Origin of the sequence: Polaribacter sp. IC066 (genome assembly GCF_007997085.1) — a bacterium.
GTDB lineage: Bacteria > Bacteroidota > Bacteroidia > Flavobacteriales > Flavobacteriaceae > Polaribacter.
On record NZ_VORR01000029.1, the window covers coordinates 1 to 54,676 of the forward strand.

General features: G+C 30.2%; 55 protein-coding genes. 26 read left to right on the top strand and 29 right to left on the bottom strand.

All coding sequences use genetic code 11. The features are described from left to right. Positions 1-171: 171 nt before the first annotated feature. The 8 genes from ES044_RS10825 to ES044_RS10860 all read left to right on the top strand — a co-directional run bounded on the left by ES044_RS10825 (position 172) and on the right by ES044_RS10860 (position 6,721). Entirely contained in the window at positions 172-423 is a 252-nt protein-coding gene (locus ES044_RS10825; RefSeq protein ID WP_147187122.1) for a hypothetical protein, read from the top strand. A gap of 201 nt (positions 424-624) precedes the next feature. After that, positions 625-828, top strand: coding sequence for a hypothetical protein (locus ES044_RS10830; RefSeq protein ID WP_147118404.1), 204 nt, complete (start codon positions 625-627; stop codon positions 826-828). Further along, the gene (locus ES044_RS10835; RefSeq protein WP_147118405.1) at positions 828-1,373 is read left to right on the top strand and encodes a hypothetical protein; all 546 of its coding nucleotides are present in this window, start codon (positions 828-830) and stop codon (positions 1,371-1,373) included. Before ES044_RS10830 ends, ES044_RS10835 begins: the two co-directional genes overlap by 1 nt. Before the next feature lie 2 nt (positions 1,374-1,375). Beyond that, on the top strand, positions 1,376-2,029 hold the full coding sequence (locus ES044_RS10840) for a hypothetical protein (protein ID WP_147118406.1): 654 nt from the start codon (positions 1,376-1,378) through the stop codon (positions 2,027-2,029). Between the two features lie 140 nt (positions 2,030-2,169). After that, positions 2,170-2,331: a 50S ribosomal protein L34 gene (gene rpmH, locus ES044_RS10845; RefSeq protein WP_036820926.1), complete on the top strand. Its 162-nt coding sequence runs from the start codon at positions 2,170-2,172 to the stop codon at positions 2,329-2,331. 108 nt (positions 2,332-2,439) lie between these two features. Continuing rightward, a complete protein-coding gene (carB, locus tag ES044_RS10850) occupies positions 2,440-5,295 on the top strand; it encodes a carbamoyl-phosphate synthase large subunit (RefSeq protein ID WP_147118407.1) in 2,856 nt (951 codons plus the stop codon). A 190-nt stretch (positions 5,296-5,485) separates the two neighbouring features. Beyond that, complete coding sequence (locus ES044_RS10855; protein ID WP_147118408.1) at positions 5,486-5,965, top strand: fasciclin domain-containing protein; 480 nt, start codon at positions 5,486-5,488, stop codon at positions 5,963-5,965. A gap of 201 nt (positions 5,966-6,166) precedes the next feature. Further along, positions 6,167-6,721, top strand: coding sequence for a fasciclin domain-containing protein (locus ES044_RS10860; protein ID WP_147118409.1), 555 nt, complete (start codon positions 6,167-6,169; stop codon positions 6,719-6,721). A gap of 193 nt (positions 6,722-6,914) precedes the next feature. On the opposite strand, the gene ES044_RS10865 is transcribed toward ES044_RS10860, so the two are convergent. Next, a complete protein-coding gene (locus ES044_RS10865) occupies positions 6,915-7,427 on the bottom strand; it encodes a VOC family protein (RefSeq protein ID WP_147118410.1) in 513 nt (170 codons plus the stop codon). A 157-nt stretch (positions 7,428-7,584) separates the two neighbouring features. On the opposite strand from ES044_RS10865, the gene ES044_RS10870 reads away from it, so the two are divergent. Continuing rightward, positions 7,585-7,860 (top strand): winged helix-turn-helix transcriptional regulator, encoded by a 276-nt coding sequence (locus ES044_RS10870; protein ID WP_147118434.1) that lies wholly within the window; start codon positions 7,585-7,587, stop codon positions 7,858-7,860. Between the two features lie 533 nt (positions 7,861-8,393). On the opposite strand, the gene ES044_RS10875 is transcribed toward ES044_RS10870, so the two are convergent. The 7 genes from ES044_RS10875 to ES044_RS10900 all read right to left on the bottom strand — a co-directional run bounded on the left by ES044_RS10875 (position 8,394) and on the right by ES044_RS10900 (position 16,541). Beyond that, positions 8,394-9,818 (bottom strand): amidohydrolase family protein, encoded by a 1,425-nt coding sequence (locus ES044_RS10875; RefSeq protein WP_147118411.1) that lies wholly within the window; start codon positions 9,816-9,818, stop codon positions 8,394-8,396. A gap of 75 nt (positions 9,819-9,893) precedes the next feature. Beyond that, the gene (locus ES044_RS10880) at positions 9,894-11,873 is read right to left on the bottom strand and encodes a M1 family metallopeptidase (RefSeq protein WP_147118412.1); all 1,980 of its coding nucleotides are present in this window, start codon (positions 11,871-11,873) and stop codon (positions 9,894-9,896) included. Between the two features lie 71 nt (positions 11,874-11,944). Continuing rightward, entirely contained in the window at positions 11,945-13,924 is a 1,980-nt protein-coding gene (locus ES044_RS10885; protein ID WP_223269130.1) for a M1 family metallopeptidase, read from the bottom strand. A gap of 509 nt (positions 13,925-14,433) precedes the next feature. After that, complete coding sequence (locus ES044_RS19260) at positions 14,434-14,559, bottom strand: hypothetical protein (protein ID WP_262712416.1); 126 nt, start codon at positions 14,557-14,559, stop codon at positions 14,434-14,436. Positions 14,560-14,661: 102 nt separating this feature from the next. Continuing rightward, complete coding sequence (locus ES044_RS10890) at positions 14,662-15,567, bottom strand: DUF5777 family beta-barrel protein (RefSeq protein ID WP_147187126.1); 906 nt, start codon at positions 15,565-15,567, stop codon at positions 14,662-14,664. After that, entirely contained in the window at positions 15,557-16,105 is a 549-nt protein-coding gene (locus ES044_RS10895; protein WP_147118414.1) for a YceI family protein, read from the bottom strand. Before ES044_RS10895 ends, ES044_RS10890 begins: the two co-directional genes overlap by 11 nt. Further along, positions 16,098-16,541: an OB-fold protein gene (locus ES044_RS10900; protein ID WP_147187129.1), complete on the bottom strand. Its 444-nt coding sequence runs from the start codon at positions 16,539-16,541 to the stop codon at positions 16,098-16,100. The genes ES044_RS10895 and ES044_RS10900 overlap by 8 nt, the downstream gene beginning before the upstream one ends. A gap of 134 nt (positions 16,542-16,675) precedes the next feature. On the opposite strand from ES044_RS10900, the gene ES044_RS10905 reads away from it, so the two are divergent. From ES044_RS10905 to ES044_RS10930, 6 genes are all read left to right on the top strand, one after another. After that, entirely contained in the window at positions 16,676-17,761 is a 1,086-nt protein-coding gene (locus ES044_RS10905) for a LytR/AlgR family response regulator transcription factor (protein WP_147187132.1), read from the top strand. 147 nt (positions 17,762-17,908) lie between these two features. Then, on the top strand, positions 17,909-18,271 hold the full coding sequence (locus ES044_RS10910; protein ID WP_147187134.1) for a c-type cytochrome: 363 nt from the start codon (positions 17,909-17,911) through the stop codon (positions 18,269-18,271). An 11-nt stretch (positions 18,272-18,282) separates the two neighbouring features. Beyond that, the gene (locus ES044_RS10915) at positions 18,283-18,699 is read left to right on the top strand and encodes an OB-fold protein (RefSeq protein WP_189663203.1); all 417 of its coding nucleotides are present in this window, start codon (positions 18,283-18,285) and stop codon (positions 18,697-18,699) included. Positions 18,700-18,711: 12 nt separating this feature from the next. Beyond that, positions 18,712-19,257 (top strand): YceI family protein, encoded by a 546-nt coding sequence (locus ES044_RS10920; protein ID WP_147187136.1) that lies wholly within the window; start codon positions 18,712-18,714, stop codon positions 19,255-19,257. Positions 19,258-19,261: 4 nt separating this feature from the next. Then, the gene (locus ES044_RS10925; RefSeq protein WP_147118420.1) at positions 19,262-20,131 is read left to right on the top strand and encodes a DUF5777 family beta-barrel protein; all 870 of its coding nucleotides are present in this window, start codon (positions 19,262-19,264) and stop codon (positions 20,129-20,131) included. Positions 20,132-20,479: 348 nt separating this feature from the next. Next, the gene (locus ES044_RS10930; RefSeq protein ID WP_147187138.1) at positions 20,480-20,722 is read left to right on the top strand and encodes a hypothetical protein; all 243 of its coding nucleotides are present in this window, start codon (positions 20,480-20,482) and stop codon (positions 20,720-20,722) included. A gap of 155 nt (positions 20,723-20,877) precedes the next feature. Here ES044_RS10930 and ES044_RS10935 read toward each other — a convergent pair whose 3' ends face one another. From ES044_RS10935 to ES044_RS11000, 15 genes are all read right to left on the bottom strand, one after another. Continuing rightward, positions 20,878-21,480: a hypothetical protein gene (locus ES044_RS10935; protein WP_147187140.1), complete on the bottom strand. Its 603-nt coding sequence runs from the start codon at positions 21,478-21,480 to the stop codon at positions 20,878-20,880. A 319-nt stretch (positions 21,481-21,799) separates the two neighbouring features. Continuing rightward, positions 21,800-22,879 carry an HpaII family restriction endonuclease gene (locus ES044_RS10940; RefSeq protein WP_147187142.1) on the bottom strand — a complete coding sequence of 360 codons (1,080 nt, stop codon included), beginning with the start codon at positions 22,877-22,879 and terminating at the stop codon, positions 21,800-21,802. Next, positions 22,876-24,141: a DNA cytosine methyltransferase gene (locus ES044_RS10945; protein WP_147187144.1), complete on the bottom strand. Its 1,266-nt coding sequence runs from the start codon at positions 24,139-24,141 to the stop codon at positions 22,876-22,878. The genes ES044_RS10940 and ES044_RS10945 overlap by 4 nt, the downstream gene beginning before the upstream one ends. A gap of 304 nt (positions 24,142-24,445) precedes the next feature. Continuing rightward, positions 24,446-25,486, bottom strand: coding sequence for a DUF6090 family protein (locus ES044_RS10950; RefSeq protein ID WP_147187146.1), 1,041 nt, complete (start codon positions 25,484-25,486; stop codon positions 24,446-24,448). Positions 25,487-25,628: 142 nt separating this feature from the next. Next, positions 25,629-26,600, bottom strand: coding sequence for a Fic family protein (locus ES044_RS10955; protein WP_147187148.1), 972 nt, complete (start codon positions 26,598-26,600; stop codon positions 25,629-25,631). A 222-nt stretch (positions 26,601-26,822) separates the two neighbouring features. Then, complete coding sequence (locus ES044_RS10960) at positions 26,823-29,003, bottom strand: peptidase domain-containing ABC transporter (RefSeq protein WP_147118427.1); 2,181 nt, start codon at positions 29,001-29,003, stop codon at positions 26,823-26,825. Continuing rightward, positions 28,996-29,913 (bottom strand): carboxypeptidase-like regulatory domain-containing protein, encoded by a 918-nt coding sequence (locus ES044_RS10965; protein WP_147118428.1) that lies wholly within the window; start codon positions 29,911-29,913, stop codon positions 28,996-28,998. Before ES044_RS10965 ends, ES044_RS10960 begins: the two co-directional genes overlap by 8 nt. Positions 29,914-29,976: 63 nt before the next feature. Continuing rightward, positions 29,977-30,153 (bottom strand): hypothetical protein, encoded by a 177-nt coding sequence (locus ES044_RS18560; RefSeq protein ID WP_189663204.1) that lies wholly within the window; start codon positions 30,151-30,153, stop codon positions 29,977-29,979. 94 nt (positions 30,154-30,247) lie between these two features. Beyond that, complete coding sequence (locus ES044_RS10970; RefSeq protein ID WP_147118429.1) at positions 30,248-30,868, bottom strand: YIP1 family protein; 621 nt, start codon at positions 30,866-30,868, stop codon at positions 30,248-30,250. Between the two features lie 188 nt (positions 30,869-31,056). After that, complete coding sequence (locus tag ES044_RS10975) at positions 31,057-31,935, bottom strand: hypothetical protein (protein ID WP_147187150.1); 879 nt, start codon at positions 31,933-31,935, stop codon at positions 31,057-31,059. 196 nt (positions 31,936-32,131) lie between these two features. Further along, a complete protein-coding gene (locus ES044_RS10980) occupies positions 32,132-32,779 on the bottom strand; it encodes an IMPACT family protein (protein WP_410524697.1) in 648 nt (215 codons plus the stop codon). Between the two features lie 139 nt (positions 32,780-32,918). After that, on the bottom strand, positions 32,919-33,782 hold the full coding sequence (locus ES044_RS10985) for a DMT family transporter (protein WP_147187154.1): 864 nt from the start codon (positions 33,780-33,782) through the stop codon (positions 32,919-32,921). After that, entirely contained in the window at positions 33,779-34,387 is a 609-nt protein-coding gene (locus ES044_RS10990; RefSeq protein WP_147120286.1) for an HAD-IA family hydrolase, read from the bottom strand. The genes ES044_RS10985 and ES044_RS10990 overlap by 4 nt, the downstream gene beginning before the upstream one ends. Then, entirely contained in the window at positions 34,380-35,438 is a 1,059-nt protein-coding gene (gene ribD / locus ES044_RS10995) for a bifunctional diaminohydroxyphosphoribosylaminopyrimidine deaminase/5-amino-6-(5-phosphoribosylamino)uracil reductase RibD (protein ID WP_147120287.1), read from the bottom strand. The genes ES044_RS10990 and ribD overlap by 8 nt, the downstream gene beginning before the upstream one ends. 33 nt (positions 35,439-35,471) lie before the next feature. Further along, complete coding sequence (locus tag ES044_RS11000) at positions 35,472-35,936, bottom strand: hypothetical protein (RefSeq protein ID WP_147187157.1); 465 nt, start codon at positions 35,934-35,936, stop codon at positions 35,472-35,474. A 52-nt stretch (positions 35,937-35,988) separates the two neighbouring features. On the opposite strand from ES044_RS11000, the gene ES044_RS11005 reads away from it, so the two are divergent. The 3 genes from ES044_RS11005 to prmC are packed head-to-tail and all read left to right on the top strand — an operon-like array spanning position 35,989 to position 38,814. Continuing rightward, positions 35,989-36,480: a GNAT family N-acetyltransferase gene (locus tag ES044_RS11005; RefSeq protein WP_147120289.1), complete on the top strand. Its 492-nt coding sequence runs from the start codon at positions 35,989-35,991 to the stop codon at positions 36,478-36,480. 4 nt (positions 36,481-36,484) lie between these two features. Next, positions 36,485-37,909 carry a cardiolipin synthase gene (gene cls / locus ES044_RS11010; RefSeq protein ID WP_147187160.1) on the top strand — a complete coding sequence of 475 codons (1,425 nt, stop codon included), beginning with the start codon at positions 36,485-36,487 and terminating at the stop codon, positions 37,907-37,909. Between the two features lie 5 nt (positions 37,910-37,914). Next, positions 37,915-38,814, top strand: a complete 900-nt coding sequence (gene prmC / locus ES044_RS11015; RefSeq protein ID WP_147120291.1) for a peptide chain release factor N(5)-glutamine methyltransferase — start codon at positions 37,915-37,917, stop codon at positions 38,812-38,814. A 9-nt stretch (positions 38,815-38,823) separates the two neighbouring features. On the opposite strand, the gene ES044_RS11020 is transcribed toward prmC, so the two are convergent. Beyond that, positions 38,824-39,222, bottom strand: a complete 399-nt coding sequence (locus tag ES044_RS11020; protein ID WP_147120292.1) for an acyl-CoA thioesterase — start codon at positions 39,220-39,222, stop codon at positions 38,824-38,826. A 172-nt stretch (positions 39,223-39,394) separates the two neighbouring features. Here ES044_RS11020 and dnaA point away from each other — a divergent pair, with 172 nt between their 5' ends. The 3 genes from dnaA to ES044_RS11035 all read left to right on the top strand — a co-directional run bounded on the left by dnaA (position 39,395) and on the right by ES044_RS11035 (position 42,327). After that, on the top strand, positions 39,395-40,822 hold the full coding sequence (dnaA, locus tag ES044_RS11025; protein WP_147120293.1) for a chromosomal replication initiator protein DnaA: 1,428 nt from the start codon (positions 39,395-39,397) through the stop codon (positions 40,820-40,822). A gap of 280 nt (positions 40,823-41,102) precedes the next feature. Beyond that, entirely contained in the window at positions 41,103-41,552 is a 450-nt protein-coding gene (locus ES044_RS11030; RefSeq protein ID WP_147187161.1) for a low molecular weight protein-tyrosine-phosphatase, read from the top strand. A 70-nt stretch (positions 41,553-41,622) separates the two neighbouring features. Then, complete coding sequence (locus ES044_RS11035) at positions 41,623-42,327, top strand: SAM-dependent methyltransferase (protein ID WP_147120295.1); 705 nt, start codon at positions 41,623-41,625, stop codon at positions 42,325-42,327. A gap of 6 nt (positions 42,328-42,333) precedes the next feature. Here the strand turns inward: ES044_RS11035 and ES044_RS11040 are convergent, their stop codons facing one another. The 4 genes from ES044_RS11040 to dapF form a co-directional block, all read right to left on the bottom strand. Then, entirely contained in the window at positions 42,334-42,915 is a 582-nt protein-coding gene (locus ES044_RS11040) for a peptidoglycan-binding protein LysM (RefSeq protein ID WP_147120296.1), read from the bottom strand. 194 nt (positions 42,916-43,109) lie between these two features. Continuing rightward, positions 43,110-44,135: an endolytic transglycosylase MltG gene (mltG, locus tag ES044_RS11045; RefSeq protein WP_147120297.1), complete on the bottom strand. Its 1,026-nt coding sequence runs from the start codon at positions 44,133-44,135 to the stop codon at positions 43,110-43,112. Positions 44,136-44,165: 30 nt separating this feature from the next. Continuing rightward, positions 44,166-44,687, bottom strand: coding sequence for a GNAT family N-acetyltransferase (locus ES044_RS11050; RefSeq protein WP_147120298.1), 522 nt, complete (start codon positions 44,685-44,687; stop codon positions 44,166-44,168). A gap of 389 nt (positions 44,688-45,076) precedes the next feature. After that, entirely contained in the window at positions 45,077-45,847 is a 771-nt protein-coding gene (gene dapF / locus ES044_RS11055) for a diaminopimelate epimerase (RefSeq protein WP_147120299.1), read from the bottom strand. 128 nt (positions 45,848-45,975) lie between these two features. Between dapF and ES044_RS11060 the strand changes: the two genes are divergently transcribed. The 3 genes from ES044_RS11060 (at position 45,976) to ES044_RS11070 (ending at position 50,150) form a co-directional block, all read left to right on the top strand. Beyond that, positions 45,976-47,379 carry a trypsin-like peptidase domain-containing protein gene (locus tag ES044_RS11060; protein WP_147120300.1) on the top strand — a complete coding sequence of 468 codons (1,404 nt, stop codon included), beginning with the start codon at positions 45,976-45,978 and terminating at the stop codon, positions 47,377-47,379. A 137-nt stretch (positions 47,380-47,516) separates the two neighbouring features. Next, complete coding sequence (locus ES044_RS11065; RefSeq protein WP_147120301.1) at positions 47,517-48,959, top strand: glyceraldehyde-3-phosphate dehydrogenase; 1,443 nt, start codon at positions 47,517-47,519, stop codon at positions 48,957-48,959. Positions 48,960-49,583: 624 nt separating this feature from the next. After that, a complete protein-coding gene (locus ES044_RS11070) occupies positions 49,584-50,150 on the top strand; it encodes a hypothetical protein (protein ID WP_189663317.1) in 567 nt (188 codons plus the stop codon). Between the two features lie 368 nt (positions 50,151-50,518). On the opposite strand, the gene ES044_RS11075 is transcribed toward ES044_RS11070, so the two are convergent. Beyond that, on the bottom strand, positions 50,519-51,181 hold the full coding sequence (locus ES044_RS11075; RefSeq protein ID WP_147120302.1) for a hypothetical protein: 663 nt from the start codon (positions 51,179-51,181) through the stop codon (positions 50,519-50,521). A gap of 76 nt (positions 51,182-51,257) precedes the next feature. Between ES044_RS11075 and ligA the strand changes: the two genes are divergently transcribed. Both ligA and ES044_RS11085 read left to right on the top strand, forming a co-directional pair. Continuing rightward, complete coding sequence (gene ligA / locus ES044_RS11080) at positions 51,258-53,258, top strand: NAD-dependent DNA ligase LigA (RefSeq protein WP_147120303.1); 2,001 nt, start codon at positions 51,258-51,260, stop codon at positions 53,256-53,258. A 94-nt stretch (positions 53,259-53,352) separates the two neighbouring features. After that, positions 53,353-54,099 carry a DUF4294 domain-containing protein gene (locus ES044_RS11085; RefSeq protein ID WP_147187163.1) on the top strand — a complete coding sequence of 249 codons (747 nt, stop codon included), beginning with the start codon at positions 53,353-53,355 and terminating at the stop codon, positions 54,097-54,099. The last annotated feature ends 577 nt before the right edge of the window (positions 54,100-54,676 follow it).

The following is a 54,676-nucleotide window of genomic DNA, read 5'->3' on the forward strand; positions in this document are numbered from 1 at the left end:
AAAAGAATTTTTGAGCCAGATCCTAACTTAAAACTAACCGAATAGTAGCTTGAAAAGTCAGTTTTGGAACAAAAGCAATAAACTTGTAATGATCAAGTGTTTAACTTACTTAAAGTCACTCAAAAAAAAATCTAAATCTCAATGTTCTTACGTTCTTTGGAGGTGCGAAACTTGAGTTCATTAAATCAACAAAATGTTAAAAGATTTCAAACTGCAACGGCTGTTGCTATTTCATTTATAAAAATTTTAGATCTTAGAACTACTATTCCATTAATAGAAATGAGTTGTTCTGGAAACATTAAGATAAACGAAGCTAGAAATATACAAACTAGAATAAGTGAATTTCAGCCCAAAGCAATTCACAAAGATTCTTACGGATTAGGCGAAAAAACCATGGAAAAACTGTTGAGAAAGATAAAATAAGAGGCAATTAATCTTTTTTATTTTTTTTACAAATAGTATTTGCCAAAAATAAAAACAATTGTATACTTGCACACGCTTTTAATAAGAAAATCTTTAAAAGCAAAACATAATTATTAAGACGATATTTAAAAATACATATAATGCCGAAAAGAACGTACCAACCATCAAAGAGAAAGTGAAGAAAATAATATTACTTTAGATTTGCTGTTCGAAATACCAGAGATAAAAATTACTATACCCATAGGAGGTAGTGGCAATAATTTTTTTGGTGATCCAAGTATATCAATTCCTAAACTTACCTTAAATACTTACAAAACAGGTTCTATTGATTTCTATGGTGGTGTACTTTATAAGAATGTTTGGTATGGTGTAAGAATGGTTTCAAACGATTTTAAAAAGAAATAATGAAAAAAAATATAATAATAATAATAATAATAATTTTATTTTATTCTTTTTCTTTAATAGCACAGGTAGAGAAATCAATTAATAGTGTTCAAATAGGTACAGTTGGTGTTTGGTTTCAAAATGAAACAAAATTATCCAACAGTATTGCTCTAAGAACAGAAGTTGGTTTATACACTGAAATTTGGGCAGGTTCTGGGTTTTTTATGGCACCAGAAATCTCATTTGAACCTAGGTGGTACTATAACTTAAAAAAAAGAAAATTTAAAAATAAAGATATTTCAAATAATTCGGGAAATTTTTTAACAATAGAAACTAGTTATCGTTCAAGCATTTTTGAATTTGGTACTTTAGATAGTAAATTAGCTGAAAACGGTTTTTCTATTATACCAAAATGGGGTATTCGAAGAAATTTAGGTAAAAGATTTAATTACGAGTTGGGTGTTGGTATTGGTTATCTTGAATTTATCAATCAAAAACATTTTACTTTATCAGATTCTGATGGCATTATCGTTGATGCGCATATTAGAATCGGTTATAATTTTTAAGAATGAAATATGTTCTAGTATTAATTTGTTGTTTTTTATTCCATTCTTGTTCTATTTTATTTCCACACGGTGTCGCAATAAATCCCGGGAAATATACTTATAATTACTTGTCATTCAATAAAAAGTTAGATTACCAAGAAAAAAAATATCTTTTAAATCCCACAGGCTTTTCTAACTCTAATGTTGGAGGTGACAAGAATTTACCATTTGTGGTATCTTTTTTTGAAAATAATCTAGGTAGTAATGTTATAAAAACAAGAAGTTATAAAGATAGCTTGGGTAAACTTAAAATCCCTTTTTATTTAGATTATGATATTTCTGACGAACAAGTTCTTTTTTTAAAAGAAAATACTGATTTAAATTATTTAATTTTATCTAAAATTAGTTTCTTGGAGGATTTTCAAAATGGAGGTTTAACTAGGGCAAATAGGAAATTACTTATTGGTTCAGAGGCAGGTGCAATATCTTTCATTAAAATTTTAGATATTCAGAAAAACGAAGTTTTTTTAGAGATAAATTGTGTTGGAACTATTAGATTAATAGAAGAGAGAGATTTTTACACAAATGAAACTAAATTACAACCTACGACTTTTCATAAAGATTCTTACGAGTTAGGCGAAAAAGCCATGAAAAAACTGTTGAGAAAGATAAAATAAGAGGCAATTAATCTTTTTTATTTTTTTTACAAATAGTATTTGCCAAAAATAAAAACAATTGTATATTTGCACACGCTTTTAATGAGAAAATCTTTAAAAGCAAAACATAATTATTAAGACGATATTTAAAAATACATATAATGCCGAAAAGAACGTACCAACCATCAAAGAGAAAGAGAAGAAACAAACATGGTTTCATGGAAAGAATGGCATCTGCTAATGGTAGAAAAGTTCTAGCTCGTAGAAGAGCAAAAGGAAGAAAGAAAATTTCTGTTTCAACTGAAACTAGACATAAAAAATAAAATGATTAACAATTGTTAATTTATTAGGTGTTACTTTTTTAAGTAACACCTTTTTTTATACCCAATCATCAACTATTTTTGTAAAACTAAAAAACACAACCACTTACAATGCCAAAAAGAAAAGACCTCAAATCAATTTTAATTATTGGATCTGGACCTATTGTTATTGGTCAGGCTTGCGAATTTGACTATGCTGGTTCACAATCTTTACGCTCTTTAAGAGAAGACGGAATTGAAACTGTTTTAATCAATTCTAACCCAGCAACAATTATGACAGATCCTTCAATGGCAGATCATATTTATTTGTTGCCTCTAACTACAAAATCTATCATTAAAATTTTAAAAGAGCATCCGCAAATTGATGCAGTTTTGCCAACAATGGGTGGGCAAACAGCTTTAAATTTATGTATCGAAGCAGATGATAAAGGAATTTGGAAAGATTTTAATGTAAAATTAATAGGTGTAGATATAGATGCCATTAATGTTACCGAAGACAGAGAGCAGTTTAGAGAACTCATGTTAAAAATTGGAGTGCCAATGGCGCCCCAAGCAACAGCAACATCTTTCTTAAAAGGAAAAGAAATTGCACAAGAATTTGGTTTTCCTTTAGTCATTCGATCTTCTTATACATTAGGTGGCGCAGGAGCTTCTATTGTGTATAAACCAGAAGATTTTGATCAGTTATTAAGTTTCGGTTTAGAAGCATCACCCATTCATGAAGTGATGATTGATAAAGCAATGATGGGTTGGAAAGAATTCGAACTAGAATTATTACGCGATAGAAATGACAACGTAGTCATTATTTGTTCTATTGAAAATATGGATCCGATGGGAATTCATACAGGAGATTCTATCACGGTGGCACCAGCAATGACACTTTCTGATAAAACCTACCAGAGAATGCGTGATATGGCAATTCATATGATGCGATCTATTGGCGATTTTGAAGGTGGATGTAATGTTCAATTTGCCGTTTCACCCGATGAAAAAGAAGATATTATTGCTATTGAAATTAATCCAAGAGTTTCTCGTTCATCCGCTTTAGCGAGCAAAGCAACAGGATACCCTATTGCAAAAGTGGCAACAAAATTAGCCATTGGGTATACGTTAGATGAGTTAGAAAACGGAATTACAAAATCTACTTCTGCTTTATTTGAACCAACGTTAGATTATGTAATTGTCAAAATACCCCGTTGGAATTTCGATAAATTCGAAGGTTCAGACAGAACTTTAGGATTGCAAATGAAATCTGTGGGTGAGGTAATGGGAATTGGACGATCGTTTCAAGAAGCATTACACAAAGCAACACAATCTTTAGAAATTAAAAGAAATGGGTTAGGTGCAGACGGAAAAGGATATACCGATTATAACCAAATTATAGAGAAATTAACCAACGCAAGTTGGGACCGCGTTTTTGCAATTTATGATGCAATTGCCATCGGAATTCCTTTGAGCAAGATTTATGATATCACAAAAATTGATATGTGGTATTTGAAGCAATATGAAGAGTTATTTCAATTACAAAAAGAAATTTCTACCTATAAAATTGACACTTTAGGAAGAGATTTATTGCTAGAGGCGAAACAAAAAGGATACGGAGACAGACAAATAGCGCACATGTTGGGGTGTTTAGAAAGCGAAGTTTATAACAAAAGAGAAGAACTAAAAGTACAACGTGTTTTTAAATTAGTAGATACTTGTGCTGCTGAATTTAAAGCAAAAACACCGTATTATTATTCAACTTTCGAAAATGAAATCGAAACTGCAGACGGAGAAATTATTATTGCAAACGAAAGTATTGTAACCGATAAAAAGAAAATTGTAGTTTTAGGTTCTGGACCAAACAGAATTGGTCAAGGAATTGAGTTTGATTATTGTTGTGTGCACGGCGTTTTAGCTGCGGCAGAATGTGGTTATGAAACAATCATGATCAACTGCAATCCAGAAACGGTTTCTACAGATTTTGATACCGCTGATAAATTATATTTTGAACCTGTTTTTTGGGAACATATATATGACATCATCCGTCATGAAAAACCAGAAGGCGTTATTGTTCAGTTGGGCGGACAAACGGCTCTAAAACTAGCAGAAAAGCTAACGAAATACGGAATTAAAATAATCGGAACTTCTTTTGAAGCATTAGATTTAGCAGAAGATAGAGGTAGCTTTTCTACCTTATTAAAGGAGAATAATATTCCATACCCAGAATTCGGAATTGCAGAAACTGCGGATGAAGCTCTGGTTTTAGCAGATCATTTAGATTTTCCTATTTTAGTAAGACCTTCTTATGTTTTAGGAGGGCAGGGAATGAAAATTGTGATTAACAAAGAAGAATTAGTAGAGCATGTGGTCGATTTATTAGGCAGAATGCCAGGCAATAAATTACTGTTAGATCATTATTTAGATGGTGCCATCGAAGCAGAAGCAGATGCCATTTGTGATGCCGATGGTAATGTGTACATTATTGGTATTATGGAACATATAGAGCCTTGTGGCATTCATTCAGGAGATTCTAATGCCATGTTACCCGTATTTAATTTAGGCGATTTGGTGATGCAACAAATTAAAGATCATACACATACCATTGCAAGAGAATTAAAAACTGTTGGTTTAATCAATGTTCAGTTTGCTGTAAAAGACGAACTTGTATATATTATCGAAGCCAACCCAAGAGCATCTAGAACGGTTCCTTTTATTGCAAAAGCATACAAAGAACCGTATGTAAACTATGCAACTAAAGTAATGTTAGGACATAATAAAGTAACCGATTTTAATTTTAATCCACAATTAGAAGGATATGCTATTAAGCAACCGGTGTTCTCATTTAACAAGTTCCCGAATGTAAATAAGGCGTTAGGACCAGAAATGAAATCTACAGGAGAAAGTATTTTATTTATAGACAGTTTAAAAGATGATGATTTCTACGATTTATACGCGCGTAGAAAAATGTATTTAAGTAAGTAGAAGCTTTATTTTTAATATTTTTATAGCATCCAATTCTTAATTTAGAGTTGGATGCTTTTTTTAGTGCTAATTTTATAAATATTTTTTGTTTAATAATTTTAACTAAACTTTAAACAAAATATAGATTATTAATATCTAAACATGCTGTACCTTTGGTACAGTTAGTTTAACAATTAAATAAAATAATGCAATGAATACAAAAAATGAATCAGTAAAAACAGAGACTCCTAATATTATTGGAGTAGCAGTAGGAAATGAAAATTTCTCAACATTAGTAGCAGCAGTTAAAGCAGCTGAGTTAGTAGAAACATTAAGTGGTACAGGACCATTTACAGTCTTCGCACCAACAAATGATGCTTTTGCTAAATTACCAGAAGGTACTATAGCAACCTTATTAAAGCCAGAGAATAAAGCTACTTTAACTAGTATTTTAACGTACCACGTTGTTTCTGGTAAGTTTGATGCAACTGCGATTGTAGCAGCAATTAAAGATAACGATGGAGCATTTACAGTTACTACAGTGCAAGGAGATAAATTAGTTGCTTCTTTAGACGGAGCTAACGTGATGTTAAAAGATGAAAAAGGAAATATGTCTCAAGTAGTTATTGCAGATGTTGCCGCTTCTAACGGAATTATTCACGCTATTGATAGTGTTGTAATGCCAAAGTAGTACATGCTAAAAATGTAATATAATAAAGTACCCAATTCTTTAATTAGAGCTGGGTATTTTTTTGAAATTATTTGCGTTGTCTAATTTAAAGGGTGTTTAATAATTTTAACTAAACTTTAAACAAAAAATAAATTGATTTAGCACTATATCTTTTACTTTTGCCGTGAACAAATCAATAATTTAATTTATAAACAAAAAAAAATGAATACAAAAAACTTATTTATCGCTTTTGCAATTATCGGAATTTTTGCACTTACTTCAGCTACAGTTTCAAAAACTACGGTCTCTGATTCAATAGAAACAGTACAAACTCCAAATATTGTTGGTGTTGCAGCTGCAAACAAAGACTTTACAACTTTAGTAGCAGCAGTAAAAGCAGCTGGTTTGGTAGAAACTTTAAGTAGTGCAGGACCTTTTACTGTTTTTGCACCCACAAACGCAGCTTTTGCAAAGTTACCAGCGGGCACTGTGCCTTCTTTATTAAAGCCAGAAAGTAAAGCTACTTTAACAAGTATTTTAACATACCACGTGGTTGCAGGAAAATTTGATGCAGCAGCCGTAGTAGAGGCAATTGAAGCAAATGATGGTGCTTTTGAAATTACTACAGTTCAAGGTGGTACTTTAGTAGCTTCTTTAGTGGATGGAAATGTAATGTTAGAGGATGAAAATGGAAACATGTCTAAAGTAGTAATTGCAGATGTTGCAGCTTCAAACGGAGTAATTCACGCTATCGATAGTGTTGTAATGCCTAATTAAGAAGTATAAAAACTATATTTTTAAAAAAGCCTTCAAGAAATTGAAGGCTTTTTTTGTTTTCGAAAATCTTGCTTTATAAGCTTCGAGAATTGGCTTAAGGACTAATTTTTGTAAATAAACCACAGCTATAAAGTTTGAGGTAAGCTTTATAGGTCGCTTATAATAAATAGGATTATTATTATAAAAATTGTTTTTATTTTGAATAAGCACCAGAAGAATAGGTCAATTCATAGCTATGGGTGTAGATTTCAAAAACGATTCCGAATGGATCTTCTACGTAACACATTTTAAAAGGTTTGTCTTTCGGGTAGTATTCTCTGATTGGCATTCTTTGTTTACCTCCATAAGAGACAATTTTATCAACGAGCTCCTCTATATTTGGGTCCTGTACACAAAAATGAAAAAGCCCCGTATCAAAAGGATTAAACTCGGGTGCCTCTTTTACTCCGTTCGGAAAAGAAAATAATTCAATTCCAATTCCGTCTGAAGTTGCTAAATGTGCAATTTCAAATTCCGTCCAATCGTTTCCAAAAACATCAATACACATTTGACCAATAGCAGTCTCCTTTTCTTTTTTAACTTTTGATGGTTCCATAATAATATACCAACCCATTACTTCTGAATAGAATTTAACAGCTTCATTTATATTCGGAACAGTTAGACCAATATGCGAAAATGATTTAGGATAATTTTTAATAGTTGTCATGAGTTTTTATTTAAGCTACAAAATTAAACTATCTTTGACTATTAAGCAATAACTTACCATAAAGTGCTATACGTTCCTAAAAGAGTTAAATGTTGATTATCAATTATATAAAACCTTAATTTTGAATAAAGATAATATTTGTCCTTTAAATTATACCATGAATTTAATAGGAACAAAATGGAAGCCTTTAATTTTGTTTCATTTATTAGAAGGCAACTTGCGTTCGGGAATATTACAAAAGAAAATTTCAGGCATTTCAAATAAGATGTTCACTCAAACAGTAAGGCAGTTAGAAAAAGACGGACTTATTACCAGAAAAGTTTTTCCTGTAGTTCCTCCTAAGGTAGAGTATAAATTAACGAATAGAGGGAAATCTCTCGAACCTATTTTAAGAAGTTTAGATAGCTGGGGTTTAGAAAATTGCAAGAACTAATGAATAGACTTGATTTTAATTTTTTTGCTAATAATAAAGGCATTTATTGAGCCTTATATTATTCTTGAAAGCAGCTATTTGACTAAATTTAATAGAAACAAGGTTGTCCTATTTTATTTAAAAATAAAAAAACTGATACTTTAACTTGTTTCGTAAGTAATACCAAATTAGCCTTATAATGCCGTAATAAATCGTTTCTTTTTCGCTTACTTTTCATCAAAAATAAGTACCGTAACGATGCTATGCTAATTATTTTTCATTTCAATTAATCAAAAAATAATTCAATTTATTTGCACGACACTATAAAACTAAATTGGTATAAAGCATCAATTTTAGTTTTGAAATTCTTATCATCGATCTGTCTTTAGTCATATTGGAAATAGACTAAAGCGAATACATTAAAATAGATATATTATTTTTCATGAATATCAGTGTCTTATGTATCGCTATAAATTAATATAACTCTTGTTTTTTATGACAATCTTATTCTTTGCTAAAACTTTTGGATTGCAATATTGTTGATGTTTTATTCTTTAATGCAGTCCGACTTTTCCTTTTACAGAGTCAAATATTTTTTTAGAATCAAACCCAATCCCGTTTTTGAAAACAATTTCCATATTTCTAATGTTCGAAACATCTTTTGATAAATCGCCAAGAAGTAATACCAAATCAGCTTCTTTTCCTACTTCTATTGTTCCCGTTTTAGAGGCTATTCCTAAATAGGTTGCGCCGTTTAAAGTAGATAATTTGATGGCTTCTTCAATACCAAAACCAGTTTCGATAAGCAATTCAATTAACCTTTGATTTGAATAACCTGCAATTGTTTTTCCAGTTCCTGTAGGATCTGTTCCTACTGTAATTTTACCGCCCATTGCATGAAATTTCTTCACTCGCTTCATTTCTTTTTTAAAACTTATCAAACCTAAAGAATCTCTTTTAGAATTTATTTGTTGCTGATAAAAGGTTTGCATCTGTTCTAGTAAATAAGGTGCGAGTGCAACACTGCCTCCTCCAGGAATAACTTCTCTATTGGTAAAAGGTTCAAAAACGTTTGGCGTATAAGTTAAGGTTACATTTTTATCGATTAATAGTTGCATCAGTGCTATTAATTTTGGGTCGTTGTCATTGAGTCCTGCTAAAGAAGGTTCGCCAAAAACACATTCATTTTCTTTTTTATTACCGACAAAATCTGTAGAAGCCATAAAGCTGTGTTCTAAATTATCAATACCCAATTCGGCCGCTTCCCGATAGGTAATAGAACATAAATGACCAGTGACTTTAATATTTTTAGCATGAGAGAATTTAATAATCTCACGTAAATCATCTTTTGAAATATTGTTATAGACTTTTACAGAAGTGATGCCTTTATCAAACCAATAGTTCAGCCAATTTTCAATACTTTCATCACCATAAAGCGATTGCAATTGCGGAACAAAACCTAAACGTTCTACGTGAGGTGTTGAAACATCCATAGAAGGCCCAACCATTTTTCCTTGATCAATTAAATTTTTTATATTTAAATCTGTATTTGCCTCGATACTTCCTGCAGTTCTCATTGTGGTTACGCCACCTGCTAAATATAATTGCGGAAAAGTATTGGTCATGTGAGTTGCTTTAAAATTGCCCTCAAATGGTTTTGCGTGAAATAAATGTTCGTGCAACATGATCAAACCCGGAATTACAGTTTTCCCTGTTCCGTCGATAATTTTTGTGCTATTTGGGTAGTTTTTAGTTCCCGTTTTTACAATAGAAGCGATCTTATTATTGCGCAATAAAATATCTTGATTGTATTTTACATCGCCACCAGTGCCATCAATAATAGTAACATTTTTAATGGCTACAATAGTCTCTTTTACACTTACAAAAGTGGTTACTTGTTCCGCTAGTTCTTGTCCAAAATTTACATAAGGGCAAATTGAAAAGAGTATGCTAAATAAAAGTAGTTTTGATTGTTTCATTTTAGTCGGTTTTTAAATTTTAGATGATACCTTTTATAAAGGCTTATTTTTATTATTTATTGTTTGATGATCGTTTTATTTCAGGTTCTTTAGACTCAAAACATAAAAATTCGGGTCAATGATTAATTCCCTTTTAGAATCTGAATCGTTTAGATAATAAGATGTCCATTTTGTTTTTGGTGTAATCCAATATTCTTTATTATCGACGTATACTTTTAAAGGCATTTGAAATCCTACGATGGTATTTATCCACCTGTAAACGAATTGATTATCCTTAAAATAATATTCTAATATTGGTCTTTTTGTAGTCCTTAAATATTGATCAAAAAATGGTTTTAAATTTAATCCTGAATGTTTTATAATATAATTTTCAATATCAGCAGAGGTTACTGTTTTATGGTAGAACTCTGTATTTAAACCAGTAAGAATAGTACGCCACTTTATATCATCATTAAGTGCATTTCTTAATGTGTGTAAAATTACTGCACTTTTTTTGTACACATCTCTTGTATAATTGAGATCATTGATGTCATAATTTCCAATTATAGGTTTATCGTTCAGAATCAGTTTAGAGAGTCCTTTTATATATTCTTCTCCCGCTGTTTTTCCAAAATGATATTCTAAATATAAGGCTTCAGCATAGTTTGTAAAGCCTTCGTGTACCCACATATCTGCCATGTCTTTGTACGTAATATTATTTGCAAACCATTCATGACCAGATTCGTGGATAATTAAAAAATCGAATTTAAGACCCCAACCTGTACCTGAAGAATCTTTGCCATCGGCGGGCATTCCGTTTTGGTAACCCCAATATCCAACAGCACTTTGATGTTCCATACCAACACCTTCTACTAACTTATAACCATCTTCATAAAAAGGATATGCACCAAACCAATGCTCAAAAGCTTCTAACATTAAATGCACTTGTTTAAACTGAACTTTGGCTTTTTCTAAATTTTCTGACAGTACATAATAATTACATTCAAGTGTGCCTTTTAAACCTTTGTAAGGATCTGAATAATGAACATAAGCTGCTACATTAAGACTAACTCCATAATTGTTGATCGGGTTTACAACGGTCCATTCATAGGTAGTTGTTCCATTTTTCTTTTTTTCTGTTGCTGTTAATTTTCCGTTTGAAACAGCCGTCAAATCTTTAGGAACATTTACACGTATTATTATTCCATTATCTGGTTCATCATACATATGGTCTTTGTTTGGCCACCACAAACTTGCACCTTCGCCTTGACAAGATGTAAAAACTAAAGGTTTACCATTGGCATCTTTTCTCCACGTAAAACCTCCGTCCCAAGGTGGTCTTGGTGCTTCTTTTGGATTCCCTTCATAAAAAACCTCAATTTCTTTTGATGTTCCTATTATTTGATTTTCGTTTAATTGAATAAAATAAGCATTCCCATCTTGTTTAAAAGTTAACGATTTGCCAGATTGATTCACTTTAGTAATTTTCATAGGAGATTGCAAATCAATTTGCATCACATTTTTTGATGCTAATACTGTATATGTTATCGTATTTGATCCTTTGATAAATCTATTTTCGATGTCTAATTCAAAATCTAGTTTGTAGTGTGTTAAATTCCACCAAATTCTTTCTGGGGTTATTGTACCTCTTAAAGTGTCTTGTCTTGTATATTTTTTTTTGGCTTTAGATATATCCTTTATATCTATTTCAGTAAAATTTCTACCAAAACTTACAGCTTGTAATTGCTTAGAATTGATAAAAATAAAACCATCGTAAGTTTCTGTTTCAACATCCCTTTTCAATTTAAAATTAAGGGCATAACCACCATTCGTTATTTCAAATAAAAGTGAATCTTTTTTAAAGAGCACCTCATCAATTGGTACATTTACGTTATTAATCCAATTGTCCCACTCCCAATTAAAAGTTCCAGAGTAGATGTCGTTATTCTCTTCAATAGTAATTTTAAAATTACTATTTTCGAGTTTTGTTTCATACCATTTGCCAGTTTTGTTTTGACTGAATAGTGTGCAAATTGATATTTGAAAAATTAGTGCAAATATTATTTTTCTTTTCATAGTGTTTTTTAAAATTTGATTAGACTGATGTCGTATTGGTTTTTATTATTTTGATAACTATCAGCATTTATTTATTTATCCATATTTTTTAAACTCAAAACATAAAAATTCGGGTCAATGATTAACTCCTTTTTAGTATCTGTTTCTTTAAGATGATAAAAAGTCCATTTTGTTTTTGGTTTAATCCATAGTTCTTGTTTATTGAGTTTTACTTTTAATGGCATTTCAAATCCTACAATCGTATTTATCCATTTATAAACAAATTGATGATCCTTAAAATAATATTCTAATATTGGTCTTTTTGTAGTTCTTAAATATTGATCAAAAAATGGTTTTAAGTTTAAGCCAGAATGTTTTATGATATAATTTTCAATATCCGCAGAAGTAACAGTTTTGTGGTAGAATTCTGTATTTAAACCTTTAAGAATAGAAAGCCACTTTATATCATCATTAAGTGCATTTCTTAAAGTATGCAAGATTACTGCACTTTTTATGTACACATCTCTAGACCAATTAAAATCATTTACATCATAATTTCCTATAATAGGTTGTTCATTTTTAATAAGTTTAGACAGCCCTTTTATATATTCTTCTCCTGCCTTTTTTCCAAAATGATATTCGAGATATAAGGCTTCAGCATAATTTGTAAATCCTTCTTGAATCCAAACATCAGCTACATCTTTAAACGTAATGCTATTTGCAAACCATTCATGACCAGATTCATGGATAATTAAATAATCGAATTTTAAACCCCAACCAGAACCAGAAGGATCTTGACCAGTTCTTGGCCTTCCATTTTGATAGCCTGAATACCCAACAGAGCTTTGATGTTCCATGCCTTGACCTTCGACTAATTTATAACCATCTTCATAAAATGGATAAGGTCCAAACCAATGTTCAAAAGCTTCTAACATTAAATGCACCTGTTTAAATTGCACTTTAGCTTTCTCTAAATTTTCTGGCAACACATAATAATCACATTCAAGTGTTCCTTTTAAACCTTTATAAGGATCAGAAAAATGAACATAATCTGCAACATTAAGACTAACGCCGTAGTTGTTGATAGGATTTACTACTGTCCATTCATAAGCAGTTTTTCCATTACTTTGCTTTTCTGTTGCTGTCAGTTTTCCATTGGCAACCGCTATTAAATCATCAGGAACTGTTACTCGAATCGTCATTCCATTGTCTGGTTCATCATACATATGGTCTTTGTTTGGCCACCATAAACTAGCGCCTCCACCCATACAAGCAGTATAAATAAATGGTTTGCCATTTCCATCTTTATTATAGGTAAACCCATCTCCCCAAGGCGGATTCGGATCTACTCTAGGATTCCCTTCGTAAAAAACTTCAATTTCTTTTGAGGTTCCTATCGCTTGATTTTCATTTAATTGGATAAAATAAGCATTACCGTCTTGTTTGAAAGTCAATGATGTACCAGATTGATTCACTTTGGTAATTTTCATAGGAGGTTGCAAATCAATTTGCATGACATTTTTTGATTCTAATACACTATATGTTATTGTATTAGAACCTTTAATAAATCTATTTTCTACGTCTAATTCAAAGTCTAATGTATAGTGCGTTAAATTCCACCAAGCTCTTTCTGGCGTTATTTTTCCTCTTAAAGTATCTTGCCTTGTGTATTTTTTTTCGGGCTCTTTTGTATTTGTTAAATCTCTTTGAATAGGAGTTCTACGAAATGTTACAGCGTTTAATTTTTCAAATTTTTGATAATAAAACCCTGTATACGTATTTGTTTTAGCATTCCATTGCAATTTGTAGTTTTCAATGTCGCCATTATGCCTTAACTCGAATAAAAGTGAATCATTTTTAACAACTAGGTCATAAAGTGGTGCATTAACGGCATTCATATAGTTTTTCCATTCCCAGTTAAAAGTCCCAGAATACAAATTATTATTCTTTTTTATAGTTACTTCTAAACTAGGCGTATCTTTAATTTCATACCATTTACCCGTTATGTTTTGACTAAATAAGGTGAAAATGGTTAATTGAAAACTCAATAAAAATAGTATTTTTCTCTTCATTTTGGGCTTATAGTAAATGGAAGGTTTTTGAGCTCTGTAAATGTTTTGTGAACTATAAAAATAATATTCGAAGTTAATCTATTTAAAATAAGAAAATTAACAGGAAAAACATCTTTTTTATTATTGAAACGCAATTTTGAAAAATAGCGCAACTATAAAGCCAAAACTCATAGTTGAATTAATCTCATTACAAGTGTTGAGCTTGTTTAATATTTGGTAGGGTTCTGGGTTTACTATTTCTAAACAAAACGAAAAAATAGTATCGTAGCCAAAATAAAAATTACTTCGGTTTCTCTAAAGATAGTAATAGTTTGAGATACAAAAGTATTTCAATAACTTTTTAGGTAAAGAAAATTTAAAGGTGAATTCTCTTATTATAAAATTTAGGGTAGAGATTTTTACGGGTACACAAACTTCATTCAGTTATAAGTTCATTGTTAAAGATGAGCGCTGAAATTATTTTTTGTTGAAACAAAAAGAGACTAAAAGAACATCAACCTAAAAAAAAACTATTCTTCAATACATCTAATTCCAGCACAGTCATTAAAACTTGTGGTTTTTAAGTTTTCTAACATCCAAGTTTGGTTGCCAATTTTAATCGTTTTGTAAACGTTGCTATCTGCATCTGTAACCAATTGAATAATTTCTGTTATCGTTTCATCACTCTTATCACACGTATAAAAGAAGATTATAAAGCATAAAAAAGCTAAAAGTTACCACCTTATTTCATTATTACTTCAATTTTTATTTCTAGTTGGCAATACATAAGTCGCATTAAATCCGAAATGAAAATTACCGTCTTTTGCATTAAAGTTATTGGTTGTTTGCGTGATAAATGTGTCTTCGGCAAAATTTCTGGCATTTGTAATTTGAAATTGTAACATTAAATCACTTACTTCCCAATTAACACCAACCATAAATACATTATAGGTATCAATAGATTTTATAGGATTTGCTACATAATAATATTCTGAAACAATAGCAGCATGACCGCCAATTTTATGTCTACCGCCAAAACCAATAGCAAAATGATTGTTCGGGTCGTTATTTAAATCATTTGCTTCTCTATGAATAAAGGTAGGCGTAATTTGTAAAGAAAAATCAGGATTCAACTTTCTTGCTACTAAAACCTGACTTGTAAAGGCGTATTTATGTGAAGAGGTAGTTGCAGGTTGATAAATGTTACCAACCATACTTTCTGATTTTCTATGAGAAAATCCTTGTACCAAAGTAATGCTCACAAGTCCTTTTTTAGAATGCTGCCTTTGTTTTAAAAGCTTGTATTTTAAAAATCCGTCTGTAATTTTATCATAATTTGTATAGGCTAAACCAACAGTAAATTTGTCTGATATTGCATAGTCTAAACCATAACGAGTACTCACAACATCTGCCAAAAAGCGTTGTCCTTCAAAATCAGGAATGTTCCAATACCGGTTATATAAAGAAATTTCTAAAGTTTCTTTTTTTCTAGTTTCTATAGAGTGTCCTAAACCGATTCTTGTCGTTTTAAAAGTGGCAATTTCAAAAACAGGTTTCTCTAGGAATTCAGAATTTAATTGCTCTAATAAATTTTGTGATTGCATTGAAGAACCAACACTCCCAAAAAATAGAACTAATAATCTAAAAATATGTTTATTCGTCATAAGGTTGGTATTGAAATTTAAACTGAATAGAAATTGTTTTGGCAATATTACTCGATAAAATTGGCGGAATCTTAATCTGAAAATCGGTTACAGATGCATCAAATTTACCCAATATAGTATAATTACCATTTGTATTTTCGATGGTAGATTTAATTTCAATTTTTTTTGATATTCCGTGAATGGTTAAGTTTCCTCGAATTATCTTTGTTTGTACTCCCTTTTTAGAAGCATCAAAATCGATAATTTTTCCTTCAAAGTTTGCCTTCGGATAGAGGTCTGATTCTATATAACTTTCATTAAAATGCTCATACATTAAATCTTTTTTAAAGACAAAAGCACGCATTAACATACTGATGGCAATTTCTTGTTTATCAATATCTAAAATACTTAAAACTTGGTTATTCTTGGCTTCTATATTTTCTACAGAAGTATAAGAAAAAAAGGTGACTTGCCCTTGTCTGGCAATATACTGATCTTTTTTGCTACCAAGATTAGCAAATGAGATACAGAGTACTAAAAGGGATAATATTTTATTCATTAGGCAGTAAATCTATGGAACAGTTTAGTAAAATAACATCTTTTAAGAAACCTTTGCAAATTCCTTTTACACGTATTTTTTGATGTTGTTGTAATTGTTTTAATTTGTCTTTTTGATTTGGATGGATATCGCAAATAATTCCGAAAGCCGAATTTTGGCTTGTTAAAATAACCGTATTTCTATCGTTTAAAAAAGTAATTTCTTTTATAAAACCTGTGACTTCAATAATTTTACCTTCATATTTTTTAATTGATTCATCTTCAGCTGTCGCAAAAGCTTTGATCAACTCATTTGCATTTAAAGCAAGTGCAGGCGCTTCATTTTCAATGTTTTTTTCAGTTGAGGTATAGAGAGGGTTTCTTAAATAGTAATACCCAAGTATCCCAAACAAAAAAGAAAGAAGCGTAATTAATAAAAATTTGTTTTTAATTTTCATGGTGTTTCAAAGAAAAATAAAAGTATGCTATTTAGAAAATAAATTGGTGTTAAAAGGAAAAAATAAACTTAAAGCGAGCCAAATTCTTGATAAAAAGAAAAGATTAGTAGTATATTTCGTCTTTTAAAAGCACCATGAAGAAAGACAAACTTTATTTTTTAACCTTTTTATCTATTGCCGTTATATTTTTAATGGTAGCATTAATTGCATCACAATATTTTATTAAGGTGAGCGCAAATCAACTTATAGAGGTGCAGGTAGAATCTAGTAAAAGAGAGGCGAATGAAATTGCAAAACTCATCGATTTTCAATTGTTATCTGGTATCAAAAAAGAAGAAATTGTTACGAATATTCAACGTATTATTGAAAACTCCAATACGGATAGTTGGTTTATTAGTATTTTTAATTGGGGTGGAAAGGAGGTTGCTCATCCTGACAAAACGAAGGTTGGGCAACTAGTAAATTCTAATCAAACCTTATTGTCTTCTCTAAAAGAAAAAAACAATTCTGATGATTTATATGATTTATTAATGGGTAAAACCAATAATTCTTCTTCTGAAATTATTCATATTTCACCCATTAAAAAATCTGATTTAATTGTTGCAGCCAATGTGAATATGAATAGTATTAAGCAACAAATGAGTGCTCTAAAAGTTAATTTCTATTTAATTTTCTTAATCATGGGTACTCTCGTTATTGGGTTGTCTTTTGTGGCGGTTAGAGTTATTGGTAGCGCTTATGAAAAACAATTAGAGTTAAAAAACTCTACACTAACATCAGAAGTAGTAAACCTTTCTAAATTAAATACAGATTTAGTCTCTTACAAAGAAAAAGTTGCTGAAAAACCTATAGAAAGCACGGTTGATGAACCTATAGAAAAAGAGAAAAAAAGATTGCTAACCTATATAAGAAATGAGTTGGTATCGATACCGATAGAAGAAATTGCTTTTATTTATACAGAAAATACCATTACGTATGTTGTCTGTTTTGACGGTAAAAAATCGACCACAAATATGAGTTTAGATGATATGTCTGCAAACTTAAATTCCTCTTTATTTTTTAGAGCAAACAGACAATTTATTATTGGTATTACGGCCATTGATAAGATTATTAAATACGGTAATAGTCAGCTAAAAATTCTCTTACAATCTAAAACATCCGAAGAAATTATTATCAGTAAAAATAAAGCTGCAGAATTTAAACAATGGTTAAACATGTAGTTAAAACTCTTAAAGAGTCTAATGCTGCAATCATTTTGAAACCTTTTTTTTCCTTTTTAACCCATTTAATTCCTCCTGGCATAACTTGATGGTTTATAAAACTGATAATTTTTGTTAATTTACAGTAGAACTCTAAAATCAAGAAGCATGCATGTATTACGCAACCTTAAAAGAATATTTTTTATCGGTATAATAGGCATTTTTTTAGCATCCTGTTTAACAAATGTAGAAGAATCAATTGTAGAAGAAGACCCAACTGCTGCAGATCCTTGCGAATCCATTACTTTTTCTACACAAGTAAAATCAATTATAGAGACTAATTGCGTGCAATGCCATGGAGCAAGAGGTCAATTTCCTAACCTAACGACCCATAATGATATTAGTGCAAATGCAGCGCTTGTAAAATCTGTTACTGTTAGCAGAAGAATGCCACAAGGAAGCGCTACATTAACGAATGATGAAATTGCAGCGATTAGCTGTTGGGTGGATGCCGGTGCTTTAAATAACTAAAACTGAAAATAATGAAGATTAAAAAAATTATTATCGGAATTCTGATTTTAGGAATTGTTGGAGTATTTGTAGCTTATAAAATGTACAACAAACCACATGTAAAAGTAGATGAAGTGGCGACCGATATTGCAAGTACTGCCAATAAAATTCTAGAAGACTTTACTGCGGATGAAACGATAGCAAATTCAAAATATTTAGAAAAAATAATTGAAGTAAAAGGAGAAATTTCTGAAATAAAAATAGTGAAAGAAAAAGGAATTATTACTTTAAAAACAAATGACGATTTTGGCAGCGTATTGTGTCATTTATCAGCAGAAGCCACCAAAGAAATAAGCACATTACAAACAGGACAAACCATCACTTTAAAAGGAATTTGCACAGGTTATTTAATGGATGTTATTCTTGTGAAATCAGAAATTATAAACTAAAAATTTTCAATCATGAAATCAATAATCACGATATTATGTTGCTTTTTATGTGCAACAATGAGTACCGGTCAAGAAAGATATTTAACAAAAAACGGAACCATTAACTTTTTCTCTAAAGCGCCAATAGAAAATATTACCGCAGATAACAATCAGGTTTTAAGTATTATTGATGCTACCAACAACCAGATGGCAATTTCTATTTTAATGAAGTCGTTTTTGTTTAAAAAAGCATTGATGCAAGAGCATTTTAATGAAAATTATGTAGAGTCAGACAAATATCCGAAGGCAACTTTTAAAGGAGATCTTTTAAATTTTGATGCTGTTAACGAAACGGTAAGGGTTGTTAAAGTAAAAGGTATTTTAACAATTCACGGAATATCTAAAGAAATTACAATCGATGCCAATATGGCAAAAATAAAAGAGGCTATATTAGTTGATGGTGAGTTTATAATAAATTTAGCCGATTTTGAGATAGAAATACCCGCAGTTGTAGCTAATAATATTGCAAAAAACATAAGAGTAAGTTTCAACTTTAATCATGAACCTTACAATAAATAAAAATATGAAAAAAGTACTACTCGCCATTTTTTTAGTTTCTATAAGTTCTTCATTATGTTCACAAAACGATTTATTAGATATCTTAAATGAAGAAACACCTGAAAATAAAATCGACAATGTTGTAACAGCTACCTTTAAAGGAACAAGAATTGTAAATGGTCATTCTATAGAAAATAAAAAAGATAAAGAACTTGAGTTTATTATAGCACATAGATTCGGAAGAATTAATACGGGTTTCTATGATCTTTTTGGGTTAGACAATGCCAATATTCGGTTTGCTTTTGAATATGGTTTAACAGATAATTTAACGGTTGGCGTTGGTAGAAGTAGTTTTGAAAAAACCTATGATTCGTTTTTAAAATATAGCTTGATAAAACAAAAAAGAGGAGAAAATTCTTTTCCGGTTGCTATTTCACTTTTTGGAAGTACCGCTGTAAAAACCTTAAGAGATTACGACCCTGCGGATAAAAGATCATTTGCAGAAAGTTTGTTTTATGTTGGGCAAGTATTAATTGCACGTAAATTTAGTACGTCTGTTTCATTGCAGATCACACCAACCTATGTTCATAGAAATACGGTAAGAACAGCTGCAGATCCTCATGATATATTTGCCCTTGGTTTTGGTGGTCGTATAAAATTAAGTAAAAGAGTCGCTTTAAATACCGAATATTATTATGCCTTTGACGAATCTAAATTAATCAATACAAGAAATTCTTTAGCATTTGGGGTTGATATAGAAACTGGCGGCCATGTATTTCAGTTGATTATATCGAACGCAATTACCATGATAGAGAAAAGTTTTATTACAGAAACCACCGGAAATTTCTTTAGTGGCGATATTCATTTAGGATTTAATTTATCGAGAACATTTTAATCTAAAAATCATTCAAATTTCTTAATCCGGATTTTATTTCAATTAGTAGCCCTTTGAAAAAGAGTATCTAAAGACTAAAAGGAGCTTATTTTTTTTACTGATTTTTTATCAAAAATAAAAAGACAATACGTTACTTTTAAAAGAATCACCATTAGGCGATTTAGAGTTAATTCTCCAAATATAATAAAAAAAAATTAAGCGATGTTTCAAAGAAATTATACTGTAAAATGCATTGATGTAAGTGATTATATGGTAATGCAGAATGCCGCGTACTTAAGTTACTAGTCAAAATTATTATAAACATTTTTATTTGTAAAAGTAGGTTTTCAAAATAGAAATGATCAGTTTTTGCAGCACAAGGCATTGATGTTTACAGAGGTTTTCTCTGTAGGTTTAGAATTTAAAAGCATTACTTTTTCAAATCAAAAAATGAATGTTTCTATTCATTTTTATAATCAGCAAAAAGAATTATGTATCACAATTACAAGAGAGCTTTTTTGGTTTGATTATTTTTCTTGGGAAACTATTGCACCTCCAGAAAAAAATGTTGATTGTTTTGTTTTTAAAAATGAGTTTGGGAAAGTTGGGTAGCGGTTTTATATTACTTCCAAAGCGGTTGTGCATGGTTTGCAACGTTTTTAAGTAGTAAGGTTAGTAAATAAAACACGAACAAAGAAAGTCCGTGAGGACTTTCGTAAATAAGCTAAATCCAAGCAATTAATTTTATTAGATGTTCTACGCAGTTTTTATTCCTTATCTTTTTTCTGTTTCTCAATTTGTTTTAAAGCAATTTTTCTCATTTCTTCATCAACATCTAAAGATTTCCATTTTCCTTTTTTCTTATCATAAGTTAGTAAAGATGGGTGCTTAAATTTAGAATTAGTTTTTTGAGACTTAATTAATTCAAGAGTTTTGTCTAAAGATTCTAAAACTATTTTCTCACTTAAGTCTCCGCTTAAATTAAAGTTAAAATTAGTGTTTTTATTCAAAGAAACTTTAATTCCAAATGATATAGTTTTTTTTGTGAAATCAGAAGAATTCCCTTTACCAATTTCTTTATTCTTAACTTTATTCCAAATATTAAGGACAACATATTTAATTGAGTCCCAAGTTGCACTGTTAATAGTGTTAGAGATAATTCCTTGAATAGTCATTTGTGAGAGAATAAAACAAACATCAAGAGTAAAACTATCTAATGAAGCATAAAAGTCTCCATTTTTATCATAACTACTGAATTCAGATCCAATATCCTTTATTGATTTTTCATATTCTAATAAATCACTTTGAGTAATCATTCCGCCGAAGTAGAATAAATGAAATACATTTTCTCCTGATTTAATAGATTTCATTTTTTGTTCTCTTTCCAATTTGTACTTTTTGTATTCTTTTGTTTTTCTTATTTCAGGAAAGTACATTTTTGAGCTTGTTGCCAACGTTTTGGTATAAGGTTAGTTGCGTGTTTTAAGCAGTGAGTTTAGTAAATAAAGCACATATTTATTGTCTATGCAAGGAGTTTTGTAGGTAAGCTAAAACTAGCAATAAATTATATACGGTTTTGTGTTTTCGTACATTATTCCGCAAAATTTCTAGCGTTGGCGTTTAAGCTCTTTTGTTTTTTAGTTTTTTGTGTATAGCAAAAAAAACAAATGTGCTTGAACTTGCGTTGGCTTATTTCGTAAATCTGATTTGTAAGTTCAATTTAAAATACAATTCTACGTTTTCTTTGTAAACTGTTCCAAAATCGTGTCTGCTCGAACTTGCTGTATCTAATTTTGTATTGTTAAATAAGTAATCTTCAAATTCATTTCGGTTGTAAATATGGTAACATAAAATATCTCCATTTTCCTTAACAATCAAATATCCTCCAGTTGCATCATATTGTCCAGTCCAAACTTTCGAAGGCATCATTCCTAAAGCTACGTCTGTTAAAAATCGTTTAATTTTGTATTCGTAAAACTTATGTTCATTCGAAATATCAAAATTTAATGGATTTTTAGAATTTGTATTTTCTACTAAATCAGAAACGCTTGAATTTTTGCTAGAATAAAATTCGTAAACTACTTGTGATAAAATTTCAGGTAATTTACTGTCGATAAGAATTAAATTGTTTGAGAATATTTGTTTTTCAGTTTTTACAAAATGAAATTTTCCTTTTGATTCTAAAACAGAATTAATTCTATCCATTATTTTACTTCTAGAATCTATAGAATTTATCTTGTTAATTTCTGTTTCGCTTAACTTTAAATTTGAAATTTTAAAAATAAAATTGGTCGTTTTTCCTGCGTTGAGTAAAGTAGAAGGACTTCCTAGTTGTGATTTTATACTAAAACCTAAAGTTGGTTGTTGATTTGTTCTTTGGTCGTGAACAACGATTGTAATATCAGTTTTCGCGGTCGAACTTGCTTTTAAGGAAAGGCAATTGATAGATTGCATAAATTCCTCAATCTCGGGAACTGAAAAAGTTCTTTCTTTATTAGACTTAATTTTTTCAAGTAAGAGTTTCGCTTTTTCTTTAAACTCTGTAATTTCAATTTTTAAAACTTCTTCTCCGCCAGAAATAAGTATGATTTCGTCTTTTATTGAATATTCAAAATCGCCATTATTTTCGGTTCTTAAAACACGTAAAATCGGATAGACAATTCCTTCTAATTTTTCAATTTCTTTATTTCCAAGAAATAATTGTTTGTCGCCAAGTAGTTTGAAAAGTGTGTAAATTTCACTCCATTCGCCTTTATTTCCTGTAATCATAAAGTTTTAAGTTTTTCTATAATTTTTTTTGCAGTAGCTTGAATTGCAGGAACTGCAACCGAATTACCAAATTGTTTATATGCTTGAGCGTCCGAAACTACAATTTTAAAATTGTCGGGAAAACCTTGTAACCTTGCCCATTCTCTCGGTGTCATTTTTCGAATTCCTTCTTTATTCACTTCTCCTCTGATATGAGTAATTGGGGTAAAATCCTTTAGTCTAAAATCATAAACTAAATTTCTTTCTCGTCCCATTCCACCACAAACAACTGCGTTTGCAGTTCCGTTATTTGGAATAATTTCGTAACCAAAACCATTGCCTTTACTTGCGTGTCTAGCTTTGTGGTTTCTCAAAGTATTTACATAAGTTTCAGATAAATAATACTTTACAGAAACCGTTTCGGATTCTAAAATATCGTCAAGAGTATATTTTTTCTCAATAGGTTTTGGGTATTCAAATTCTGTAACTTTCAAATCTTTTCTAAATCCAACAATAAAAATTCGCTCTCTATTTTGTGGAACACCAAATTCTTTTGCATTCATTACTTGTGGTTCTGCAACAAAATAACCTAAATCTTCACGCAAAACATTTAATATTGTTGCTAAAGTTTTTCCTTTATCGTGACTTCTTAAACCTTTTACATTTTCTAAAAATATTGCTTTTGGTTTTTTCTTTTTTATTATTTCGGCTACATCAAAAAACAATGTTCCCCTCGTATCTTCAAATCCACCTCGCTTTCCTGCGATTGAAAACGCTTGACAAGGAAATCCAGCACACAAAACATCAAATCCGTCTGGAATATAATCTTTGGTCGCTTTTTTTGTAATATCTCCAAATGGAACTTCTCCAAAATTTGCTTGATATGTTTGCTTTGAATATTTATCCCATTCGCTTGTAAAAACACATTTTCCTTTCAGATTTTGAAAAGCTAATCTAAATCCGCCAATGCCAGCAAACAAGTCAATAAACTTAAATTCAGGCTTTTTTGGTGCGGGAAAAGGAATACTTTCTTGTTGAAAAATCAAGTATTGTAAAGCTTCTTCAGCTGCTACTTTTGAAATTTTTTCTTCTGGAAATTTGTATTCAAATAAATTTTTAACGTGTTCTATTGCATCTGGTTTGTAGAATTGAGAAACTCCATTTTTGTGATTATGTAAATAATGTGTAAACGCAGCTGCTGTATCTCTTTCAGATTCTATAAGTCTTATTTTGAATTTTTTTTCTTCAAAATGTTCAATCGATATTTTTTCCTTTAGAAGCACCTTTGTTCGTTTATATTTATTGTTGCAAGTTATGAAAAAATTATCATTTAGCGATGGGAGAAAAGCAATGTGTGCGATAGCACTCTTTGCTTTAGTGCGGCTGGTTTCTGGAATGAAACACAACGTTTTGGTATAAGGTTAGTTGCGTGTTTCAAGCAACTAATTTAGTAAATAAAACACGAACAAAGAAAGTCCGTGAGGACTTTCGTAAGTATGCGAGAAGCCAGCAATAAATTATATACGGTGTTGTGCTCTCGTTATTTCTTTAATTGGCATTCTTTCACTTCTAATGAGTTTAAATAGCTTATTCAAATAGCAGATAATCTTCTTTGTTTTGTTTAAAGACTTTTTTACATTCATAATCTACTGTTAATTCAATAAATTGATTGCTATACATAATTTGACCATTTGGCAGAAAATTATTGGGTGCAACAGTTAAAGGATACTCCCGATTTCCTGATTCATCAACATAATTGAATGTAATGGAATCTTTTGTATTGTTATACACAATAAAGTTACGTCTAAAAAAAATCTCATTTTTTTTATAAGGCTTATCCATACAAGCATATTCTGTTAATGGTTTTAGGTCAAGTTCGTTTAAGAATTGTTTTATTGTCTGCGTTTTATTCAATCCTCTAATTGATTTTATTTGCCATAATAGTTCCACCGATGACGTTCTCATTAGTGTCGCATCAAATACATTTTCATTAAGTTGTAAATGTGTATAATAGCTGACGTTATTTCTGTAAATAGTATCTGTAAGCGCGTGACGAATAGCTTTTTCAAACGAAAGGGAATCATTACTGTAATACCATGAAAATTTATTGACGTATTCTTCTGATTTTTTTTCTGCTAATGATAAGGCTTTACTTTCCCAAAATCTATGTGAGTCAATATGACTTTTTAATAATTTTAAACCTGAAATCAACTTCTTATATCGTTTGGGTATTTGTTTTTCTAAAGAGATAAGTTCATTGAGGCGATCATCCATAAATCGCACTTTATGTGTGCCAAAGTTCAAATTAATTAACTCTGGAGAAGCTCTAATCATCTCTGGAGTTACCTTATTTTGATTAAACATAGTTTGAACAGAATCTCTACGATAACCGTAGTTTAAAAAATAATTACTTCGTTCAATGTTAGTTTCAAGTTCTTGTTCTAGTAATGAAAAAACACTTTCTATTTCGTCATTAACTTTACGTTTTTCATTCCAATTATTAATCTGTAATGCAATTAAAATTCCAATGACAACTAGAACAATTTCTCCTATGGCGTATTTAAAGTATTTTCCTTTTTTTTCTTCTATGAGCAAATTTTGTCTAATTTTTCTAAAGAATTTTATCATTGGTTAGCGGTTTCTGATAATGAAGTACAACGTATTTGTATAAGGTTAGTTGCGTGTTTTAAGCAATAAAGTTAGTAAATAAAACACGAACCAATAAAATCCGCGAGGATTTTCGTTAGTATGCTTTTACCAGCAATTTTTTTTACACGTTATTGTGCCCAGTTATTAGTTTATAAATCGTTTTATTTAGTTCTCCAACTTTCTCGAATATTTTCAATTCTGTTCCTTTTTTCAAATCTCTACTCGCAGTTGCTGAAGAAATATCTTTGAAAATATCCATATAATCTTTTCTCGTAAATTGAATCTTATTTAAAGAAACAAAATATTCTAATCTGTCTTTTTCATTTAATGTTCGATTATTAAAATTTAATAATTCACTTATTGAAATATCAATGACTCCTAACATATATTCAATAAACTTTGTTGATTTTCCAGCTTTATCACTTTCCGCTAAAGCTTTATAATATTTTTCCTGATCGTTACTAATTAAAGTCTCGAAAGGTAAAAACTCAAAGATTGGATATTTTTCCATTAAAATCAGAGTTTGCCATAATCTTCCCATTCTTCCATTCCCATCTAAAAATGGATGTATAAACTCCATTTCATAATGGAAAACGCAACTTTTAATTAACTGAATTTCGTCTGATTTTTTTAAATATTCAAAAAGGTCTTTCATTAAGTAAGGAAGATTTCCAAAAGGTGAAGCTACATGTTCTATTTTTGAACCTTTTACAATTCCAACTCTTTGTTTCCTATATTTCCCAGGATCTTCAATGAGGTTTTCCATTAAGTTTTGATGAGCTTTTAGAAATGACTTTTCATTAGATGGTTTGTAAATATCTAAATTTTCATAGATTTTTATTGCATTTAAAACTTCAACGACATCTTTCTTTGGACCAATAACTCTTTTGTTTTCAAGAAGCGCTGTTATTTGTTCTTCCGTAAGTGTGTTTCCTTCAATTCTTAAAGAAGAATGAATAGTTTTAATTCTATTCTGTTTTCTTAATTTAGGAGAAGGTTTGTTTAATAAGTTAGCATTTACTTCACCTATTTTTTCTGAAATGGAAGTTATTAACTTTAAAATAGAAGATGTTATTTCGTATGGTGGTTTCATTATTGATACTATCATTTGATATTATCAAAGATACAATCATTTAACTATAATTGTGGAGTGAAACGGAATTTTTTAATTGGGCATAACGTTGTTGTGTAAGATTAGTTGCGTGTTTTAAGTAGTAAATTTAGTAAATAAAACACGAACCAAGAAAGTTCCAAAAGACTTTCGTAAATCAGCTGAAACCAGCAATTAATTTTACACGGTGTTGGCAACTGGGCGTTATTCATACTGTTTTTCAAACCCTAATTCAGCCCAAAATTCACTATAAAAGTTCTTTGATTTCATAAGTTTTTTGTGATTTCCAAAATTAGAAATCTCTCCGTTTTCTAATACATAAATTGTATCTGCAATTTGAGGTAAAGAATGTAATCTATGTGATATGAAAATAATAGTTAATTCAGATTTTAGTTTCTTTAATAAGCTTAAAACAAACTTTTCTGTTTTTCTGTCCATTGCAGAAGTAAATTCATCTAAAAGCAATAATTGTGGGTTTTTGTATAAAACTCTCATTAATGCTATAATTTGTTTTTGCCCACCAGACAAATTAATACCTTCTTCTCCTAAAATTGTGGCAAAACCTTGAGGTAAGGTATTTACAAATTCTGTAAAACCATATTGGTTACAAAAATTCTCAATATTTTCAGGTATATCTTCTTTACCTAATAAAATATTTGTTACTACGTTACCACTAAATATGGTAATATCTTGTGGAACAATACCTATAATATTTCGCCAATCTTCTGTTTTTATATTTGGTAAATTGTACTGATTGTTAATTAATATTTTTCCATTTTCAAAAGGGTAGAATTTTTGTAATACTTGCCCTAATGTACTTTTACCGCTTCCGCTTTCTCCTACAATTGCTATACATTCATTTTTATTAATGGAAATATTAATGTTTTTAAAGAGTTCTTTTCTGCCTGCAAAACGAAACGAAAGGTTTTTAATTTCTAAAGAATTAAATTCTGATAAAGAAATGTTTCCTTTATTTTCTTCTTCTATAGAAGTGAATTCATACATTCTGTTAAATGCAACTTTGGCTTCTTGAATTTCAATATTAACTAAAGCTAAATTTGAAGTTGAAGCCGTAAGCATACCTACCAATTGTAAAATTGCAATGATTACACCAGCTGTTAATTGATTATTTAAAACTAGATAGGTACTATAACCTAGTGTACTTATTATAAAAACATTTGAAATTAGTTGATTAATTGTAGCATAGTTTAAACCTAAACGTCCTAAATCATATACAGAAGTTTGAAAGGTTTTATAAATACTATTTGTTTCTTTTGAAAAAAAGGGTTCTTTATTATTATTTTTAATAGTTTCTATACCTTTAATGGTATCTATATAATTACTCTCGTTTCTTGCATAAGATTGCATCACTTTTTGTTGTTGTTTTTTTATTTTTGGACTAAAAAAAAGAACAACCACTGTTAGTAAAGGAATCCATAATAATGTAATATAACCTAAAGTTAAATTATAATTAAATATTGCTATTGAAACAATGATAACCAATAATATATCTATGACAATACTTCCAATTATTTTTGAAATAGTTCTTTGAATTCTACTTGTATCGTTCATTCTTGCTACCATATCTCCAATTTTTCGAGTATCGAAAAATGATTTTGGAAGTTTTAGTAAACTATTATAAAAAAAGTGAATTACTCTTATATTATAATTTTTAGTTTGACGTATTAAGAATAAACTTCTTAAATAACCAAAGAATACTTGAATGCTAAATAAAAAAAATAATAGACAAATACTTGCAGTAATTTTAAAGCTGTCATTTGAAGGTAATAAAACATCTATCAGTTTTTGAGAATATACAGCAGTTGCTAAACTTAAAATTGCTAAAATGATTCCTAAAAACAAGGACATTGAAAGTAAGTTCAAATCTTCTTTTACATATTTATAAATCCATTGCCATTTTTGTTTACTCTCTGCTTTTTTCTTTACAAGGTTATCTGTTTCATTACAAAGTAATAAGGCTTTAGATTGCCAAATTTTTTCTAGTTCTTTCTCATTGATATATTCTATTTTAGAACTTGCAGGATTACTGATAATAAATTTTTCTTTTTTATAATCATAACCAAAACATATAATAAAATGTTGTAATTTTTCTTCAAATACAGTGTGTAAAACAGCAGGAACTTTGTTTTCTTTTAGAGCTTCAATTGTAGATTCATAGCCCTTTATTTCTAACCCTATTTTATTACCACATTGCATCAAGCCAAGCATTGTTGTACCCTGTTTGGTAGTACCACTATATTCTCTTAATTTTTCTAATGAATAATTACTTTTAAAAAATTTGAGAATTGTTTGTAAACATACAACACCACAATCTGATTGGTCGTGGTGTTGTGTGTGGTATTTTTTTAAACTTATTTTAGTCATAGATAGATAGCTCTAAACTTATTGCCAAGTTATAATCGGAAACTATTGAAAAATCTTTGCTAGTATTATCTATTTTTTCCCATTCATAATTTCCAAACTCTCTTTTTATGAAAGATATTGAAGTAATATTTTTTTTTTTTTTATTTGTGTACATAAAAGAAGGCAATACATCACCTAATTTTTTTTCAACAATTTTTCCATTAGTATCTAATTCTCCAATCATTTCTATACCAATAAAAATACCTGATGGAGGAAAGACAATAAATTCATCTGAAATATCAATTGTTAAAATCTCATCAGTGTTTTGATTACAATTTATGAGTATATTTTTTTTTGTTAAATTTATACCTGGAGTATCATTATTATTTTCATAAACATGGATTCTAAAAACACTTTTAAAGACTACGTTTGTTTTTAACATTTTATTACTTCTAGAACCTGGTATATCTTTACTTATTGGTATGAATATTTTTTTTAAATAAGCTTTTTTTAAATTTTCTTTATATTTAATCAAAGTGGCTAATTGAGTTTGTGGCTTAATATGCCATCTTAATGTTTTTCTCTTTTTTATATATCCAATTTCTTTAACTTTTAAGTCACCAGATAAAATAATAATCTCATCAAGGTCAATCACATTTTTTTTTAAAAATAAAGTGTCTTTTAAATTTTTATTTTTTACAATCAAAGGAATATATCCAAGATGTGAAAATCTTAAACTTTCACTATTTTTTATATTTAAAATAAATTTTCCATCTTCATTTGAATAAATACCATATCCATTTTCAATAATTTCAATAGCTACATATGGTATTGGTTTTTTTGTCTCAAAGTCTACTATTATTTTAGAAGTTGCTATTTGGCAAAATAATTTAGTTGACATAAATAAAATAATAAAAAAAGGTATTCTCATATTTTTTTGTTTTATTAAAAAACTGTACAGGTTTTAAAACCTGTACAGAGGAAAAATTATTAATTAAAAGACACATGGTACACTACTATACCAACTATCAAAATTTGTTGTAATACCAAAAACTTGATATCTGTGGGTGCAATAATACATGCCACTAGAATCTATGGATTGTAAGTTAGTGGAGCCCCAAAATTTACCTCCTTGAAGGTCTTCTAATTTGTTTACTGATAATTCTTTCATAGTTTTAAGAATTTAAAATTAATAATAATAAAATTTCTTATTTTTATTTGGAGGATAAATAAGTAAACCTTTTCTATCTAGACGTCATTGATAGCTAATTAAAATTCATTTCCATAACCATTGCAAAAACAAACCATAATAAAATTCCTAATCCATAGGTTTTTGAAGTTATGATGAATGCTTTTTTATAATTAATGTTCATTAATTTATGTATTCCAATTCCTAATATTAAAATTATTATTAATTGTTCTAAATTTATACTTGTTAATGATAATTTAATCCAAGGCACTGTTTTTTCACTACTAATATAATTTTCAAGGCTTAATTTTTCTGACATAGAATTTATAGAACCCATTGTAAAAGTCCAATTTTTTAATTTAACTAAAACGATAATTAAAAATTGATATACAATTACAGAAATTAAACTTAATAAAACTAAATTAAATATTTTTTTTAAACTTGACTTTACTTTAAAATATAAAAAACCAATATTAAGACAAAATAACATACCAATACTTTGTAAAAATATAAAAATAAAGTTTTGAATTAAATATATTTTAAATTCTTTTATCTCATTATCTTTTATCTCATTTTTAACTTCTATTGCCGTAAACTTAAACATTCTTTCAATGTATGAGGTAATTAAATAATATTCAAGCGTAAACACTAATACAATTAATATTAAGATAATTATGTTAATATATTTTCTTTTCATTTTTTTTTCATTTTTTCTTTTTTTTATCCATTCGAGTGAGCGAGCCTTGTTGCCAACGTTGTTGTATATGGTTTGTTGCGTGTTTCAAGCACCTAATTTAGTAAATAATTACCGACCAAGAAAGTCCGCGAGGACTTTCGTAAGTAGGCAAGAAGCCAGCAATAAATTATATACGGTGTTAGCAATAGTTATTTTCTTGAACTTCTTTTTTTCATTTTCGGCACTGAATTTCCTGGTCTAATTTCTGTAATAATTTTTATGTCAGCAACGTTTTTTTTCATAATTTTTCTTAAAGGTGTTTTAGTTTCTTTACTTTCTTTTATAAATTTTTCAATTTCTTCTCCTTTAATGGTTTTTCCTTCTGGCATTTGAAAGATTGAGCTTGTGTTAAATGTTGCCTTATTTTCATCTTCCGCAAGTGTCATAACTTTGTCAAGTTCAATTAAGTTTTCGTTTTTTTCAATAAATGACATTCCAGTTCCTAAATCGTAATCTAAACTTATTAAATCTGAAGCTTCTTCCATCATTTGAAGGTTGAAAAGGTCTTCTTTGGAAAAAGGAATATGAAAGTCGTTAAATCTAATAAAAGGTTTATCGTCAATCAACATTTGAATATGGAAATGAGGGAATTTAGCATTATTTGAATCTTTATGTCCATCTAAATCGCTTTTTCCAAAATTCATAGACCATTCAATGTTTTCATATTTGATTGTAATCTCTTTTAATTTTGAGCCAGATTTTTCATCTGTTAAATCATTGATGTTTTTAAGAGGTGATTCCAATGTAGCAATCCATCTAAAATAGCTTTCAAGTTTGTAATAGCCAATAGCTTCCGAAAGATATTTTTTAAAATGTTTTTTCTTAATTCCTGTTGGCAAAAGAAACCAATGAAAGCAAGGTTCGTAATCTGAAAAATAGTCTAATTTATTTCCGCATAAAACACAACATTTCTTTTCGTGTGCATCTTTAAATTCCTTAAAGAACTCATCATTTTCCTTAAGTTGTTGAAGGTTTTTTTCTTCAATTTCTTCAGGTTTTAAATCTTCTATGAATTTTCGGATTTTCATTTTAATTATTGCTAACTCGTTATATAGTAACTTTTATTACACATATCCCTTAAAATTAACTTCATATAGTATTTTTTATATTACTGTTCTTCTGTAAATATAATCTAAATATTTTATTAGTTAAAAGATGATATGAATTCTTTGTAACCAGAATGTATAAAGCTTGCTAAAAATAAATTAAAATTAAATCAAAATTTTAGGATACAATTTTCACCTCAACTTTATACAAAGTATCAAAAATTTCAAAAATAGTTTGGGCTTCTTTTTTTCTGATAGAAATTACATATTCGCAAGCCAATTCCATTTTTTGACTCACAAGGTTGAGGTTTTTTTCTTTGATAATTCTCATTACTTTATTCATCATATCGTATTCAAAATTCAATTGATACGAAATATCAATTGTCTTTTCTAGAATTTTTGATGCTTCTAAAGTAAGTTGAGCAGAAGTTTTATACGCATTAATTAAACCACCAACACCAAGTTTTGTTCCGCCAAAATAACGCACAGAAACAATTAAAACATTGGTTACTTCAAAAGACTGAATTTGTCCATAAATGGGCATGCCAGCAGAATTGTTGGGTTCGCCATCATCGTTGGCTCTGTATCTTACGTCTTCAATTCCTATTTGATAGGCATAGCAAAAATGGCCTGCTGTATGGTGTTTTTTCTTTAACTCGTCTAAACAATCTTTTACATCATCTTCATGCACAACAGGAAAAGCGTAGCCAAAAAACTTACTGTTTCTATCTTTAAAAAGGGTCTCTTCTGAAGGTTTTAAAATAGTTTTGTAGCTGTCTTCTTCCATTAATCGTATTTTGTGTAAGATCTTTTTATGAAAGATCATCAATTCTTAATTTTAATACTGAAGGTAATCTTCAAAAATGAGAAAATCTAAATTAGTTTTTATAGATGCCTATTAGTCCATATTGTTGAGCATACATCTCGTAGAAATTAGAAACTCATTTCATTATCGGTATGTTGGCTTAAGCCAAAGCTACAATAACGATTCCAACTATTGCCAAAGCAACGCCAATTTTATTCTTTAAACTAAATTGCTCTTTAAAAACTAAAATTCCGATGATGGTAGAAACAATTACGATTCCTACATTATTAATCGTAAACAACGTAGAGCTTTCAAAACCTTCTGTCTGTAGGGCTTTGATTAAGAAGACAATTGAAAAATAATTCGGAATTCCTAATGCAATACCAGCAATAATGTTCTTTACGCCAAAAGGTTCTCTTTTTTTGATGGTTTTAATCAATAAAATTACAAACGAAAAAATAGCAGCGATAAAAAATAAACTTCCAGAAAAAATGGACACATCATTTTTTGGAACAAACATTACTTCTACATATTTTATGGTGGTGTCAATAGCACCAGAGCCTAAAAAAAGTAAAATAGGAAAAAGCAAACCAGCATTTTTAGAAGTGACTGATTTTTCTTTTACAGAAGCCAAATAAACGGCTACTAAAGCAATAAGAATGCCTATAATTTTTAAAAGCGTAACCGATTCTGAATATAAAAAAACACCGAAAAATACGGGGATTACTACAGACATTTTTCCGGCAACAGACGCTACAGAAACTCCGTTTTTTTGTGCAGTCATGGCCATCACAAAAAAGATAGAAACAAATAAGATGCCTAAAAACACTGCACCTAAAAACCAAGGTTGATGCGGTATTTCGAGTACAGAAAATTCTCTTTCTGCCAATCCAAAACCAATGGTAAAAGCAACCAGGTAATTGATAAAAATTGCTTTTAATACATCAACTTTATAAACACCAAAATATTTAAAAATAACAAATAAACCACTAGAAATAAGAATGCTTAAGAGAAGGTAAATCAAAGAAATTTATTTTTAGTGAATAGTGTTATTACATCTTCTTTTCCAGGAATTAAATTCCAAACATGAATTCCTAATTTATTTGCGGCATCTGTATTTTCTTTTAAATCATCAACAAATAAAGTTTCATCGGCAACTAGACTGTTTTTATTTAAAACAAACTCGTAAATTTCGGCATCTGGTTTTCTAAAATTAATTTCATGCGATAAATAAAACTGCTCAAAGCAACTTTTAAATTCGTTATAAAACTTTTCTCCTAAAGAATTCTGAACCCATTTAATATGCAAATCATTTGTGTTGCTAAGTAAAAATAATCTGTACTTTTTACTTGCAGAGATTTCTTTTAAAAATTCTAAACGTCTTGCAGGGAAGTCTAATAAAATGGAATTCCAAGCAGCGATTAAAGCTGTTTTCGGAATGTGAAACCTGTCATGAAAAAACTTGATAAAATCATCAGTGCTCATCAATCCTTTTTCATAATGATGATACACTTGTATCATCTCGTCAGATATTTCTGAGACTCCAAGAGCAGCCATTGCTTTATAGGTTCCTTGTTTGTCTAGGTTAATGAAAATATCTCCAAAATCGAAGATGATGTTTTTAATCATGTGTATAAATATTTAAAATGTCGTTTTCTATTTTTTTGGTTGCTGTTCTTTTTGCGCTAAAAATAGGCGCTTTAATACCTTTTTTAAAAGTAGCCTCTCCAATAAAAACCATGGCTTCATCCCATAAATTAGCAACTATAAAAGTTTGTAAGGTTTGCGTGCCTCCTTCAATAATTACAGATTGAATTTTGTGCTTTTGTAAAACTTCGCAAATTTGTTGGGCAACGTTTTTATTGAAATTAATTTGCTCGAAAATGATATTCTCGTTTTCAAGAGATTGAAGTTTATTTGTATCGATTTCTTCGTTAATAATAAAAATTGTTTGAACGCTGTTATCGTATAGATTTGCGTTTTTTTGAATTCTTAAACCCGCATCTAAAACAACTCTTATGGGGTTATGGCCAGACCAACTTCTAACATTTAATGAAGGATTATCTGCAATTGCGGTATTTGTGCCCACTAAAATTGCCTGTTCTTTGCTCCTTAATTTATGCACTAGTTGTTGAGAATAGTTGTTAGAAATCCAAACAGGGTTTTGTTCATTTCTTTCTAAAGGAGCAACAAACCCGTCTTTAGTTTCTGCCCATTTTAAAATAATATAAGGTCTTTTTTGTTCTTGAACTGTAAAGAAGCGTTTGTGATGCGCTCTACATTCGGTTTCTAAAACCCTAACGGTAACATGAATATTTGCTTTTTTTAAGCGCTCAATTCCTTTGCCAGCAACCAAACTATTAGAATCTATGCAACCAATCACCACATTTTTAAGTTGGTGTTTTACCAACAAATCTGCACAAGGTGGCGTTTTACCAAAATGTGCGCAAGGCTCTAGCGTTACATAAATGGTTGCCTCTTTCAATAATTCTTTGTTTTTTACTGAATTTACAGCATTAACTTCTGCATGATTTTCTCCATAATTAGAAGTAAAACCCTCACCGATAATCTTGTTATTCAGTACAATTACGGCACCAACACTAGGGTTTGGACGTGCAGTTCCGATGCCGTTTTTAGCAATTTGTAAACAGCGTTTTATGTAAACTTCGTGATTAATAATGATGTTTTTTAGAGAAACTAAAATGTTTTTAGTTTAAAAATTAATTTTGATAGCTTCTGTTTGATCGACTAAAAATTCTTTTTTAAATCCAAAAACTTTATATACTAAATTCCCTTTAATTCTAACAGTTACTTTGTTGGTAATTAAGGAGTTTAATAAACCTCCTAAAACTCCGTTTTTACCAGTACTCAATAAGTTCTTTGTAGGAATATTTGCTAATAAAGGAATCGAAAATTCTTTTTTTGCAGGTATTTTAAAATCTTCAGAAAAAACTTGTGCCACTTCAATATCGTTTACTAATATTTTAAGATTATCGGTAGCTATTTTGCCACCAACATCATTAGGGTTTTCAAAATAAGCAATTGCTTTAATTTTAACAGTATCTGCAGCATAACTAATTACCTCTATGTTATCAACCTTAATAAAAACAGGTGGTTTGTTTACAGCGCAACTGCAAATTAGTAAAAGAGAACATGAAAAATAGAGTGCTTTTCTCATCAAAAATAATTAAAAAATTAGGTAACTTGCTCCGACAAAAATACAGTATTAAATGACAAGTAAAGATTTTATCATTAGAGAAATTGAATCGAAAGATAATTCAGAGTTAGCCAATGTGGTAAGAAGCGTAATTGTAGAAATGGGCGCACCAAAAGTAGGCACAGCCTATGAGGATAAAGCTACAGACCAAATGTTTGAAAACTATCAAAAAGAAAAAGCTACCTATTTTGTGGTAGAATACAATAACAAAGTTGTGGGTGGTGCAGGCATTGCGCAATTAGACAATTTTGAAGGTAATATTTGTGAGTTACAAAAAATGTATTTTTTACCAATTGCTCGGGGCAAAGGTTTAGGGTCAAAATTAATATCCGTTTGTTTAGATAAGGCAAAAGAACTAGGCTTTGAAAGTTGCTATTTAGAAACCTTACCGTACATGAAAGACGCCGTTAAATTGTATAAGAAATACGGCTTTTTAAGTCTAGACAAACCTATGGGGAATACCTGTCACTATGCCTGTAATGTTTGGATGATAAAGAAAGTTTAAAGCAATGGTGTATTATATTCTCGGACTTATTCATGTTATATTATTTAGCTGGGCGTTTTATAATATTATTTATTTCGGTGTAAGGCCTTCTAAATCTTTAAGTTGGGTTTTAATAACCTTGTTATTCCCTTTTTTAGGCGTTAGTGTTTTTGCTTTATTTGGTATTAATAGAAGAAAAATTAAGTTTTTTGAACTGAAAGAAACAAAAAAAAGAAAGGAATATATTCAACAATCTTTTAAGTCTAAAGGCGATTCAAATACCGATATGCTAAAAAATAAAAAGCAGCAAAAGATTTCTCAATTAATTTATAGCAATACAAATAGTAAGGTTCAAGATAAAAATAGTGTCATTGTTTTAAAAAACGGTAAAGAAGCTTTCGAGGCTATTTATAAAGCGTTAGAGGCGGCAGAAGTATTTATTCATTTGCAATATTATATTATTGAAAATGGAGAAATATTTTCTAAAATTGTAAAAATTTTAGAAAAAAAATTACAAGAAGGTATAGAGGTCCGAATTTTATATGACACACTCGGTAGTTATCACTTAAACAAAGAAACAAAACAGAAATTAAAAGATATGGGGGCAGAATTGTACCCAGAAACACCGTTTAAATTCGGGAGTTTTATTTTTTCTTTAAACTATAGAAATCACCGAAAAATTGCAGTTATAGATAATAAAATTGGTTTTACAGGTGGGGTAAATATTTCTGATGAATATATTACTGAAGATGTTGGTTTGGGTATTTGGCAAGACACACATTTGCAAATTACAGGCTTTGCCGTCAATTGCATTCATCAATCTTTTTTAAAGGATTATTATTACGCAACAAATCAAAATTTGAGTGATGATGAAAAATACACAAAGATGTACGGGCATAACGGAGATACGAAAATTCAAATTGTTTCTAGTGGTCCCGATTATGAAGAAGCTGTTGTGATGCAACAATATTTAAGTTTCATTAACTTGGCAGAGAAAAGTATTTGTGTTTTAAATCCTTATTTTATTCCTACCTTTTCTATTTTAGAAGCTTTTAAAATTGCAGCATTAAGCGGCATTAATGTTTCTTTATTATTGCCAGCAAAAAGTGATTCTAAAGTAGCAACCTACGGCATGTATTCTTATTTTGAAAGTTTATTAAAAGCAGGTGTTCATATTTATTTAAGAGACGATTTTTCTCATAGCAAGGTAATTTTTATTGATGATGAAATTGCCTCGGTAGGTTCTACTAATTTTGATTGTAGAAGTTTTGAACATAACTACGAGTTAAACGCCATAATGTACAGCAAAAAAGCAACTGCTGAATTAAAAGAGGAGTTTGACGAAAGAAAAAATAAAGCGCACAAAATTGATTTAGAAACGTTTAGAAAGCGCTCTTTTAAACAAAAAACATTAGAGCGTTTAAGCAGATTTTTTAGCCCATTATTATAATCCTTATGAATCTAACAGAATTTAGAGCTTTCTTTAGAATTGAACTTTCAGACATGTATCCAACGACAGAAATCGATTCTTTTTTCTTTTGGTTGCTAGATGAATATCTTGGATTAAAAAGAATAGACACGGTTTTAAAACCTAATTTTAACATTGAAGATAAGAAACTTGTATTGTTAAAGGCTGCTTTAGAAAAATTAAAGAAAGAAATTCCTTTGCAGTACATCATTGGTCATACAGAGTTTTATGGTTTGCCTTTTTTGGTTGATGAAAGCACCTTGATACCAAGACCAGAAACGGAAGAATTGGTTGAGTGGATTTTAATGGAAGTGAAAGAGATTCAAAATTCAAAAATGAAGAAGCAAGATGATGGTTCTATGCATGATCGTCATAATTTGCTATCTATTTTAGATATTGGTGCGGGTTCTGGCTGCATTCCTATTTCTTTGGGGAAAAATTTAAATGATTGCAGTATTGCGGCAATTGATGTTTCTACTGATGCTTTAAAAATTGCAAAAAAAAATGCAGCCCTCAATAAAGTTGCTATTAATTTTTTAGAGGTCGATATTTTGCAAGCCAAAAGTTTACCACAACAATACGATATTATTGTATCAAACCCGCCCTACGTTAGAGCGTTAGAAAAAATAGAAATACACAATAATGTATTGCAAAATGAACCTCATTTAGCATTGTTTGTATCTGATGAAAATCCTTTAATTTTCTATGAAAAAATTGCAGATTTAGCCAAGCGATATTTAACTAAAAACGGTTTGCTTTTTTTTGAAATTAATCAGTACTTAGCAAACGAAACTATGGATTTATTAACAACCAAAGGTTTTAAATCCATAGAATTACGCAAAGATATTTTCGGAAATAAAAGAATGATAAAAGCAAAATTAAAATAATTTTTTTTGTCAAAAACCCAAACTTTCTAATAAATAATTTGGGCAACTTGTGGGTTTACTATTTTTCATTTTAATAAAAGCTAAAACAGAATTTCCGGTGCAAATTAATTGATTGTGTTGGTTTGTAATTTTATAATCGAACACAATTTTAACCATTGGTTTTTTTAATAAAATTGTTTCAATGGTAAGTATATCGTCGTATTTAGCGGGTTTTATAAAGTTACAAGTTAAAGAAATTACGGGAAGCATAATACCGCTTATTTCCATATCTTTGTAGGTAACACCTAATTTTCGTAGCCATTCGGTTCTTCCTAATTCAAAAAATTGCGCATAATTTCCGTGATAAACTACGCCCATTTGATCTGTTTCTGAATACCGAACTCTGGTTTTTGTTAATGAATTTTTCAAATTGTATAAAACTTTTTATGTAAGCTATTTTACGTAAAAAATAATTAGTAATCAATAGCAATAGGGTTTTTTTATGATGAATTTTATTCACACTTTTGTAGTCAGCAATGAAAACGTAATAAATACAATTTTAATCTATTTTCTTTACCCAGAAAATCAACCCTATAATTAAATGAGTCACACCGCCGAATCCGTTTGGACAGACTGCCTGTCTTTTATAAAGGACAACATTAAGCCACAAGCATACAAAACTTGGTTCGAGCCCATAAAACCTGTAAAACTTTCTGGAGAGGTATTAACAATTCAAGTGCCAAGTAAGTTTTTTTATGAATGGCTAGAAGAACACTATATTAAATTATTACGTGTTGCCTTGGTAAGACAATTAGGCAATGAGGCTAAATTGATTTATGATGTGAAAATGGAGAATAATTACAGTAGTAATAGACCACAAACTGTTAAAATTCCGAGTTCTAATAGAGATCCACTAAAACCACAAAGAACTATAGCACCTTTAGAGTCTGATAAAAGAGAATTAAGAAACCCTTTTATTATTCCTGGATTACAGAAAGTTAAAATAGAATCACAATTAAACCCTAATTATAATTTTGAGAATTTTATTGAAGGCGACTCTAACAGATTAGCGCGTTCTGCTGGTATGGCAGTTGCCAACAAACCCGGTGGAACCTCTTTTAATCCATTGTTAATTTACGGTGGCGTTGGTTTAGGTAAAACACATTTATCGCACGCAATTGGGGTTGATATTAAAGATAAATATCCAGATAAAACAGTCTTGTATATTTCTTCAGAGAAATTTACGCAACAATTTATAGATTCAGTAAAATCGAACACAAGAAACGATTTTATTCATTTTTATCAAATGATCGATGTTTTAATTATTGATGATGTGCAATTCTTGTCTGGTAAAGCAGGTACACAAGATGTATTTTTTCATATTTTTAATCATTTACATCAAAACGGAAAGCAGGTTATTTTAACATCAGACAAAGCACCTGTAGACATGCAAGATATAGAACAACGTTTGTTGTCTCGATTTAAATGGGGTTTATCTGCAGAATTACAAGCACCAGATTACGAAACTAGAATATCTATTTTACAAAACAAATTGTACAGAGATGGTGTAGAAATGCCAGATGATATTGTTGAGTATGTTGCTAAAAATATAAAATCTAACGTTAGAGAACTAGAAGGTGTTTTAATTTCTATGATTGCGCAAGCATCTTTTAACAGAAGAGAATTTTCTTTAGATTTGGCAAAACAAATTGTAGATAAGTTTGTTAAGAATACTAAAAAAGAGGTTTCCATCGATTATATACAGAAAGAGGTTTCTAAATATTTTGATATGGATGTGGCTACTTTACAATCTAAAACGCGTAAAAGACATATTGTTCAAGCACGTCAATTAGCCATGTTTTTTGCTAAAAGACTTACAAAAACATCTTTAGCAAGTATCGGCAATCAAATTGGGCAAAGAGATCATGCTACCGTTTTACACGCTTGCAAAACTGTTGATAATTTAACAGAAACCGACAAGCAATTTAAGAAATACGTAGAAGATTTAACTAAAAAGTTAACTTTCTAGTATCGTAAAGCATTAAATTTATTAGTGAAACTCAATGTTGAAAAATAGCGAAGCTATGATTTCAACATTGTAAGTTGAATCTGCTTGTCCATTAGGTAGGCTTGTTTCAGTAACTAGCGATATTTCGGTATTGTACTCCGACGCTATGCTTTAAAATATTAAAAGGTTATTCTTTTTTGATACCTATATGGCGCTGCCTCTAGGTTGTTCATTCTTTAAAATCTTTCTTTTATAAATTTGATGTTGTGTTGGCGCGTATCATAAGCCTAAATTGTTTTCAATGAAAAAAGTTTTAATGGTCTGTTTAGGAAATATTTGCAGATCTCCGTTAGCAGAAGGTATTTTACAATCAAAAGTAAACACAGATAAAGTATTTGTCGATTCTGCTGGCACGGCTGCGTATCATACAGGTAAATTACCAGACAAACGCGCTATCGAGGTCGCTTTTAAATACGGTATTGATATTACAAATCAAACAGCAAGAAAATTTAGTATAAAAGATTTCGATATTTTTGATGTTATTTATACGATGGATGAAAGTAATTATCAAAATATTTTGATTTTAGCAAGAAATGAGGCCGATGAACAAAAAGTGAAAATGATTTTGAATGAAATACATGCTACTAAAAATGCATCGGTGCCTGATCCTTATTACGGCGGGCAAGATGGTTTTGAAAATGTACTTAAAATGCTAGATGAAGCTTGTGAAATAGTTGCAAGTAAATTCTAAAATAAACCGCGTAATTTTTCTTCTGAAAATTATTTATGTAAATTCGTAGAAGCTTCTTAAAATTTTTATTATGATTGGTAAACTATATTTAATTCCCACAACATTAGGTGAAACAGAACCTTTAGAAGTAATGCCTTTATCGGTAAAGAAAGTAGTAGAACAGATAGATTATTATATTGTAGAAAATGAGAAATCTGCTCGTAGGTTTATTAAAAAAATAGCGCCTAAAAAACAGCAAGGTATGTTAAGTATAAAATTGCTAGACAAATATGCTGTAGAAGAAGAAGCTCAAAAATATTTAGATGTATGCCAACAAGGAATAAATGTTGGTTTGTTGTCTGAAGCAGGAGTGCCCGCAGTGGCAGATCCTGGTGCAAGCATTGTAAAGTTAGCGCATCAAAAAAATATACAAGTAGTACCTTTAGTTGGTCCAAGTTCTATTTTAATGGCAATGATGAGTTCTGGTATGAACGGACAAAACTTTGCTTTTAATGGCTATTTACCTATCGATAAAGGAGATAGAAAAAGAGCGATAAAAGAATTAGAGAGAATTTCTTTAGACAAAGGTCAGTCTCAAATATTTATAGAAACACCTTACAGAAACGAAAAAATGTTAGCCGATTTAAAAGCTACCTTATCACCCTTAACCAATTTGTGTATTGCCGCAGATATTACATTACAGAGTGAATATATAAAAACAATGAGTATGGCCGACTGGAAACATCAACAGCCAGATTTACATAAAAAGCCTGCTATTTTTATAATTCAGAAATAGTATTGTTTACACAGTTGCTTCTCTATCTGCAACAATATTAGAAACATCATAAGCAGCAAACTTTTTCATATAGGTTTGAATAGAAGTTCCGTAAGCATCAGAAAAACGCTCTGTTCCTTTACTGCGCAAGAATTTTTTCACGTTACCCGCACCCCCTAAATGTGCAGCAGCTAAAATACCTGATTCCGTGATTTTAATACCATTTATAATTTTGCCTTTAGAATTTTTAATGTCTCTTCTTAAAATCCATTTATTTACTTGGCATAAAGCAATAAAAGCTTTTTCTTGTAATTCAGGATTCTTTAAAAACGCCTCTGTATTGTAAATGTTAAAGCGTTCTAAAGTTGTTCTTCCAAATTGATATTTACCTAAATATCCTAAAGTATTTACAACGGTATATTTTCCTTGCGATTCTTTAAAAGCAACCGCTTCTTTAAAAGCAACGAAATTTCTTTTTAGGTAAGGAATATTATAATCGATATTAGCAGGAAGTGTAACTTTTTTTTCTTTTTTAGAAGTTGTATTTACTGTTATCGTATTTGAAAAAAACAGTATGCTACCTATTAAAAACAAAAAATTTTTAATCATATAAGCTGATTTATTTTACGAGCGCAAAGATACCACGTATTTTAAAACAACTAGTTATCAGTATGTTAAATTTTTAAAAATAACAAATAATCTTATAAAAAGGTGATTTCTTTATTAATTAGGCTCAACTATAACGATTCTCTTTGATAAATAAGTAAAGAAAGTAGGTTTTTGTAAAGTGTATCATGATGTAACTATCTATTTACTCCTTTTTTATTCAACCAATTTTGATATTTTACCGCATTTCTGTTGTGTTGCGCCAACGTTTTTGCAAATTGATGGTAACCAATCTTATCAATATCAGCGCACATATAATAATAATCGTGTTTTTGCGCGTTTAAAACGGCGTCAATTGCAGAAATATCTGGCATAGCAATTTGAGATGGCGGCAAACCTCTATTTTGATAGGTGTTGTAAGGTGAGTCCAACGATAAATCGGCCTTTAAAACTCTTTTTACTACATAATCCTGACCTTTTATTTCTTTAATACAATAGATAATTGTAGGATCTGCTTGCAATGGCCAACCATTTTGTAATCGATTTAAATACAAACCTGCTACAATTGGGCGTTCTACTTTCTTCGCCGTTTCTTTCTGAACAATCGAGGCCAAGGTAATTACATCATTTCTAGACATGTTTAAAACCTTTGCTTTTTCTAGTCTAGAAGAAGTCCAAAAACGATTGTATTCAGAAAGTAATTTGTCTCTAAAATTATCTGCAGAAACCGTCCAATAAAATTGATAACTATTCGGAATGCAGATTTGAAAAACAGATTTTTCTGTAAACATCTGTTCGCTTAAAAACTTCTTATCAGAAAACGAAGTAAGAATCTCAAGAGAATCTATTGCCAGCTGCTCTGCAATTCTACTTGCAAATTTTTCTAATGTATCTTGATTGTTAAAGGATACGCTTACAGCTGTTTGGTTGCCACTTCTTAACATATTTACCAAATCGTTGTTAGACATACCTTTTTTTAAAAGATATCTTCCGGTTTTGGGTTTCGAGAAGTTTTTTTTGGCGGCAACCCATAAAAAGGTGTTGGGTTTATTAGAGAATTCAGCGATTTTTTCCTTAACATTAACTAAACTATCTGTATCATAAATATAAAGTTCGCTGTTGGTGGTAATTGCTGCTCCAAATATTTTCTGATAATAGTTGTATCCTAAAATACCTCCAATTAAAAAAAGGGTTGCTACTATGTAAATAATTTTCTTGTTCAATTGATTTTGATTTTTGTGTCGTTTGCAAAACTACACTTTTATCAACTGAAATAAAATTTCATCTTTAAATTTTCCTTCGGATAAAATCCAATCTTTTTTTAGTCCAACTCTAGAGAAGTTTTGTTTTTTAAAAAGCGAGATGCTTTGAAGGTTGTCTGAAGTAATATTTGCATACAATTGATGCAATTGTAAATAAGAAAAAGAGTATTTAATTAACAGCGATAATGCTTCTGAAGCAAATCCTTTTTTTTGAAAATCTGGGTGAATTAAAATGCCGATGCCAGCTCTTTTATGCTGCGGATCAAAATCGAAAATATCAATCATACCTAACTGGTTTTTGGTTGCGGTTTCTTCAATTATAAAACGGAGTTGTTTGGTTTCATAAATGTCTAAATGAGCAGTTTCTAAATATTGTTTTAAAAGATATTTAGAAAATGGTTTTTGAGTATGACTTACTTCCCAAAAAGACTCATCATTTTCTATTTGATATAGGAAATCTAAATCTTCTGGTTCTAGGGCGCGTAGATTTATTTTTTTATTGTTTAAGGTCATTTATTTTTTATTTTTATGAAAGAAAGTTTTACAAATTTGTTGAAAACTTCAAAATTCACCGTTTAGTTTGTTATCCTGAAAGGAACCCACACCTTTAAAACGACACAAACATACTCCATTCTGTCTGTCATCATGAAAAAGTTCTTACACAATTACAATAGCACAAATAGACCCCATCCCGTTTGTTATCTGTTAGGATTCCACTAGGATTCTACGCAATTACAAAACACAAATAGGGTCTGTTCTAGTTATCATTCTACGATAGCAAACACCCAAAAAAATAAAACAGTAGGCAACGCGTTGAGATTCTTTCAGAATGACAAATTGTACGAAATCTGTATGTGGTAAACTTCTAATTTCATTGCCTAAAATATATGAATCTACTTTTTTTACACTTTAACCTCTCCTTTAAAGACAAATTCAGCGGGTCCTTTTAAAAACACGTTTGTATAAACGCCATTTTCTTCATCAAAGGAAACCTCTAAAAGACCACCTTCTACTGGCAAAGAAACTACATTACTTTTTGTTCTATTTGTTTTGTGCATGGCAATGGCAACAGCGGTAACTCCGGTGCCGCAAGCCAAAGTCTCGTTTTCAACACCTTTTTCATACGTTCTTACTCTAAAAGTTGTATCATTTATTTGTTGCACAAAATTTACATTACTACCAGGAGCTTTATAAGAATTTCTAATTTTTTGACCGTTTTTAAAAACCGGATATGCATCTAATGCATTCACCATTTCTACATGATGTTGGGTTCCTGTATACATAAAAACAGAACCTGAATTCACAAGTATTTCTTTAACATTAATCATTTGTAAAGAAATAATATCATTTTTTATTTCTGCAAAATGTTCGCCATCAACTGCTAAAAAAGTAGTTTTCTCTTCAATAATTTGCAGTCTTTTAGCAAAAGCAACGGCACATCTAGCGCCATTTCCGCAAAAAGTCTGACTTCCATCAGCATTAAAATAAATCATTTTAAAATCAAACTTTTCATCGTTTTCAATTAAAATAATTCCGTCAGCACCAATTCCAAAATGTCTGTCACAAATTTGTGAAATAATGGCAGTATTTTCTTTTGGAAATATTTTCGTTCTGTTATCAAGCATTACAAAATCATTTCCTGTGCCTTGATATTTATAAAAAGTAAAATTCATAAAACAAAGATACTAATTTCAAGAGTGCAATAAGTCTGTTAAAAGGTGGTTAAAATGAGTTAAAAGCAAGTTAAACAGAATTTTTAAAATTGTTAAAATCGTACCTTTGGATCACAAAACTTAATATTATGAAAAAATTTTTTAGTTTATTAGGTATAGCAGTTCTAGGAGGTGCTATTACTTTAGGAGGTTATAAAATGTTTTTTGCCGATACCTTGAAGGTAAACAAATCTTCTTTAAATTCTATGCAAGCTGTTCAAGCAAGTTATAATCCATCATTTAATACAAATTCATCGGGCATAAGTGCAGATGTAATAGATTTTACTGTGGCCGCTGAAAAAACGGTGCATTCTGTGGTGCATGTAAAAAATACATCTATCAGAACGCAGTCAAACCCTTTAGATATTTTCTTTGGTAACGGTAACGGAAACGGAACAAGAAAATATGAACAAATAGGTACTGGAAGTGGTGTGATTATTTCTCCTGACGGATATATTGTAACCAATAACCACGTAATTGAGGGATCTAGCGATTTACAAATAACCTTAAATAATAGAAAGAAATATAAGGCCGAGTTAATTGGTGCTGATAAAACAAATGATATTGCGTTGTTAAAAATTGATGTAGAGGAAGAATTGCCTTATACACCTTTTGCAAATTCTGATACTATTAAAATTGGTGAGTGGGTTTTAGCCGTCGGCAATCCTTATAATTTAACATCAACTGTAACTGCAGGAATCGTTAGTGCAAAAGGTAGAGATTTAGAAGGTAACGGCAACAATATAGAATCTTTTATACAAACCGATGCTGCCGTAAATCCAGGTAATAGTGGTGGTGCTTTAGTAAATACAAGAGGAGAATTAGTAGGTATAAACACTGCAATTTCTTCTAAAACGGGTTCTTTTATTGGGTATTCTTTTGCAGTACCTTCTAACATTGCCAAAAAAATTGTGAATGACTTATTAGAGTTTGGTGCCGTGCAAGAAGCAATTTTAGGAATTTCTGTAGATATGAGATATACTGAAGAAGGGGTTAAAGTAGGAGATGTCTTTTATGAAGACGGAGAAAAAAAATCTCAATTAAAATCAGGAGATATTATAAAGAGCATCAATGACATTAAAATATCTAAATTTTCTGAATTAAAAGGTCAGTTAACATCAAAAAGACCAGGAGAATTTGTGGATGTAACCGTAGAAAGAGATGGGGAGTTAGTGAAAGAGAAAATCTTATTAAATAAGAAAAGCACCTATATATCTCGTGTTTTGGGTATCTCTTTGAAAGATTTAACATCCGAAGAAAAGAAAAAATATGATTTGAAAGGTGGCGCTAGAATAATGGAGAACTCAAATAAAAATTTAAGTTATTATGGGGTTAAAAAAGGGTTTATTATTACGAAAGTAAATAAGAAAACCGTTTTGACAGCTGCAGAAGCAAAAAGTATGATTGATAATAGTAATTTCGGAAATGGAAATCCGTTGTATGTTGAAGTGATTAACTTACAAGGCGAAATTGAAAGATACGGAATACGTTAAATGATTATTTTAAGTAAAAGTAAAAATCCTGATAAAAGTATCAGGATTTTTTTTGTCTTAAAAGTTTTAACGAAATCGATTTCGTGTTCTAAAAAAAAGAAATACTTTTGTGCAAACTTTAAATCAGTTACAAAGCTATGCCATCAATTTTAGATTACGAAAAAGAAGTTATTTCGCAAACAAAAACAAGAAGAGCAACCGTAGAATTTATTAATATAGTGCACGATTTATGGTACGATAAATCTATTGAACTAATTATGTTTAGAAATCCTCTTGTAGATAAAAGAGCAAGTGAAGTTTTAAATTTAATTAACTACGCAAAAGAGTTTGTAAATAAACCCATTACTATTTTAGATGCGTTAAGCATTGCAAAAGCAATTCAAAAAGTAGATTTACCGTCTTCTAAATTAGATATTGGCAAGTTGGCTTATGAATGTTATTTGCATCCAAAAGGCTGTGAAGACAAAGTTGCTTTTATCAAAAAGAAATTAAAAAATGCTACAGAGGCAAAAGACATAACTCCTAAAGACGTTGTGCTGTATGGTTTTGGTAGAATTGGGCGTTTGTTGGCAAGAGAGCTCATGACTAAAATGGGCAAAGGTTCTCAATTAAGACTAAGAGCAATTGTTACGCGCGGAGCAATTACACAAGATGTTTTAGAAAAAAGAGCATCTTTATTAAGCATAGATTCTATTCATGGAGATTTTTTAGGAACCGTGCAAACAGACCTAGAAAACAAAGCTTTGATCATAAACGGAACGACCGTTTTTATGATTTCTGCAAAAAATCCGGAAGAAATAGATTATACAAAATTCGGAATTACAGATGCTTTAATTATCGATAATACAGGTGCTTTTAGAGACGATGTTGAATTAAGCAGACACTTAAAATCGATAGGAGCAAGTAAAGTTTTAATAACGGCGCCTGCAAAAGGGGTTCCGAATATTGTACACGGTGTAAATCATACACAATACAATCCTGATAAGTTTGATGTTTTTTCAGCAGCATCTTGCACAACCAATGCAATAACACCCATTTTAAAAGTTCTAGAAGATAATTTCGGAATTAAAAAAGGACATTTAGAAACGATTCATGCCTACACAAATGATCAGAATTTGGTCGATAATATGCACAGTAAGTACAGACGGGGTAGAGCAGCAGCTTTAAATATGGTCATTACAGAAACTGGCGCTGGTAAAGCAGTTGCAAAAGCATTGCCGGCTTTAGAAGGTAAATTAACATCAAACGCCATTAGAGTTCCTGTGCCTAACGGATCTTTGGCAATTTTAAGTCTACAATTAAGAAGACCTGTTACAACAGATATTGTAAATGCTATTGTAAAACAGCATGCTTTAGAGGGCGATTTAGTAGAGCAAATTAAATACTCTTTAGATAATGAATTGGTTTCTTCAGATATTATTGGGTCTACAGCTCCTGCTATTTTTGATAGCAAAGCAACCATTACAGACAATGAAACGATTGTACTTTATGTTTGGTATGATAACGAATACGGATATTCTCACCAAGTAATGCGTTTGGCAAAACACATCGCAAAAGTAAGACGATTTACCTATTATTAATGAAGCTTTAGTTTAAGAGTCTAGCTTTTTTGTAAGATTCTTAAACTATATAGCTGAATTAATTCTGGTTCTAGTGCTGAATTTGTTTCAGTATAAAACGCGATATCATTCTTGAAATCAACAATGTTTCCCAAGAATTTCATCAAAACCAAAAGCACTTATATGTTTTAGGTTTTGTTTTTTAGAAGCTATTTCGTGCTTTTCACTATATCTTTTTAATTAAGACGCTGCAAATTTCTCCTTTTATGAGTGATGAGGTATTGTACGTTCAAAAAAATACAATACTTATTAATAAGCAATTAAAAAGGATGCCGTTTCAATCAGGGCTAAACTATTTTGCTTGTAATTACCATAAGAAGTAAATTTAGGCAAACTTTTATTTTCTAATTGCCTTTTATTTTTAATAAGACGTTGCGAATGTCACTTTTTCTTTGTGATGAGGTATAATACGTTCAAAAAAATACAATACTTATTAATAAGCAATTAAAAAGGATGCCGTTTCAATCAGGGCTAAACTATTTTGCTTGTAATTACCATAAGAAGTAAATTTAGGCAAACTTTTATTTCCTAACTACTTTATTGTAAAAACAAAAAAAACCATTTATTTTTATCAAAATTTAAATCATGAGAAAAGTAAGTTTTATCATAATTCTATTCGCAATATTTCACATGAATGCGCAAGAAAAATTACCATACTATGAAATACCTAAAATGGAAGAAAATTATACCGCACAAACAACTGTTGCGCGAATGATAGATGGTTTAGGTTTTAGATATTTTTGGGCTTCAGAAGGTTTAGAAGCAAACGATTTAAACTATCAGCCAGCAGGAAAAGGTAGAAGTTCTTTAGAAACCATTCATCATGTATATGATTTATCAAACACCATGTTGCGCTTAACAAAAACCGATTTTAAACAGATTACAGCTAAAGAAGAAATGACGTTTTTAGAAATGAGAAAACAAACCTTATTAAATTTTGAGGCATTTCGAAATAAAATTTTAGAGACAAAAGAGTTGTCAGAATTATCAACAAAGAAAGAAGGAGAAGTAAGCATCCCTTTTTTTTATATAATAAACGGTCCAATAGCAGATGCAATTTGGCACACAGGTCAGGTTGCTAGTTTTAGGCGTTCTTCCGGAAATCCAATCAATCTGAAAGTAAATCACTTTTCTGGAACTGTAAAAGAATAATTACTCTAATCAAACATAGACTGTGGCTGTTCTAATCTAGTCGATAACTCATTAAAGTATCATAATGTAATTGATAGAACTCCCCGATGTTTTGCGTCGGTGGTTAAGAGGAAAGTTTGAGAACCCATGCTTTCATCAAACTAAAAATAAGATTTTATCTGATTGATATCTTGATTGCCTTTTCTTGAGGCAGTTCATTGAATTTTTAAAAAATTTCTACACGTTTTGTAGCGCTGTAAGCATCTTTAAAATTTCACTTAATTATGTATAAGATACATACAGCGCTCTGAATTTCGCGGAATACTAAAACTTTAAAATCCGTGTAAATCTGCGAAATCTGTGTTTTTTTTATGAATTATTTAAAACAGTTACTCTTCTGTGAAAAAATCAATTTCACAATCAAATTCTGGCTTTAAAAACTCTTCTTTGCTCATAAAATAGTCAGAAGTAGTAAGTCTGTAGGTAGTTTCATTTTTTTGTAAATCCCAAATAATATCATTTGCTTCTTCAAACTCCTCCTCTCCACTCAATTGCTTGCCAAATAATCTAATAATTACATTATGGCTGTCTAAATTTTGAGTAAAACATTTTAATGCAATTTCTTTGGTAATATTTTCATCAGCATTTCTTTTTGGAGTAATTTCAAAATCTACAAGAGTGGCTTTCGTATTCGGAAATTTTCCGTTAAAGGCTTTGTATAATAGCTGATTAACGCAAAAAAGTCTTTTGTGTAAACCAATTCTTGGGTATTCTTCAGAAATCTTATCAACCAACATTTCATAAGAAAGAGAATCTATTTGTCCTTCATTTAAATGGTCAGATAATTTATAATCCAATACAATTGCTGCGGCTTCGCTTGGGTCTTTATCAGCAATTGCCATAAAAAGTAACTCTCTTAATTCTTTGAGGTCGTTTACGTTATCATTCGCAAAATCAAATCTTTTTAAAAGCTCTTGAAAATCTTCTACATTCCATGCATTTTCAAGGTCATCAACTGTAGAAATTTTATGTATTTTTATAGCGTATTTCATTTATTTAAATCATTTTTGATTATATATTGAAACTACGATTATTTTAAATTATAAACAAGTTTTTTTTCCTTTATATATGACGGTTGAACAAAGAATAAATTTATTGCGTGATGATTTAAACAATCATAATTACAACTACTATGTGTTAGATAATGCAACAATCTCTGATTTTGATTTTGATATAAAACTTAAAGAGTTAGAGAAATTAGAGCAAGAAAACCCTGTTTTTTTCGATGTAAATTCGCCTACACAAAGAGTAGGAGGTAGCATCACCAAAAATTTTAATACACTTGTGCATCTAAATAGAATGTATTCTTTAGATAATTCATATTCAAAAGACGATTTGTTAGATTGGGAAAAACGGATTCTAAAAATGTTGGGAACAACAGAGATTGAATATACCTGTGAGTTAAAGTTTGATGGCGCTTCTATAAATTTAACGTATATAAATGGGCAGTTTGTAAAAGCGGTCACTCGAGGAGACGGTTTTCAGGGAGATGAAGTAACGAACAATGTAAAAACAATTCGCTCTATCCCTTTATCAATAAAAAAAGATTTCGTTCAAGATTTTGAAATGAGAGGAGAAATCATTTTACCTTTAGATGGGTTTTTAAAAATGAACGAAGAGCGTGTTGAAAATGGAGAAGAAGAATACAGAAACCCAAGAAACACCGCAAGCGGAAGTTTAAAATTGCAAGACAGCGCCGAAGTTGCAAAACGCCCTTTAGATTGTTTATTATATCAGGTAGTAACATCAGAAAGAAAATATAAAACACATTTTGAGAGTTTGTCAACCGCCAGAAAAGTGGGTTTCAAAGTTCCGAATACCATTTCTTTAGCAAAATCGATTGATGAGGTAGTTGATTTTGTAAATAATTGGGATTCGAAACGTCATACATTGCCTTATGAAACAGACGGAATTGTTATAAAAGTAAATAATTTACAACAACAAGAAGAATTAGGGTATACATCAAAAGCGCCAAGATGGGCAATTGCGTATAAGTTTAAGGCAGAACAAGTTTCTACACTTTTAAATGAAATTACGTATCAAGTAGGCAGAACTGGGGCAATTACGCCAGTCGCTAATTTAGAACCTGTGCAATTAGCAGGAACCACAGTAAAACGAGCATCTTTGCACAATGCAGATCAAATAGAAAAATTAGATATTAGAGAAAAAGATACTGTCTTTGTTGAAAAAGGCGGAGAAATTATTCCGAAAATTACTAATGTTGATTTTACGAAGCGTTCAGCAGATTCAGAACCCACAAAATATGCAACCAATTGCCCAGAATGCAACACAGAGTTAGTCAGAACAGAGGGCGATGCAAAACATTATTGTCCAAATGAATTTGGCTGTGCTCCGCAAATAACAGGAAGAATTCAGCATTTTATCAGTAGAAAGGCAATGGATATCGATGGTTTAGGTGGTGAAACTGTAGATTTGTTGCGGAAAGAAGGATTAATTAAAAATTATGCAGATTTATACGATTTAACAGTAGCACAGGTAATTCCGTTAGAAAGAATGGCAGAGAAATCTGCACAGAACATGATTCAGGGAATTGAAAAATCAAAAGAAATTCCGTTCGAAAAAGTACTATTTGCACTCGGAATTCGTTTTGTCGGTGAAACGGTTGCTAAAAAATTAGCAAAATATGCCAAATCAATCGATAATTTAATGATAGCAACTTTTGAAGAACTCATTAATGTAGACGAAATCGGAGATAGAATCGCACAAAGTGTCATCGACTTTTCGTCTAATTCAGAAAATATTCAACTAATAAATCGTTTAAAAGCCGTTGGTGTAAAATTAAAAGTTTCTGCTGAAAGTTTAGAGAACCAAACCGATAAATTGCAAGGACAGGTTTTTGTAGTTTCTGGCGTTTTCCATCAAATGAGCAGAAACGAATTGAAGAAAGCAATTGAAGATAACGGGGGTAAAGTGAGCGCATCCATCTCTAAAAAAACAAACTTTATAGTTGCTGGCGATAATATGGGACCAAGTAAATTAACAAAAGCACAAGATTTAGGAATCGAAATTATTTCTGAACAAGATTTTATTGCTAAAATTAATGAATAATCAATTCTAGTCTTTTTATTTTGTAACTTAATTAAAAGGAGGCCAGTTCTCGTAATTATGAGAATTAGAAATTGTTACAAGAATATCTAAAAATTTGAAAAAACTACTATACATATATATAATAAGTCTCTCATGCATCGGTTTTGCGCAAAAAAGAGAAACAGATTCTTTACCAAAGAACATAGATGAGTATATTTTTGTAAAGCCAGGAGATACTTTAACGGTAACATTAAAAGAGTTTGCACTGCTACCAAAACAAAAATTTCAATCTAAAGATGATATTCGGTATTACTTGTGGTTCCGCAGAAAAGTATTCAAATCATATCCTTATGCAGAGTTGGCGTCATCAAGACTAGATTCTTTAAACGCGCGTTTAAACCGAATTGATTCTAAAAGGAACCGTAGAAAGTATACAAAACAAATTCAAAGTTATATTGAAGGCGAGTTCACAGAGCAAATTAAAAAAATGACTAAAACTGAAGGTCGTATTTTAATAAAATTAATTCATCGTCAAACAGGGTTAACAGCCTACGACAATATTAAAAGTTTAAGAAGTGGCTGGAAAGCTTTTTGGTACAACACAACTGCTAATATTTTTAGTCTCTCTTTAAAAACGGAGTATCATCCAGAAACTATAAACGAAGATTTTCTCATTGAAGATATTCTACAAAGAGCTTTTCAAGACGGTACTTTAAAATTTCAAGAAAGTAGATTAGATTTTTATTTTCCTGAAATTATTATAGAGAGAAAAGCAAAAATAGATGTAGAAGAGTACAAACTCATGTTTGCCAAGATGAAAAATAAGAGAAGCTATAAACGATCAATAAAGAATAAGGATTAATTTTAGGTGTTCCCGCACAAAAAAGCGCGGTCGGGCTTTCCATTATATCTTTTTATGCGTTGTTAATTTAAAGTTCACCATTTAAGAGAACATAGTTGTAATCCATCAAAAATAATTTCGTTAATTTAGAGCATAAAAAGGATGCCATTACAATCCCTAACATGAGTTTTAGCATTTTAAAAGAGGGCAATAAAATACAAAAGGGTTTTCTTTTCAACAAAAACAAAAAACGAGTTAGTCTATGAAGGCTATTTTTTTATACAATTAAAACAATACTTTGATGCTAATTAGAAAGAATATAATTTCAATTGGCCAATACTATTTCATTCAAAATTTTTTTTCGCAATAAAAACGAAGCAACCGAACGATAAAACACCGTTTATTTTAAGAGAGTTTTTACTAATTTTGACCATGATAAAAAGCAGCATTAAGTATTTCGGCACTTATTTTAAATAAAGGCATTGTTTTCAAAAAAACATTTCTGTGATAAAGAGCCTATTTTGAATGCTTTAAGAATTAAACACAAAAAACTTCAAAAAAGATAGTTTATAAAGTAAAAAGTAGTTGTATGTTTGCA

Coding starts and splice junctions, on each gene's coding strand:
- ES044_RS10950 (WP_147187146.1), bottom strand. CDS start 25,486: ATGATAAAATTCTTTAGAAAAATTAGACAAAATTTGCTCATAGAAGAA.
- ES044_RS10895 (WP_147118414.1), bottom strand. CDS start 16,105: ATGAATAAAATATTATCCCTTTTAGTACTCTGTATCTCATTTGCTAAT.
- ES044_RS10875 (WP_147118411.1), bottom strand. CDS start 9,818: ATGAAACAATCAAAACTACTTTTATTTAGCATACTCTTTTCAATTTGC.
- ES044_RS10890 (WP_147187126.1), bottom strand. CDS start 15,567: ATGACGAATAAACATATTTTTAGATTATTAGTTCTATTTTTTGGGAGT.
- ES044_RS10865 (WP_147118410.1), bottom strand. CDS start 7,427: ATGACAACTATTAAAAATTATCCTAAATCATTTTCGCATATTGGTCTA.
- ES044_RS10965 (WP_147118428.1), bottom strand. CDS start 29,913: ATGAGAATACCTTTTTTTATTATTTTATTTATGTCAACTAAATTATTT.
- dnaA (WP_147120293.1), top strand. CDS start 39,395: ATGAGTCACACCGCCGAATCCGTTTGGACAGACTGCCTGTCTTTTATA.
- ES044_RS10960 (WP_147118427.1), bottom strand. CDS start 29,003: ATGACTAAAATAAGTTTAAAAAAATACCACACACAACACCACGACCAA.
- ES044_RS11060 (WP_147120300.1), top strand. CDS start 45,976: ATGAAAAAATTTTTTAGTTTATTAGGTATAGCAGTTCTAGGAGGTGCT.
- ES044_RS11075 (WP_147120302.1), bottom strand. CDS start 51,181: ATGAAATACGCTATAAAAATACATAAAATTTCTACAGTTGATGACCTT.
- ligA (WP_147120303.1), top strand. CDS start 51,258: ATGACGGTTGAACAAAGAATAAATTTATTGCGTGATGATTTAAACAAT.
- ES044_RS11005 (WP_147120289.1), top strand. CDS start 35,989: ATGACAAGTAAAGATTTTATCATTAGAGAAATTGAATCGAAAGATAAT.
- ES044_RS10955 (WP_147187148.1), bottom strand. CDS start 26,600: ATGAAACCACCATACGAAATAACATCTTCTATTTTAAAGTTAATAACT.
- ES044_RS10840 (WP_147118406.1), top strand. CDS start 1,376: ATGAAATATGTTCTAGTATTAATTTGTTGTTTTTTATTCCATTCTTGT.
- ES044_RS10920 (WP_147187136.1), top strand. CDS start 18,712: ATGAAATCAATAATCACGATATTATGTTGCTTTTTATGTGCAACAATG.
- ES044_RS10855 (WP_147118408.1), top strand. CDS start 5,486: ATGAATACAAAAAATGAATCAGTAAAAACAGAGACTCCTAATATTATT.
- ES044_RS11000 (WP_147187157.1), bottom strand. CDS start 35,936: ATGAGAAAAGCACTCTATTTTTCATGTTCTCTTTTACTAATTTGCAGT.
- cls (WP_147187160.1), top strand. CDS start 36,485: ATGGTGTATTATATTCTCGGACTTATTCATGTTATATTATTTAGCTGG.
- ES044_RS11070 (WP_189663317.1), top strand. CDS start 49,584: ATGAGAAAAGTAAGTTTTATCATAATTCTATTCGCAATATTTCACATG.
- ES044_RS11065 (WP_147120301.1), top strand. CDS start 47,517: ATGCCATCAATTTTAGATTACGAAAAAGAAGTTATTTCGCAAACAAAA.
- ES044_RS11035 (WP_147120295.1), top strand. CDS start 41,623: ATGATTGGTAAACTATATTTAATTCCCACAACATTAGGTGAAACAGAA.
- ES044_RS10935 (WP_147187140.1), bottom strand. CDS start 21,480: ATGAAATCTATTAAATCAGGAGAAAATGTATTTCATTTATTCTACTTC.
- ES044_RS10835 (WP_147118405.1), top strand. CDS start 828: ATGAAAAAAAATATAATAATAATAATAATAATAATTTTATTTTATTCT.
- ES044_RS10910 (WP_147187134.1), top strand. CDS start 17,909: ATGCATGTATTACGCAACCTTAAAAGAATATTTTTTATCGGTATAATA.
- ES044_RS10990 (WP_147120286.1), bottom strand. CDS start 34,387: ATGATTAAAAACATCATCTTCGATTTTGGAGATATTTTCATTAACCTA.
- ES044_RS11030 (WP_147187161.1), top strand. CDS start 41,103: ATGAAAAAAGTTTTAATGGTCTGTTTAGGAAATATTTGCAGATCTCCG.
- dapF (WP_147120299.1), bottom strand. CDS start 45,847: ATGAATTTTACTTTTTATAAATATCAAGGCACAGGAAATGATTTTGTA.
- ES044_RS10885 (WP_223269130.1), bottom strand. CDS start 13,924: ATGAAGAGAAAAATACTATTTTTATTGAGTTTTCAATTAACCATTTTC.
- ES044_RS18560 (WP_189663204.1), bottom strand. CDS start 30,153: ATGAAAGAATTATCAGTAAACAAATTAGAAGACCTTCAAGGAGGTAAA.
- ES044_RS10925 (WP_147118420.1), top strand. CDS start 19,262: ATGAAAAAAGTACTACTCGCCATTTTTTTAGTTTCTATAAGTTCTTCA.
- ES044_RS11040 (WP_147120296.1), bottom strand. CDS start 42,915: ATGATTAAAAATTTTTTGTTTTTAATAGGTAGCATACTGTTTTTTTCA.
- prmC (WP_147120291.1), top strand. CDS start 37,915: ATGAATCTAACAGAATTTAGAGCTTTCTTTAGAATTGAACTTTCAGAC.
- rpmH (WP_036820926.1), top strand. CDS start 2,170: ATGCCGAAAAGAACGTACCAACCATCAAAGAGAAAGAGAAGAAACAAA.
- ES044_RS10980 (WP_410524697.1), bottom strand. CDS start 32,779: ATGATCTTTCATAAAAAGATCTTACACAAAATACGATTAATGGAAGAA.
- ES044_RS10905 (WP_147187132.1), top strand. CDS start 16,676: ATGAAGAAAGACAAACTTTATTTTTTAACCTTTTTATCTATTGCCGTT.
- ES044_RS10915 (WP_189663203.1), top strand. CDS start 18,283: ATGAAGATTAAAAAAATTATTATCGGAATTCTGATTTTAGGAATTGTT.
- ES044_RS10940 (WP_147187142.1), bottom strand. CDS start 22,879: ATGATTACAGGAAATAAAGGCGAATGGAGTGAAATTTACACACTTTTC.
- ES044_RS10970 (WP_147118429.1), bottom strand. CDS start 30,868: ATGAAAAGAAAATATATTAACATAATTATCTTAATATTAATTGTATTA.
- ES044_RS11050 (WP_147120298.1), bottom strand. CDS start 44,687: ATGACCTTAAACAATAAAAAAATAAATCTACGCGCCCTAGAACCAGAA.
- carB (WP_147118407.1), top strand. CDS start 2,440: ATGCCAAAAAGAAAAGACCTCAAATCAATTTTAATTATTGGATCTGGA.
- ES044_RS10900 (WP_147187129.1), bottom strand. CDS start 16,541: ATGAAAATTAAAAACAAATTTTTATTAATTACGCTTCTTTCTTTTTTG.
- ES044_RS10860 (WP_147118409.1), top strand. CDS start 6,167: ATGAATACAAAAAACTTATTTATCGCTTTTGCAATTATCGGAATTTTT.
- ES044_RS10870 (WP_147118434.1), top strand. CDS start 7,585: ATGAATTTAATAGGAACAAAATGGAAGCCTTTAATTTTGTTTCATTTA.
- ES044_RS10880 (WP_147118412.1), bottom strand. CDS start 11,873: ATGAAAAGAAAAATAATATTTGCACTAATTTTTCAAATATCAATTTGC.
- ES044_RS10975 (WP_147187150.1), bottom strand. CDS start 31,935: ATGAAAATCCGAAAATTCATAGAAGATTTAAAACCTGAAGAAATTGAA.